This window comes from Acinetobacter sp. 2JN-4 (genome assembly GCF_003687745.1).
Taxonomy (GTDB): Bacteria; Pseudomonadota; Gammaproteobacteria; order Pseudomonadales; family Moraxellaceae; genus Acinetobacter; species Acinetobacter halotolerans.
Window position 1 is genome coordinate 1 of sequence record NZ_RDNY01000014.1, and the last position, 56,385, is coordinate 56,385.

At 39.6% G+C, this 56,385-nt stretch carries 49 protein-coding genes and 2 pseudogenes; 24 read left to right on the forward strand and 27 right to left on the reverse strand.

Annotated elements, in window-relative coordinates:
- Positions 1-385: 385 nt before the first annotated feature.
- From EAH57_RS15090 to EAH57_RS15110, 5 genes are all read right to left on the reverse strand, one after another.
- The gene (locus EAH57_RS15090) at positions 386-943 is read right to left on the reverse strand and encodes a peptidylprolyl isomerase (protein ID WP_004672167.1); all 558 of its coding nucleotides are present in this window, start codon (positions 941-943) and stop codon (positions 386-388) included.
- 130 nt (positions 944-1,073) lie between these two features.
- Positions 1,074-2,144 carry an alpha/beta hydrolase gene (locus tag EAH57_RS15095; protein ID WP_121930766.1) on the reverse strand — a complete coding sequence of 357 codons (1,071 nt, stop codon included), beginning with the start codon at positions 2,142-2,144 and terminating at the stop codon, positions 1,074-1,076.
- Between the two features lie 244 nt (positions 2,145-2,388).
- Positions 2,389-2,586 (reverse strand): hypothetical protein, encoded by a 198-nt coding sequence (locus tag EAH57_RS15100; RefSeq protein ID WP_121930767.1) that lies wholly within the window; start codon positions 2,584-2,586, stop codon positions 2,389-2,391.
- A gap of 296 nt (positions 2,587-2,882) precedes the next feature.
- Entirely contained in the window at positions 2,883-3,113 is a 231-nt protein-coding gene (locus EAH57_RS15105; protein WP_121930768.1) for a hypothetical protein, read from the reverse strand.
- Between the two features lie 389 nt (positions 3,114-3,502).
- Complete coding sequence (locus tag EAH57_RS15110; protein WP_121930769.1) at positions 3,503-4,366, reverse strand: MBL fold metallo-hydrolase; 864 nt, start codon at positions 4,364-4,366, stop codon at positions 3,503-3,505.
- A 108-nt stretch (positions 4,367-4,474) separates the two neighbouring features.
- Here EAH57_RS15110 and EAH57_RS15115 point away from each other — a divergent pair.
- The 5 genes and pseudogenes from EAH57_RS15115 (at position 4,475) to EAH57_RS15135 (ending at position 12,485) form a co-directional block, all read left to right on the forward strand.
- Positions 4,475-5,436, forward strand: a pseudogene (locus EAH57_RS15115) (LysR family transcriptional regulator).
- 90 nt (positions 5,437-5,526) lie between these two features.
- Entirely contained in the window at positions 5,527-6,075 is a 549-nt protein-coding gene (gene grpE, locus EAH57_RS15120; protein ID WP_121930770.1) for a nucleotide exchange factor GrpE, read from the forward strand.
- 202 nt (positions 6,076-6,277) lie between these two features.
- The gene (gene dnaK / locus EAH57_RS15125) at positions 6,278-8,224 is read left to right on the forward strand and encodes a molecular chaperone DnaK (protein ID WP_121930771.1); all 1,947 of its coding nucleotides are present in this window, start codon (positions 6,278-6,280) and stop codon (positions 8,222-8,224) included.
- A gap of 167 nt (positions 8,225-8,391) precedes the next feature.
- Positions 8,392-10,479 carry an ATP-dependent nuclease gene (locus tag EAH57_RS15130; protein WP_121930772.1) on the forward strand — a complete coding sequence of 696 codons (2,088 nt, stop codon included), beginning with the start codon at positions 8,392-8,394 and terminating at the stop codon, positions 10,477-10,479.
- Positions 10,461-12,485: a UvrD-helicase domain-containing protein gene (locus EAH57_RS15135; RefSeq protein ID WP_121930773.1), complete on the forward strand. Its 2,025-nt coding sequence runs from the start codon at positions 10,461-10,463 to the stop codon at positions 12,483-12,485. Before EAH57_RS15130 ends, EAH57_RS15135 begins: the two co-directional genes overlap by 19 nt.
- Positions 12,486-12,645: 160 nt before the next feature.
- Here EAH57_RS15135 and EAH57_RS16185 read toward each other — a convergent pair.
- A pseudogene (locus EAH57_RS16185) lies at positions 12,646-12,735 on the reverse strand (hypothetical protein); the annotation flags it as partial.
- A gap of 8 nt (positions 12,736-12,743) precedes the next feature.
- The gene (locus tag EAH57_RS15140) at positions 12,744-13,628 is read right to left on the reverse strand and encodes an MBL fold metallo-hydrolase (protein WP_121930774.1); all 885 of its coding nucleotides are present in this window, start codon (positions 13,626-13,628) and stop codon (positions 12,744-12,746) included.
- Between the two features lie 243 nt (positions 13,629-13,871).
- Between EAH57_RS15140 and EAH57_RS15145 the strand changes: the two genes are divergently transcribed.
- From EAH57_RS15145 to EAH57_RS15160, 4 genes are all read left to right on the forward strand, one after another.
- Positions 13,872-14,780 carry a matrixin family metalloprotease gene (locus tag EAH57_RS15145; RefSeq protein WP_121930775.1) on the forward strand — a complete coding sequence of 303 codons (909 nt, stop codon included), beginning with the start codon at positions 13,872-13,874 and terminating at the stop codon, positions 14,778-14,780.
- Between the two features lie 437 nt (positions 14,781-15,217).
- The gene (locus tag EAH57_RS15150) at positions 15,218-16,132 is read left to right on the forward strand and encodes a matrixin family metalloprotease (protein ID WP_121930776.1); all 915 of its coding nucleotides are present in this window, start codon (positions 15,218-15,220) and stop codon (positions 16,130-16,132) included.
- A 379-nt stretch (positions 16,133-16,511) separates the two neighbouring features.
- The gene (locus tag EAH57_RS15155) at positions 16,512-17,405 is read left to right on the forward strand and encodes a matrixin family metalloprotease (RefSeq protein ID WP_121930777.1); all 894 of its coding nucleotides are present in this window, start codon (positions 16,512-16,514) and stop codon (positions 17,403-17,405) included.
- Positions 17,406-17,526: 121 nt separating this feature from the next.
- On the forward strand, positions 17,527-17,910 hold the full coding sequence (locus EAH57_RS15160; RefSeq protein WP_171407489.1) for a hypothetical protein: 384 nt from the start codon (positions 17,527-17,529) through the stop codon (positions 17,908-17,910).
- A gap of 51 nt (positions 17,911-17,961) precedes the next feature.
- On the opposite strand, the gene EAH57_RS15165 is transcribed toward EAH57_RS15160, so the two are convergent.
- The 4 genes from EAH57_RS15165 to EAH57_RS15180 form a co-directional block, all read right to left on the reverse strand.
- Entirely contained in the window at positions 17,962-19,263 is a 1,302-nt protein-coding gene (locus EAH57_RS15165) for a lytic murein transglycosylase (RefSeq protein ID WP_121930779.1), read from the reverse strand.
- Between the two features lie 642 nt (positions 19,264-19,905).
- Positions 19,906-21,027, reverse strand: a complete 1,122-nt coding sequence (locus EAH57_RS15170) for a 5-(carboxyamino)imidazole ribonucleotide synthase (RefSeq protein WP_121930780.1) — start codon at positions 21,025-21,027, stop codon at positions 19,906-19,908.
- Positions 21,028-21,095: 68 nt separating this feature from the next.
- A complete protein-coding gene (gene purE, locus EAH57_RS15175; protein ID WP_121930781.1) occupies positions 21,096-21,608 on the reverse strand; it encodes a 5-(carboxyamino)imidazole ribonucleotide mutase in 513 nt (170 codons plus the stop codon).
- Positions 21,609-21,743: 135 nt separating this feature from the next.
- Positions 21,744-22,100 carry a DMT family protein gene (locus EAH57_RS15180; protein WP_005194387.1) on the reverse strand — a complete coding sequence of 119 codons (357 nt, stop codon included), beginning with the start codon at positions 22,098-22,100 and terminating at the stop codon, positions 21,744-21,746.
- A 207-nt stretch (positions 22,101-22,307) separates the two neighbouring features.
- On the opposite strand from EAH57_RS15180, the gene mpl reads away from it, so the two are divergent.
- On the forward strand, positions 22,308-23,669 hold the full coding sequence (gene mpl / locus EAH57_RS15190; RefSeq protein ID WP_121930805.1) for a UDP-N-acetylmuramate:L-alanyl-gamma-D-glutamyl-meso-diaminopimelate ligase: 1,362 nt from the start codon (positions 22,308-22,310) through the stop codon (positions 23,667-23,669).
- A gap of 271 nt (positions 23,670-23,940) precedes the next feature.
- On the opposite strand, the gene EAH57_RS15195 is transcribed toward mpl, so the two are convergent.
- The 4 genes from EAH57_RS15195 to EAH57_RS15210 are packed head-to-tail and all read right to left on the reverse strand — an operon-like array spanning position 23,941 to position 27,765.
- A complete protein-coding gene (locus EAH57_RS15195; RefSeq protein ID WP_121930782.1) occupies positions 23,941-24,684 on the reverse strand; it encodes an SDR family oxidoreductase in 744 nt (247 codons plus the stop codon).
- Between the two features lie 19 nt (positions 24,685-24,703).
- Positions 24,704-25,402: a histidine phosphatase family protein gene (locus EAH57_RS15200; RefSeq protein ID WP_121930783.1), complete on the reverse strand. Its 699-nt coding sequence runs from the start codon at positions 25,400-25,402 to the stop codon at positions 24,704-24,706.
- Positions 25,399-26,520 (reverse strand): phosphotransferase family protein, encoded by a 1,122-nt coding sequence (locus tag EAH57_RS15205; protein ID WP_121930784.1) that lies wholly within the window; start codon positions 26,518-26,520, stop codon positions 25,399-25,401. Before EAH57_RS15205 ends, EAH57_RS15200 begins: the two co-directional genes overlap by 4 nt.
- Positions 26,521-26,532: 12 nt before the next feature.
- Positions 26,533-27,765, reverse strand: coding sequence for an acyl-CoA dehydrogenase family protein (locus EAH57_RS15210; RefSeq protein WP_171407490.1), 1,233 nt, complete (start codon positions 27,763-27,765; stop codon positions 26,533-26,535).
- A gap of 106 nt (positions 27,766-27,871) precedes the next feature.
- Between EAH57_RS15210 and EAH57_RS15215 the strand changes: the two genes are divergently transcribed.
- Both EAH57_RS15215 and EAH57_RS15220 read left to right on the forward strand, forming a co-directional pair.
- Positions 27,872-28,789, forward strand: coding sequence for a LysR family transcriptional regulator (locus EAH57_RS15215; RefSeq protein ID WP_121930786.1), 918 nt, complete (start codon positions 27,872-27,874; stop codon positions 28,787-28,789).
- 363 nt (positions 28,790-29,152) lie between these two features.
- On the forward strand, positions 29,153-30,106 hold the full coding sequence (locus EAH57_RS15220; protein WP_121930806.1) for a TerC family protein: 954 nt from the start codon (positions 29,153-29,155) through the stop codon (positions 30,104-30,106).
- 48 nt (positions 30,107-30,154) lie between these two features.
- Here the strand turns inward: EAH57_RS15220 and EAH57_RS15225 are convergent, their stop codons facing one another.
- Positions 30,155-30,754 carry a nucleotidyltransferase family protein gene (locus tag EAH57_RS15225; protein ID WP_121930787.1) on the reverse strand — a complete coding sequence of 200 codons (600 nt, stop codon included), beginning with the start codon at positions 30,752-30,754 and terminating at the stop codon, positions 30,155-30,157.
- Between the two features lie 181 nt (positions 30,755-30,935).
- On the opposite strand from EAH57_RS15225, the gene guaD reads away from it, so the two are divergent.
- The gene (gene guaD / locus EAH57_RS15230) at positions 30,936-32,252 is read left to right on the forward strand and encodes a guanine deaminase (RefSeq protein ID WP_121930788.1); all 1,317 of its coding nucleotides are present in this window, start codon (positions 30,936-30,938) and stop codon (positions 32,250-32,252) included.
- 222 nt (positions 32,253-32,474) lie between these two features.
- Positions 32,475-33,002 (forward strand): hypoxanthine phosphoribosyltransferase, encoded by a 528-nt coding sequence (gene hpt, locus EAH57_RS15235; RefSeq protein ID WP_004672228.1) that lies wholly within the window; start codon positions 32,475-32,477, stop codon positions 33,000-33,002.
- 10 nt (positions 33,003-33,012) lie between these two features.
- Here hpt and EAH57_RS15240 read toward each other — a convergent pair whose 3' ends face one another.
- On the reverse strand, positions 33,013-33,222 hold the full coding sequence (locus EAH57_RS15240) for a hypothetical protein (protein ID WP_121930789.1): 210 nt from the start codon (positions 33,220-33,222) through the stop codon (positions 33,013-33,015).
- Positions 33,223-33,395: 173 nt separating this feature from the next.
- Between EAH57_RS15240 and EAH57_RS15245 the strand changes: the two genes are divergently transcribed.
- Positions 33,396-33,647 carry a GlsB/YeaQ/YmgE family stress response membrane protein gene (locus EAH57_RS15245; protein ID WP_004672229.1) on the forward strand — a complete coding sequence of 84 codons (252 nt, stop codon included), beginning with the start codon at positions 33,396-33,398 and terminating at the stop codon, positions 33,645-33,647.
- Positions 33,648-33,699: 52 nt separating this feature from the next.
- On the opposite strand, the gene EAH57_RS15250 is transcribed toward EAH57_RS15245, so the two are convergent.
- The 7 genes from EAH57_RS15250 to rpmH all read right to left on the reverse strand — a co-directional run bounded on the left by EAH57_RS15250 (position 33,700) and on the right by rpmH (position 39,591).
- Entirely contained in the window at positions 33,700-34,398 is a 699-nt protein-coding gene (locus EAH57_RS15250; protein WP_121930790.1) for a DsbC family protein, read from the reverse strand.
- Positions 34,399-34,524: 126 nt separating this feature from the next.
- Positions 34,525-35,334 carry a DUF2310 family Zn-ribbon-containing protein gene (locus EAH57_RS15255; protein WP_121930791.1) on the reverse strand — a complete coding sequence of 270 codons (810 nt, stop codon included), beginning with the start codon at positions 35,332-35,334 and terminating at the stop codon, positions 34,525-34,527.
- Between the two features lie 160 nt (positions 35,335-35,494).
- Positions 35,495-36,850, reverse strand: coding sequence for a tRNA uridine-5-carboxymethylaminomethyl(34) synthesis GTPase MnmE (gene mnmE / locus EAH57_RS15260; protein ID WP_121930792.1), 1,356 nt, complete (start codon positions 36,848-36,850; stop codon positions 35,495-35,497).
- Positions 36,851-36,940: 90 nt separating this feature from the next.
- A complete protein-coding gene (gene yidC / locus EAH57_RS15265; protein ID WP_121930793.1) occupies positions 36,941-38,698 on the reverse strand; it encodes a membrane protein insertase YidC in 1,758 nt (585 codons plus the stop codon).
- A gap of 2 nt (positions 38,699-38,700) precedes the next feature.
- A complete protein-coding gene (gene yidD / locus EAH57_RS15270) occupies positions 38,701-39,024 on the reverse strand; it encodes a membrane protein insertion efficiency factor YidD (protein WP_004672254.1) in 324 nt (107 codons plus the stop codon).
- Between the two features lie 9 nt (positions 39,025-39,033).
- Positions 39,034-39,429 (reverse strand): ribonuclease P protein component, encoded by a 396-nt coding sequence (gene rnpA / locus EAH57_RS15275; protein ID WP_004672256.1) that lies wholly within the window; start codon positions 39,427-39,429, stop codon positions 39,034-39,036.
- Positions 39,430-39,456: 27 nt separating this feature from the next.
- The gene (gene rpmH, locus EAH57_RS15280; protein WP_000831329.1) at positions 39,457-39,591 is read right to left on the reverse strand and encodes a 50S ribosomal protein L34; all 135 of its coding nucleotides are present in this window, start codon (positions 39,589-39,591) and stop codon (positions 39,457-39,459) included.
- Between the two features lie 668 nt (positions 39,592-40,259).
- Here rpmH and dnaA point away from each other — a divergent pair.
- The 4 genes from dnaA to gyrB all read left to right on the forward strand — a co-directional run bounded on the left by dnaA (position 40,260) and on the right by gyrB (position 46,555).
- A complete protein-coding gene (gene dnaA, locus EAH57_RS15285; protein ID WP_121930794.1) occupies positions 40,260-41,651 on the forward strand; it encodes a chromosomal replication initiator protein DnaA in 1,392 nt (463 codons plus the stop codon).
- A gap of 112 nt (positions 41,652-41,763) precedes the next feature.
- Positions 41,764-42,912 (forward strand): DNA polymerase III subunit beta, encoded by a 1,149-nt coding sequence (gene dnaN, locus EAH57_RS15290; protein ID WP_121930795.1) that lies wholly within the window; start codon positions 41,764-41,766, stop codon positions 42,910-42,912.
- Positions 42,913-42,940: 28 nt separating this feature from the next.
- On the forward strand, positions 42,941-44,035 hold the full coding sequence (gene recF, locus EAH57_RS15295; protein ID WP_121930796.1) for a DNA replication/repair protein RecF: 1,095 nt from the start codon (positions 42,941-42,943) through the stop codon (positions 44,033-44,035).
- A 51-nt stretch (positions 44,036-44,086) separates the two neighbouring features.
- The gene (gene gyrB / locus EAH57_RS15300; RefSeq protein WP_004672264.1) at positions 44,087-46,555 is read left to right on the forward strand and encodes a DNA topoisomerase (ATP-hydrolyzing) subunit B; all 2,469 of its coding nucleotides are present in this window, start codon (positions 44,087-44,089) and stop codon (positions 46,553-46,555) included.
- 123 nt (positions 46,556-46,678) lie between these two features.
- Here gyrB and EAH57_RS15305 read toward each other — a convergent pair whose 3' ends face one another.
- Both EAH57_RS15305 and EAH57_RS15310 read right to left on the reverse strand, forming a co-directional pair.
- Positions 46,679-47,236 carry a VTT domain-containing protein gene (locus EAH57_RS15305; protein ID WP_121930797.1) on the reverse strand — a complete coding sequence of 186 codons (558 nt, stop codon included), beginning with the start codon at positions 47,234-47,236 and terminating at the stop codon, positions 46,679-46,681.
- 322 nt (positions 47,237-47,558) lie between these two features.
- A complete protein-coding gene (locus tag EAH57_RS15310) occupies positions 47,559-49,484 on the reverse strand; it encodes an ATP-binding cassette domain-containing protein (RefSeq protein WP_121930798.1) in 1,926 nt (641 codons plus the stop codon).
- Between the two features lie 252 nt (positions 49,485-49,736).
- Here EAH57_RS15310 and EAH57_RS15315 point away from each other — a divergent pair, with 252 nt between their 5' ends.
- The 4 genes from EAH57_RS15315 (at position 49,737) to erpA (ending at position 53,641) form a co-directional block, all read left to right on the forward strand.
- Positions 49,737-50,738, forward strand: coding sequence for a putative solute-binding protein (locus tag EAH57_RS15315; RefSeq protein WP_121930799.1), 1,002 nt, complete (start codon positions 49,737-49,739; stop codon positions 50,736-50,738).
- Positions 50,739-50,880: 142 nt separating this feature from the next.
- A complete protein-coding gene (locus EAH57_RS15320) occupies positions 50,881-51,891 on the forward strand; it encodes a putative solute-binding protein (protein ID WP_121930800.1) in 1,011 nt (336 codons plus the stop codon).
- 285 nt (positions 51,892-52,176) lie between these two features.
- Complete coding sequence (locus tag EAH57_RS15325; RefSeq protein WP_121930801.1) at positions 52,177-53,181, forward strand: putative solute-binding protein; 1,005 nt, start codon at positions 52,177-52,179, stop codon at positions 53,179-53,181.
- A 124-nt stretch (positions 53,182-53,305) separates the two neighbouring features.
- The gene (gene erpA, locus EAH57_RS15330; RefSeq protein ID WP_004672277.1) at positions 53,306-53,641 is read left to right on the forward strand and encodes an iron-sulfur cluster insertion protein ErpA; all 336 of its coding nucleotides are present in this window, start codon (positions 53,306-53,308) and stop codon (positions 53,639-53,641) included.
- Positions 53,642-53,692: 51 nt separating this feature from the next.
- On the opposite strand, the gene EAH57_RS15335 is transcribed toward erpA, so the two are convergent.
- Positions 53,693-54,826: an anhydro-N-acetylmuramic acid kinase gene (locus EAH57_RS15335; RefSeq protein WP_121930802.1), complete on the reverse strand. Its 1,134-nt coding sequence runs from the start codon at positions 54,824-54,826 to the stop codon at positions 53,693-53,695.
- Between the two features lie 61 nt (positions 54,827-54,887).
- On the opposite strand from EAH57_RS15335, the gene tyrS reads away from it, so the two are divergent.
- Positions 54,888-56,120, forward strand: a complete 1,233-nt coding sequence (tyrS, locus tag EAH57_RS15340; RefSeq protein WP_121930803.1) for a tyrosine--tRNA ligase — start codon at positions 54,888-54,890, stop codon at positions 56,118-56,120.
- The last annotated feature ends 265 nt before the right edge of the window (positions 56,121-56,385 follow it).

Sequence of the window (56,385 nt, forward strand, 5' to 3'; positions counted from 1 at the left end):
ATCAATTTTCTGACAAATATTTCTCAAATAAACTTCGAGTAATTTCTACCATCTAATCAATGAAAATAATTTCGATCGATTAACCAGTAAAAATCCACACAAGTTGTTCTTCTTCAATTCTTAATGAATTTTTCACCACCTCATCAGTGGCAAATCAACGCAATAAACACTCATAAACTTAACCAGTAAAGCTAAGTTCTGTTTGCTTCATCGCGTCGGGATGTGTGCATTATAGGAGATTTTTTTTGGTGCGCAAGTCTTTTTAAACATAGGATTTATTGAGTGTTGCTTTTTTAGACCAAAGCCTGCACAACAAACCACCAAAAATACGATAAACACATGATAAAAAGGAAGAAATATAAATTTAATATTTCTTCCATATTTTTTACTTTTTGCTCTTTATCTGAACACTTATGATTTTAACCGGTTGTTTTGGTACATTTTGATGCATTCCTTGGTTTCCAGTAGGTACATTTACGATTTTATCAATCACCTCCATACCCTTAGTCACTTTACCAAACACTGCATAGCCAGCATCTCTTTGTGAACGATTGAGGAAGCTGTTATCAGCAACATTTATAAAGAATTGACTCGTTGCAGAGTTAGGATTATTGGTTCGAGCCATCGCTAATGTGCCACGGGTATTCTTCAGACCATTATCTGCTTCATTCACAATTGGTGCTTTTGTTTTTTTCTCAACCATATTCTCATCTAAACCACCACCCTGAACCATAAATCCAGGAATCACTCGATGGAAGATCGTACCTGTATAGAAGTTGCTTTTAACATAGCTTTCAAAATTCTTCGCTGACACAGGCGCTTTATCATCAAAAAGCTCTATTTCAACATTCCCCATGCTGGTTTTCATTTCAACCATTGTGTTTGCAAATAAATGACCACTGGCCAAAAGTAAACTTGTTGTAATGAACAACGTTTTCATCATTGCTTTTCTCAACTTGAAAATAGATTTTTTGTGGACATTCATCTTAGTTTTACAAATTCATTTTTGCTATTTTTATTTGTTACGCTAAACAACACCTATGTTTCACGTGAAACATAGGTTCATCGGCAGATTAACTATTTTTATCCCAAAACTTTCTAAAGTTTTTTGCAAACTCAATCGTATTACGTTTAGCTTTACTTGAGATAGGGGTTAGGTTGAGAAAACCATGGCTCTGATCAACATAATTGACATACTGAACTTTGACACCATTTTGTCGTAGCTTATGACTATAGATCTCGCCCTCGTCATGAAGTAAATCATGTCCCGCTGTAATCACGTAGGCAGGCGCAAGCTTGCGAAGGTTGCCGAAGGTAGGTGAGATAATCGGATCATCTAAAGCGACATTGTGCTGGGTCGCATAATAGTCCGTAACGTAATCCACATCCTTACTGGTCAGCACTAAGCCTTCACCATAGGCGTAGAAAGAAGGATGTCTACTTTTGAAATCCACAGCTGGATAAATTAATAGTTGTGCTTGGGGTGCATATGCTTTTCCAACCGTGTGCTGCGCCACAACTGTACTTATATTACCACCCGCACTATCTCCAGCAACTGCAATACGATTTTTATAAATCTTGAGTTGGCGGCGATTCTGATAAACCCAAGCCAAAGCATCCTCACATGATTTAATCAGCAGTTGCGGCGATGCTTCGGGTGCCAGTGGATAATCAATACTCAAAACTTGTACCTTTGCGTATTTCGCGATTAATCGACATGCTTCATCATGTGTGTCCAAACCACCCACGACAAAACCACCGCCATGATAGAACACAATCATAGGAAGTTTCTTGTTTGGTGCTGGATGAAAATGACGAGCAAAAACTGTTCCGCTTTGCAAAGGTAATCGAATATCTTCAACAGATTCGATTGCAGTCGGTTTATTCAATATAGCCAACATCTGTGCATCAAATTGGCGTCGAGACTCAATCGGATCCTCACCCAGAATACCAATATGTCCTTGTTTGATTTGAACAGCCATCAAGCATTTGGTAAATGCATCTAAATCTGGGTATTGATATGAATAACCTAAAACCTTAGCAAGAGATTCTTGTACGATTTTAGGCAGCTTATCCAGCACTCGTGCAGCAGGACCTTGTCCATGATCTAAAATTGTTTGAATTTTTTGAGGTAATGCTGTCACGTTTTTCCCCTTTCCACTTTGTCGTTAGTTCTTGTTCTTTCCGACTATATGCCTTTATAAAGTCATAGATCAAGAATTTAAAAATAAAACCTAAGCTAAATGACTGATCTAAAAAAGTCATTAACCATTCTGCTTATCTATGCCCTCTTTTTAAGTCAGTCCAAATCATTGATTGGATCAGAAGACAAAAACCTCAAAAAGTAAAATTCTGCTTATTGAGGTTTTATCACTTCATATATCTCGATTAACGACCAGCAGATGCTGAACCTGTGACATTAATTCCAACTTGTCCTGGTTGGACTTGTGCTTTTACTCCAGCGCCAGTTTGGACACCATGAGAACCGACACCAACATTTGTTGAACCTGTCGCCTCAACAGAAACACAACCAACCATCGGACTTATCGCAATACACAATACTGAGATTAAAGTGAGCTGTTTCATAAATTTTCTCTTAATTAGGCCAACACAAACAATTTGGTTTGTGAAATATCATCATTGCTGTTTTGGATATCAATCTACAAGTCCGCATGGATTATTTTTACTGTCAGTTTGGCAAATCATTGCGAAAGGTTTCAATTGTCCTAAAACTAAAAAACTAGAATCATTTTATTGATTCTAGTTTTCATTCATCAATGAATCTATATAACCTAAGAGCGCCATATATAGCAGTATATGTTTAGATTATTCTGTTGGCATCAACATGACAATCTATTGCTCTGTAGGTTTAGATTTTTAGATTATTGTACTGATGCATCAGCATCGACCGCACCAGATACATCGGCAGATGGGCTACCTGACTCAACACCCATAGAAGTATCCGCTTGTATGCCTACACCAGCTTGCGCGCCAGTAGGGCTTGCACTTGTTTGAGCTGAACCTGAAGCTTCTACACCGCCTTGTGAAGTACAACCTACCGCTGTGAATGCTACACCTGTTACAACCATTGAAATCAATGCTAATTTTTTCATTGCTTACTTCCTTTCATTATGACAAAAAGCAAAGTCGCCTTTGCGTTGCCTATGATTCACAATTTTTTTCTCAGACGTGATGCGGATTGGTTGTAGTTTGTAGTGGAAGCTGCATTATTTTGCAATTTTTCTTAAATGAGTCATTTTCACAATTCACATATCTTTTCATTTAAGCAGCATCACTAAATTCTGATTAATACAGATGTTTCTTCATTCTGCGATGCATTTTAACTGCAAAATTCTGTTTATCTTATATTTTTATAATTCATAGAAACACTGCATAACTGTCTTATAAGATTACAATTACGTAGTTTTTATTGAAAATGAGTTAAGCAGCAATAAAAAACCGTGGTTTTAGTCCACGGTTTTTAGCCTTTTTTACTGTGATTTTAAGGCCACTGCATCTCACCCTTTACTACTTTTGCACCCAAATCCAAACTATCAGACTCACCTAAAGCTGGATATTGTTTTTGCATGGATTGTATTAACTGGGCTGAATCCTTGGTAGCTTTCACCGCTTTCTCATATTGCTTTAAATAGTCAATCGAGAAGTTCACTGCATCTAAACCTTCAGCCGCCCCTGCTTTCATATGTGCTGGTACCACAGTTGTCGGCTTTAACGCCTTGATACTTTCTAAAGCCTGAATCACCTCAGCACGGTCTTTTGTGGTCGGAGTATCTGCCATCCATAAGTGTATGCCTGAGGATACTGGAATCCCACCTACGACCGCTTTAGCACTTGGGATCCACAAATAAGTCAGCTCTTTTTTACCCTTAATTTCAATGCTTTCATTTTCAAACTTTAAGGTTTTCGCTGTATAGGCCTGAGGAATAATAATTTGAGTCGGTGCATTGGCGCCCATTTTAGGTCCCCAATACTGCACTTTCAAAGCTTGTGTATCTTGAATATGTTTAACGGTTTCAGGCGTCGCAATGATTTGTACATTTGGGAAGTATTGCTTAAATACATCTAAACCAAAGTAAAAGTCTGGATCACCATAACTTACAAAAATCGTTTTTAAAGTTTTACCGCTATCAAGGATATCAGCCGCGATACGCAAGGCTTCTGATTTAGAGAATTGAGCATTGACCAATAAAACTTCTTTATCACCTTCTATTAAAGTTGACGTAACCCCAAAATGCTCAGGTTTCGCCAGAAAATTTTGAATTTTTAATTCTTGTGCGAAGGTCGTTGATGCTGCCGCGAATGTTGATAATGCAGTGAATGCAATTGCATAAGGTTTTATGTTCATTTTTTCATCTCCAATCTGATAGAAAACACTATAAATTGCATTTACTACTGAATAAACAGCCTAAATTAAGATAAAATGTTGCATATCTTGCAACAATCAAAAATAAATATGGATACGTTAAAAGCCATTCAGGTCTTTGTTTGCATTGCACATCAAGGCAACCTCAGTAAAGCCGCAAAACATTTAGATTATTCTAAAGCGATGGTGTCTCGCTATCTTGAGCATCTCGAACAAAGCTTTTCTACTCGATTGTTTCAACGGAATACACGTAAAGTGTCGCTGACACCTGCGGGTGAAAAAGCACTGGTGTATTGCGAAAATATTTTGCAACAGCAACAACTATTAGCCGGCTTGGCTGCTCCAGAACAACATACGGGTACGATCCGCTTTACCTGTGGCTTATTTTTATTTCAACTGGGTGTGAATGAATGTATTCGACAATTTAAAAAACGCTATCCTCACATCCATTTTGACGTTTATTTGACTGAGAACACGCTTGATCTCATGGATGCTCAAGTTGATCTAGCCCTACGTATTACTCAAAAAGTTGCTGATGGACTGATTGCACGACCTGTATGCCAAATTGCATCTACTTTTTGTGCACATCCGCATTATTTACAAGATCATTCCCCCCTTTCACACCCCAGTCAATTGATTCAGCATGAATGTATTGCTCACTATACCCACAATCAATATTGGACCTTGTTTGATCAAGATCAACAACCTCAGAACTACCCCTTAAATGTGACCTTTAAAAGCAATGACGTGATTGCGCTGTATCAAATGTGCCTCGCAGCGCAAGGCATTGCCATGTTGCCGACGTTCCTTGTTCGTCAAGATATTGCAGCTAACCGTCTGCAACAGGTGTTTACAGATTTTTCTGCACCCGATCTGACTTTGTCTTTAGTCTATGCATCTAGACAACATTTACCAAAAATAACCCAAGAATTTATTGCTTTCGTGATCGAAAACTTAAATTTTTACCTAGATCAGCAAAATTAAAATATTTAAATCGACCTGAACGCTTGAATTTTGTCGGGTTGCCCATACTTCATCCATATTATGAATGACCAATATGTGGCAGTTCGGGTTTGATCCTATGAGCATTCACGCCAAAAGGACTGTACATGTTTAAGAACTTTTTTAAACGGAGATCATCAATGGCTAATGAGCACAATGAGCAAGCTCAAGACATTCAAAATGAGCAACAACCTGAACAAACTCAAACTGAAGGTGTAGAGCAAGCAACAAACGAGCTTAGCGTTGAAGATTTACAAGCGCAAATCACCACACTGGCAGAAGCTTTAAAACTAGAAAAAGCACGTGCAGCGAATGCAACCTATGAAGCAGAAAAAGTGAAAGAACGTTTAGAACGTGAAGCTGAAACTGCGAAAAAATTTGCTTTAGAAAAATTTGCCAAAGATTTACTCGACTCGGTCGACAACCTTGAGCGTGCGATTCAAGCTGCGGGCGATGAGCAGTCGCCTTTACTTGAAGGTGTACAACTGACCTTGAAATCATTACTCACCACGCTAGAAAAATTTGATGTGGTTGCAGTAGATACTACCAATGGCTTCAATGCAGATCATCACCAAGCAGTCGGTCTTGACCCAAATGCCAAAGCAGGTGAAATCGGCACGGTACTACAAAAAGGTTATACCTTGTCTGGTCGTCTCTTGCGTCCAGCGATGGTCATGGTTGGTCAATAAAGCACAAGAGCAACCTGTAAATTTGCTCAAAGTACAAAGAATTTGAGAGTTTTTTGATTTTTTTTCATAAAAATGCTTGAAAAAAACCGAATGACTCTCATATCGAATAACAAGCAAATCCCCTTTCGGAAGCAACGCTTTTCAGCCCCTTAATTTAGGGTGGAAATGAGGGGATTCAAAAAATTTTAGAGGAACACACCAAATGGCGAAAATTATTGGTATTGACTTAGGTACTACCAACTCATGTGTTGCTGTACTTGAAGGCGATAAAGTAAAAGTAATCGATAATGCAGAAGGCGCACGCACAACTCCATCAATCATTGCCTATAAAGATGGCGAGATCTTGGTTGGTCAAAGTGCAAAACGTCAGGCTGTAACTAACCCAAAAAATACATTATTCGCAATCAAGCGTTTAATTGGTCGTCGCTATGAAGATGCTGCGGTACAAAAAGACATCGGTCTTGTACCTTACAAAATCATCAAAGCTGACAACGGTGATGCTTGGGTTGAAGTAAATGATAAAAAATTAGCACCTCAACAAATTTCTGCTGAAATCTTGAAAAAGATGAAAAAAACTGCTGAAGATTATTTAGGTGAAACTGTAACAGAAGCGGTTATTACTGTTCCTGCTTACTTCAACGATGCACAACGTCAAGCAACTAAAGATGCGGGTCGTATTGCAGGTCTTGATGTTAAACGTATCATTAACGAACCAACTGCTGCTGCACTTGCGTTCGGTATGGACAAAAAAGAAGGCGATCGTAAAATCGCGGTTTATGACTTAGGTGGCGGTACGTTTGACGTATCAATCATCGAAATCGCAGACCTTGATGGCGACCAACAAATCGAAGTTCTTTCTACCAATGGTGATACTTTCCTTGGTGGTGAAGATTTCGATAACGCATTGATCGAATACTTGGTTGAAGAGTTCAAGAAAGATCAAAGTGTGAATCTGAAAAATGATCCACTTGCGTTACAACGTTTAAAAGAAGCGGCTGAGAAAGCAAAAATCGAGCTTTCTTCATCTAACGCAACTGAAATCAACCTTCCATACATCACTGCTGATGCGACTGGTCCTAAACACTTAGTGATCAACGTAACACGTGCAAAACTTGAAGGTTTAGTTGCAGACTTAGTTGCTCGTACCATTGAACCTTGCCGTATCGCACTGAAAGATGCTGGACTTTCAACTTCTGAAATCTCAGACGTGATCTTGGTAGGTGGTCAGTCTCGTATGCCACTTGTACAACAAAAAGTACAAGAATTCTTTGGTAAAGAGCCACGTAAAGACGTGAACCCTGACGAAGCTGTGGCAATGGGTGCTGCGATTCAAGGTGCGGTATTGTCTGGTGACAAGAATGACGTACTTTTACTCGACGTAACACCATTAACCCTTGGTATCGAAACCATGGGTGGCGTGTTAACTGCAATTATTGAGAAAAACACCACGATTCCTGCGAAGAAATCACAAGTGTTCTCAACTGCTGCTGACAACCAACCTGCTGTAGACATTTCTGTGTTCCAAGGTGAACGTAAAATGGCTCAGCAAAACAAATTGTTAGGTAACTTCCAACTCGGCGACATCCCACCTGCTCCACGTGGTGTGCCGCAAATTGAAGTTTCATTCGATATCAACGCTGATGGTATCTTAAAAGTATCTGCGAAAGACAAGAGCACAGGTAAAGAGCAGTCGATCCAGATTAAAGCAAACTCAGGTTTGTCTGATGCTGAAATCGAAGCAATGATCAAAGATGCTGAAAACAATGCAGAAGAAGACCGTAAGTTTGAAGAGCTTGCGAAAGCACGTAATGAAGCAGACGCTTTAATTACTAGCTCGAACAAAGCAGTGAAAGATCTTGGTGAACAAGTGACTGCTGATGAAAAAACTGCGATTGAAACTGCGGTTTCTGAACTTGAAGCTTCAACAAAAGAAAATGATGTTGAAGATATCAAAGCAAAAACTGAAGCTTTACAAAACATCTTGATGCCAATCACACAACGTGCTTATGAACAAGCACAAGGTGCTGCGGGTGGTGCTGAAGGTTTTGATCCAAACGCATTCCAAGGTGGCGATGCAGGTCAACAACAAAAAGCGGACGATGGCGTTGTAGATGCTGAGTTCACAGAAGTAAAAGACGACAAAAAATAATTTGTCATTTTGAATAAAACCGCTCATATTTGGGCGGTTTTTTTATGTAATTTAAGCTTTAAAATATAGGGCTAGTTTATATTGATTATTATTAAAAATAATGATAATTGTATGATTTTAATGAATGTAAATTTTCTTTATTTTAAAATAAATGGTAAGAATTAAATATGAATATATATAAAATTGAGGTTGAAAATTTTAGACTTCTTAAAAATTTTTCAATGGATTTAGAAAAAGAGTTATCTTTAATTATTGGAAAAAACAATGTTGGCAAGACATCACTTCTATCCGTACTTGATAAGTTCTTAAACGAAAAAAGTAAATTTTCTTATGATGACTTCAATATAGAGATAAAAAAAACATTGGAGAACATGATAAAGTCGAGTAAGACTCTTACAGAAAAAGAGTTCGTAGCAATAGGTATTAAGTTAAAAATATTTATTAAATATGATGAAAATGATGATTTATCCAATGTAAGTAAAGTTTTAATGGATTTAGATCCAAATAATAATAAAATAGTTTTAGGATTTGAATATACTTTAGATCATACAAATTACTTAAAAATTAAAAAAGACTACACTGCTTTTTTAGCGATTGAGAATACCAAAGTTTATACAGGAACAAAAAAGAAGCCAAGAGAATTAAATGAATTTTTAAAACAAGAATTAGATCATTATTTCCATATTGATAAGTTATCTTTTGAGTATGATGTTGTTAGTCAAAAAGTTAATATTGATAAGTCTATCGATTTAGTGAAAGAAGGAATTAGTCTTAAAGATATTATTAACTTTAAATATATTAGTGCGAGACGAGATGTAACGAACAAAGAGAAAGAAAATACACTATCTAAACAAACTTCTAACCTTTATAAAAAGGCAGAAGATAATACCGAAAAGAAGGATGCTACAGACGGTTTCAAAGATCAGCTTTCAGAAACTGATAATGAATTAAGTGCTATATATAAGGATATTTTTAAGGGTGTACTTGAAAAAGTTCAAAGATTTGGTGGTATAAAAGGACAAAGCACTGACATATCCATTATTTCAACATTACAACATAGAGAGTTGCTTGATGGTAATACTACAGTGGTATATAGCCATGACGATCATCAGTTACCAGAGAGTTATAATGGGTTAGGTCATATGAATTTGATCAGTATGATTTTTGAAATTGAAATCCTTGTACAAGAATTTAAAAGGGACAAAGATACAAAACCTGCTGATATAAATCTATTGTTTATCGAAGAGCCAGAAGCACATACGCATCCACAGATGCAATATATTTTCATTAAGAATATAAAGAATTTACTCAAAGAGGGTATTCAAAGAGATGATGGAATAAATAGATCATTACAATATCTGATTACAACACATTCATCTCACATTGTCGCTGATAGTGATTTTGAGGATATTAAATATTTAAAAGTTGTAGAAAAAAATAGTGTAGTGTCGAAGAATCTTTCAGATTTAATAAAAGAATATGATACTGATAAAACACAATATCAATTTCTAAAACAATATTTAACAATAAGTCGAGCTGAAATTTTCTTTGCTGATAAAGCAGTCTTAATTGAGGGTGATACTGAAAGGATTTTGATACCAACGATTATGCGAAAAGTTGATTTAGAAGAAGCTAAATGTCTAGAAGTTGAACATAAAGTTGATGAATTTTTACCTTTACTCTCTCAAAATATATCAATAATAGAAGTTGGGGCGTATTCACAGATTTTTGAAAAGTTTATTAACTTTTTAGGTATTAAATCATTAATTTTAACGGATATTGATTCAAAAGGTGATATTGGAAATAAAGATAAGAATACTGGTAAACCAATCATTGAAGCTTGTGAGGTTATAAAAGGTATAACGACCAGTAATTCAGCAATTAAGCATTTTTTGGGACATATACAATGGGATGATTTGAAAGTATTGTCTGCTGAGAGGAGAATAGTTCCTGGAGGAAAAATATGTTTATGTTATCAACAAGAAGAGAATGGCTATCATGCAAGAAGCTTTGAAGATGCATTTATTCATATAAATAAAAACTTTATATGTGCAAAGATAGAAGACTTTCAAGGATTGAAAAATAGGAAACACTTCAATGATGGTGTAAGTGATGCTTATATACTTGCTGAAAATTGCATTGCAAAGAAAACACATTTTGCATTAGACATTTTATATCACAGCAATGATGATTTCAGTAATTGGCAAATACCTGCGTATATTAAAGAGGGTTTATTGTGGTTGAAAGCAGACTAAATCTAGAACTCGAAGTACAGCAGATTTTCCAGCTAATTGATCAAGGACGAAATTTTCTTTTAAGCGGTGGTGCTGGAAGTGGAAAGACCTATTCATTAGTCAGTGTGATTAATCAGGCAATTACTGAAAATCCTACAGATAAGATTGCTTGTATGACCTATACAAATGCAGCAGTGAAGGAAATTGAGGAAAGAGTTAATCATAAGAATTTGAATGTAACTACGATTCATGATTTTTTGTGGGACAATATCAAACATTTTCAAAAAGAGTTAAAACAAGCCATTATTTCCTTGGCTAATGATGAAAATATAAAAAAAATTTCTATTGATGGAGAAAATCCTCTTAGTAATGATTTTTTTGATCATCTAGAGGGTGGAATCCAATATAAAGAATTTGTGCGTATGAAAGAAGGTATCATCTCACATGATGAACTACTTATTATTGCAAACTATCTTTTTGATAAATATCCAAAACTTTGTAGCATCGTAAAAGATAAATATAAATTTATCTTTATTGATGAATATCAAGATACAAGTGAAGGTGTTGTTGAAATTTTTCTAACTCATTTTAAGAAGAGTAATAAGAAAAATATTATTGGTTTCTTTGGGGACGCTATGCAGTCCATCTATGATGATGGAATTGGGAATCTTGACAGGTATAAAGGAGTAGATGAAAGTACAGTAAATGAAGTGTTGAAAAAGCAAAATCGAAGAAATCCTCAGCTAGTTATTAATTTAGCAAATAAATTGCGTACTGATCATATTAAACAAGAACCCTCTACTGATCGAAATGCACCAAATATGATGGAAAGTATAGTGAAGCAAGGCAAAATTTTGTTTTTATATTCTAAGAATGATGATACTGATATAGCTAAAAGGTTTTTAAAGGAGAAAGAAAACTGGAATTTTGACAAGAATGAAGTAAGCAGTACAAGTATCAAAGAAATTAAAACAAAAGAATTAAATCTTACTCATAATTTAATTGCTGAAAAAGCTGAATTTAAGAATTTAATGGATATTTATGATAAAGATCCTATTATTGGCTTAAAGTCGGACATACTGAGTAAAATAAAAGAGAATAAAAAAAATAATAAACCTGAAATTGCAATTACTGAAGACGATACTTTTGAGAATGTTGTGGATAAATTTCAATTAAAAAATAGATCAAAAGAATTGAAGAAAGATGTTCTATTGATGAACCCAATCACAGCACAGCTTTATAATCAATTAAAAGATAAACCATTTTCTGTAGTGAGAAAAATATATTTAGATAAAGATGCTTTGATTGATGATAAAAAACAAAATGAAGACGATGAAAATAAAAAAGGTTCTAAGCGAGATAACTTGATTAAACATGTTTATAAAATTCAAACTAATATTAGGCTATATCAAGATAAAAAGTATAATGACTTTTTACGAGTTACAGACTTTCGTTTTAAAATTGAAAAAATATCAGATAAAAAAACTCTGAAAGAAAATATTGAGAGCCTTGTTAATGTTGGTGATAAAACAATCGAAGAAGTTATCAATTTTGCTCATGAAAAAGGTATTTGTCTAATTGATGATAAATTCAATTCTTTCAAAGAGAAAAATGAGTATCTATATAATCGTGTTAAAACAGTCAAATTTAGTGAGTTTCAAAAGTTATATGATTATTTAGAAGGGAAAACACCATTTTCAACGCAGCATAAAACGAAAGGTGCTGAGTTCGATAATGTTTTAGTGGTATTAGATAATGGTAATTGGAATGACTATAACTTTAACTATCTTTTCAATGAAGAAAATATTCGTCAGAGATTTATTGATGGAAAGTCTAAGACTAAAAGCAAATTAGAATCACTTCCGAGAGTGCTTAATAGAACACAAAAGATATTCTATGTTTGTTGTACACGAGCAAAGGAAAATTTAGCAGTTTTCTTTCACAATCCTGATGAAGAAGTTGTAGCAAAAGCTAAAGAATGGTTTGGTGATGATAATGTTCTTGATTTAGAAGTGGTTCACAGATGAATAACTATGGTGTTTTGTTGGTATATACATAGATTTTTTTATAAAAGTAAAGAGTGAGTAAATTCAATTATTAATTCAAATTTACTACACAATATAAATAATAACAGCATAAAAGTAGTGTTTGCTATTTTAGCTGTCAGATATAAAGTTACAACAGATATTACTTCACAAACCGCATCGACAAGTCCACAGCCTTAACATCTTTAGTCAATGAACCCATCGGAATATAATCAACGCCTATGCTTGTGACTCCATGGTTTAGCCTTCTGTAGTTTGGTTGAAATACAGTTCACCCAAAATCGGCATAAATAATGGAATCACCCCACAAGCTGATATTTCATCCAGAAACTCAGGGATATTCACATCAGGTAATAACTGTGGTGTCTCATCAATCGGAGTCACCATGCTATCCCAATGGCACGGGATAATATATTTTGGCTTGAGCAGTTGCACCACATCTCTGACATAATTCGGTCGGTATTTACGTCCAATTGCACACAAACAAACGATATCCGCCCGCCGCCCTTGCAATTCTTGTTCGATAAAATCCGCTGAATCGATATGTACAACGCTCAGTTTTCCAGTATTAATCCACCAGTTAAACACCTGCCCATGTCTTAGCTGATGAAATTTGGGTGGATAAGGTGGTGGTGTGGTCATATCTCCAGGTAGTGGCACACGTCCAAACAGTGCTTTGCCATGAATCGAAGGTAGTCCAATAACTTGCCACCTTCCACAATCAATCACTTCTCGCCCTTTTGTCTCTAACATCTGCTGTTCAGCTAGTCCTGCTGAACGTCCATACATGAGACTCGCTTTAGATCCAATTAATCGTGCGCCTGTTTGTTTACACACTTCAGGGGCATCCAAAATATGATCATAATGTGCATGTCCAATCAGCACATCATCTGCCTGTGGAATGTATTGTTTAACCAATTCTGGATCACTGAGCAAAGGTTGAGTGAGTGTATGCCATAGGCTTGGACGACTAATAAATGGGTCCAAAACCAAAGTACGATATTGATCTGATAGGATAAAACCTGCTGTACCTAAATATTTAATTTTTAAATTTTCGTTTTTCGCTTGGGCTGGAGAGCAAGCTGTCCATGTTGGATCAGGTGTTTTGAGTAAATACTTCAGCATTTAGATTCCCTTTCATTTTATTTTACTTATCCGTTTCTACTTAGAACAGCTTAAATATGGCAGCTGTACTCATACATAACAAGTGCAATGTTAGCGCTCAAGGAGCGGTATCACAGATCACCAACTTGATACACACAAACTTTATGTATAATTCAAAATGTTAAAATGATGATATAAATAAAAGATGAAAGCTGATCTTGTTATCGCCAAGCCTCTATCAACCTTTATTTTCAAAATTGTTAAATGATACGAATCGTTTTTATATGTCTTACACTCTTTATTTTATGGTCTGGTTATCAAAGCTACCAGCACCCGCAGCTTAAATTTAACTCGCTTTTGGATCGGATCACCCACCCTTTCGATACACGGCTTCGCTATCGTATAGCAGAAGTTGACCCTCGCTTTAAACTCAGTATCGAGCAAGTGAAAGAGATTAGCCAACAAGCCACGCAAATTTGGAACGATGGGACAGGAAAAGAATATTTTGTATATGATCCTAACGCTCAACTGAGTATCCATTTAATTTATGATGAACGTCAAATTGAAAGTGAACTACGTCGACAACATTTGACTGAACTAGACGCAAACCAACAACAATGGCGAAATAAGAAGAAACAGCTTGATCAAATCGAACAAGCAATGATGCAAAACAAACAATCTCTAAACTTAAAACGACAACAGCTCGATCAGCAAATTCAACATTACAATCAAGAGCAACACGCTGCCCGACTCAAGCCGTCATCGACTACGCATCAGCAATATTTCCAACAACGGCAACAGGTTTTACAACAAAATATTGAATTATTAAAACAAGAAATAGCGCAATACAATCAAAAAGTTATTTCGCTAAATCAGAAGGTTGATGAGCTGAACGCACTGGATCAACAATTAAACACCTCAGTCAGTCAGTATAAACAACGTTTTCAACCCCATTTATTTCATAAAGGCTTATTTAACGGAAAACAGATTCTCATTTATGAACTTGAATCCCAAGATGACCTAAGATTAACTCTGGCGCATGAGTTTGGACATGCCCTTGGGCTAAAACACACTGATGACCCGCATGCTCTCATGCATCCGATTATGAAAGATCAAGATGCTGCTAATTTTCGTTTAACACCAGCCGACTTGAATTTATTGTTGGCACGTTAATCCAACCAACCTGTTGAAATTTAATCCAGCAAGAATCTAATCAGAATTTCATTCAAGGTTAAGCATGGTGATTTCTAGCTAAGAAGCAACGCATGACAAAAATACCTGTAGACCATTCATGTCACTAATAAACAATTTTTTGTTCAAAGGGAAAAAACTTTTCAGTTCGGGATGACTCTTACAAAAGTTAACAATTTGGTTGTTTTACAGCCATTTTTACTTTGATTTTAGTTTTACAAAGCTTAATCCTTTGATATTTTTCGACTTATGATAAAAATATAACCTGTTTTTTGATTTATTTATTGTGTATATCATTCGTTTCATTACTCGCTTTATTAGAACAAAATCACAATTTTTAGCTTTATTTATTAAATAGATAGCACTTTGACCTAAGCAAAAAATTGCTCAAGAATAAATTTTATTTTGGGGGATTTTACATGCGTGATCAAAGTTTAATGATCGTTATTGCGACATGCTTATACATGGGCATACCTCATGCAAGTTATGCTCAAAATCATTCGCATGGTACAACTCCCCATAACCACCATGCGGTTGAAACACCAATACATTACCGTATTGCAGAGATCGACCCGAGATTCAACTTAAGCAGCCAGCAGGTGCTTGAGCTAATCCAACAAGCTGCAAATATCTGGACACAAGAAACGGGAAAACAACACTTTATTTATGATCCACACGCCAAATTTAGCATTCACTTAGTTTATGATGAACGTCAACAACAGAGCACTCATCGTGTCCAAAGCTTGGGTCAAATCACACAACAACAAAAACAATGGGAAAACCAGAATCAGCAGCTACAACACGTCAAAGATGAAATCGAAAAAACCACAACCTTGCTCACCAATAAACAAGCGCAACTCACCACCCAATTTCAACAATATAACGCAGATATACAGCGGTTTAATCAACAACGTTCATCGTCAAAAAATTTAGCTAATCAGCTCGCCCAGCGCCAAAAAATACTGCAACAACAAGCCGCTACACTACAGCATGACATGCTACTGCATAACCAAAAAACACAGCAAATTAATCAGGAAATTAAAAACTTAAATCAAAAAAACCAGCAACTTGTTGCCGCAGCGAATCAATTTAATCAAGTCTTTCAACCTCGTCTATTTCATAAAGGTCATTTTAATGGCAAGCAGATTGTTATTTATGAGTTTACGACTGCAGATGATTTACGTTTAACTCTCGCACATGAATTTGGACATGCTTTGGGATTGGCACATACAGATGATCCTAAGTCTCTAATGTATCCCGTTATCCAACAGCAAAATTTGCAAAGATTTTCTTTTACTGATTCTGATCGAAACTTGGTAAAAGCAAGATACTGAGCATAAAAATATCTCTTGCGCTGAACCATACAACTAGATAGACAGTCTGTTTTTTAGACAAATAGGTTTTTAATTTTACATGATATAGATCGTATTTTATTCAGTCAATTATCCCTATTTATGCTGATTATTTTTGCCAAAATTATCATTTTTCCCATTCGAGAATAAAAAATAAATAATTGTTGCTACATTAATTTTAGCTCAATCAACCCTCAAACTAGAGACTCTTGACTCAATTAAACATTTATTTTCTACAGATGTATTTTTATTCATTGTCTATAAATATTTTTCAACCCCGTGAATTTAAATATATTTCATCAAATTGACTAATCATAAAAGCTGATTAAAATACAGCCCTTTTCAAGTTTTATCTCCTGCTATGCGTTTATGTTCTCTCCTATTGGCCACATGTTTTTTTGTGCTGGCTCAAGCATCGGCTTTTGCTCAAATTTCCTCAAATTCTACTCAGAGCCAAGTCCGCTATAATACAGAGCACCCTTTGCACTACCGTATTGCCAATTTTGATCCTCGCTTAAAGATTAGTCAGCAGCAAATGATTGATTTAAGCAAACAGGCTGCAGCAATTTGGGAAAAAGACACGGGACAACACTATTTTGTTTATGATCCTGAAGCTGAGTTTTCCATTCATTTAGTCTTTGATCAGCGTCAAATTCGTAGTATGAAACGCGCTGAAAGTTTGAATCAATTAGAACATGAACAACAAATTTGGCTAAATGAAAATCAACAATTACAACAACTCAAACAAAATGTAGCTCAATCAAAAATGCAACTTGAATTGCAGAAAACTGAATATCAAACCGGTGTTGAGAATCTGCAACAACATAAACAGCGAAGCTCGATTAAAACCTTATTTACGTCAATTCAAAAACAACAACAAGATCTTGAACAACAGTCTGTACAGCTACAAACGCGTATTGCTAAACATCAGCAGCTGGTTCAGCAACTAGACCTACAAACGGAAAAGTCCAAACAACTTTACCAACAATTAACCCAATCAATTGCTGAATTTAATCAAACCTTTAAGCCTCAGACTCTACACAAAGGTCAATTTGATGGGGACAAAATTTTTATCTACGAGTTTTCTTCAATCGATGACCTACGGCTAACTTTAGCGCATGAATTTGGACATGCCTTAGGACTCAAGCATACCCAAGATCCAAAATCTTTGATGTATCCGCGCATCAAAGCACAAGATGCCAAAGATTTTAAACTCACCAATACAGATTTGGAGCTATTGGGTTTTTCTCGCTAAGGCTTGAGCCATACAGGCTAACGAACATTTATAAGCTGATGTTTTTGTAAGATGGCAAGAATGGGTCGATTGTTTTGATTTATTCATGTTATTGTGGAGTGAAAACATCATCTTAGCCTAAATGGAGATCAGCATGAGTTATTATCATATCTTAATTGAAGTGAATGACCACATCAGTACGATTGAGCAGACTCGTGATATCGAAATCTTGGATATTCAAGATATTAGCCCTTATCTTCACTCGATTTTGATTCCCTATTTCAATGAGCAAATCGTCGAGCTTGAAGATGAAAATATTGCACATGATGAAATTCTACATTTAGAGGTCAAACAGACCTTATTGCCGATTGAGCATTTAATCGAAGAAGAACAAAAACAATTGCCGAGTGATACTGATGTCACCATTACCGCTTATGAAATTTTTAATGATCGTGATTTAAGCCAAGATGTGACTGTGGTTATTTTAGATATTTTAGAAGCTGTAAAATTAGATGCCGCACCTTAAATAAAAAAAGGTCTGCCATTCAATGGGCAGACCTTTTTTTATCAGTTCAATTTATTGCATCATTTTTTTGGCTTGTTCTTGACGGAAAGCGCGCAAAATTTGCTGCCCTGCACGTCCTGTTGGATTTAACCCTAAACGCGTTTGCTCTTGACGAATCGCTTGACGACTTTTATCGCCTATCAATCCATCTACCGCACCAATGTCATGACCACGTTGAACCAAAAACTGTTGAATTTCACGACGTTCCACTCGCGATGTACCTGCATCATCTGTAGGCCAAGCCGTTAAAAATGGTGTTGCTCCACCTAACCGATCTGATAAATGTGCAATCGCTAAACCATAACTTTCAGCAGCATTATAACTATAAATTGCATCGAAATTTTTAAACACTAAGAACACTGGACCATTGGCACCTGCAGGTGCAATCAAACCTGCAGGCGTGCTGCCTGATAAATTTCCTTGCACCAAAGCCCGACCATCCGCACGAGTTACGCCCTGAGCAATCCAACTATTCAGTGACTTTTTATTACGACGGCTTTCACCAGAAATCGACATGCCTTGTGGAATTTTCACCTCAAAGCCCCAAGGCATCCCTGTTTGCCAACCCGCACGTTTTAAAAAGTTTGCTGTTGATGCCAAAGCATCTGGAATACTGGAAACAAGGTCACGGCGACCATCACCATCAAAATCTACGGCTAAACGCTCGTAAGTAGATGGCATAAATTGGGTATGCCCAAACGCGCCTGCCCAAGAACCAAAGAGCTGATCTTGGGTGACATCACCACGTTGTAAAATACGCATGGTGGCAAAAAACTCACCACGGAAATAACTCTGACGGCGACCTTCACAGCTCAATGTCCCTAAAGCTTGTAATAAAGGATATTTACCTGAAATATCACCAAAATTACTTTCCACACCCCATACCGCGACCACGGTTTCGACAGGCACACCATAAGCTTGCTCTACTCGTCTCAAGACATCACGATGTTGCGCTAATTTTTGCTGTCCCGCCTGAACTCGCTCATTATCGACCAAACCCGATAAATAATCCCAAATCGGTGTGGAAAACTCAGGTTGATAATTCAGTCGATCAATGACCGAATAATCCGCACTCAGATTTTGGGTATAGCGGTCATAATTCGCGGCGGAAACACCAGCAGCAACAGCTGAAGATCGTAAACTCGCCAGACAACTCTGAAAATTCCGAGTCGGGGTAAAACTGCTGTTATTTGCAGCCGTCGGCGTTGTTGTTGTGGTCGTAACTTTTGCGCCATTGATGATCAACTCAGCATGGGCACTATAAGATAAGGTCAACAAGGCAGAGCCTAGAAAAAAAGGGAAATAATGTTTCATGTCTTAACCATAATTTTTGAATTCAAATTTCTTGTTCACCTTAACACGCTCTATCAAGATGTATAGTTTGGAAACGTAACTTTGAATTCATTCTTCCTCGTTTAAATTTAAAGTTCTCTTTTTTAAATTTAAAACACAGACACTATTTAAATTTAAAAAGCTCAAGCGCCATGTTTTGAATTCAAAATAAGCTTAACTCAACACATCAACTTTGAATTTAAAAACACAACCAGAACGTCGCATCAGTTTTAAATTCAAAAAAACACTCCGATTTAAATTCATTTTAACAACCCAACCGATGAGATCAGAAGAGAAAATTGCTGATTTATAGCTATTTATTCACCTCAAAACACTTATAACCCAAGGAAATAGATATCTACAGGCCCATAATTTAAATTCAAAACAACGACACTCGCCACTTTTAAATTTAAAACCTGATCGTATTTTTAAATTTAAAAACAGCATAAGCAGCTTCTCGCGTTTTAAATTCAAATTAACCCGCAGGATTTAAATTCAAAAGTAAGAAATAAAGTTATCCACACCTCAGCGCAAGATCAACAGCATTCATTTTTTGAATTTAAAAGTAATAGGCAATAAAAAAGCGATCCGAAGATCGCTCAATTGTGGATAAATATTTTAAATTTAAATACTCATTTCATCCGTCAAGGCCAAAGGCACAGGTAAAATCTGAGCAAGCTGACGACATAAAACAGTTAAATCATCACGATTATTCGGCATCAGAGTAATATGGCCTAACTTACGACCTGCACGTTCAGACTTATTATAAAGATGTAAATGCGCGCCGTTGAGTGCCAAAACGTCTTCTGATCGAGGATGCTGACCAATAATATTGATCATTACCGTAGGACGAATCACCTCTGTTGAACCTAACGGTAATCCCGCAACTGCACGAATATGATTTTCAAATTGCGAGCAAATTGAGCCTTCAATCGACCAGTGACCTGAATTATGTACGCGACATGCCATTTCATTGGCATATAAACCTTGTTCAGTCACGAACAATTCAAGCGTCAGCACACCCACATAATTGAGGTGATTCAACAGACGGGTAATATAGTCTTGCGCAACAGGTTGTAAATCAGTGCTATTTGGCGCAGGCACAATGGAGTGTGACAAGATACCATTGTGATGGTGGTTTTCAGCCAATGCCCATGTTTTAACATCGCCATTTTGACCACGAGCCGCAATAATCGAGACTTCACGACTGAATTTTACGAAACTTTCAGCGATCAAGCTTTTGGCAGGGCCAAGTTCAGCCCAAGCGGTATCGATTTGCTCTTCTGAACGTAATACAAATTGACCTTTGCCATCATAGCCGCCTGTCACGGTTTTCAGTACGATAGGCAAACCTAAGTCGGTTACGGCTTGTTTTAAGCTATCGACGCTATCTACCGCACGATACGGCGCAACGGGGATATTCAATTCATCGAATAAGCTTTTTTCAGCTAAACGATTTTGCGCAGTTGCCAAAGCAAGGCGAGGAGGGTGCAATGTCTTGGTTTGGGTTAATACATCCACATCCGCGACAGGGGTATTTTCAAACTCAAGGCTAAATACATCAGCACTTGCAATAAAATCCTGTAAAGCATGCTCATTTTTACTTGAGAACACAGGTCCTAAAATTGCAGCAGGACAATCTGTTTCTGCTTCAAAAAAGGTACATTGAATATTCAGAGGTAACGCTGCTTGCGCCATCATGCGGCCAAGTTGCCCGCCGCCAAAAATACCGATGGTTTTATTCATTTATATGACTCTCTTGCTCAGACAAAGTCTTCGCCTTGCATTCGGGCAAAGCGTTGCTTTGCTTATCCTCATTCATGACCAGGAATGTTTTTGCTCGACACTTTCTCAGTTTGTGCAGTACGGAAATCCGCAACATTTTTTGCGATCTCAGGACGAGTTAAACCGAGAATTTGAGCCGCCATGATCGCTGCATTGGTCGCACCGGCTTGACCAATCGCCAATGTTCCCACCGCAATGCCCGCTGGCATTTGTACGATCGAAAGCAATGAGTCGACACCATTTAAAATAGAAGATTTAACAGGTACACCAAGTACAGGTAAATCAGTCTTGGCTGCACACATTCCTGGTAAATGCGCAGCACCACCGGCACCCGCAATAATCACTTGGATACCACGATCACGGGCTGTTGCTGCATATTCAAATAAACGGTCTGGGGTACGGTGCGCAGAAACCACTTCAGCTTCAAATGGAACACCCAATTGTTTGAGCATATTTGCCGTATGTTCAAGCGTTGCCCAATCTGATTGAGAACCCATGATAATCCCGACTAAAGGTTGGCTATCTGTTGCGACCGCATTCATTGGCTTTTCCAAAACTTGATAAAAATAGAGCAGTGTCTCGACTTACGCCAAGCACAAAGGAATAAATTGGCACATATTATAGCGGTTTTTTCAAGCATCCCCAACTAAAGAACGCTTTTATAACCCGCCCAAAATTTAGCTTTGATTGCGAAAAACAAAATAGACACAACCAAGTAAACACAACATTGCCCAAACATAATCCAGCTTAAAAGGCTGTTTAAACATAAACAGTAAAAATGGGACAAAGACCAATAAGGTCACCACTTCTTGGGTAATTTTCATTTCCCCTAAGCCCCAGCCATGTTGACTCAATAGTTTGGTGGCAGGAATCATAAAACTGTATTCGAGTAGGGCAATACACCAACTCAGTAAAATCGCCTGCCAGATCGGTGCATCATGTAAATATTTTAAATGACCGTACCACGCCAAGGTCATAAAACAATTGGAAATCACCAATAGACAAAGCGCTAAAAGAGTAGGGCTCAAGTTCATGTCCTTCTGATTCAGAATACAAGCTTAATAGGGAGATTGGAGTCAATATAAAAGCGCTGAAATATTAACACTTCTCGCTTTAATTTTAAGTAAACAACAACAACGAATTTTGACTATCTTTTCCATATCAGCCTTGCTATCTTTTGAGGCAAATTTTTAATTGCATTACACACGTTTATTGCGTGATTGGATAAAGAGAGAAGCATGATGCATCTGCATATTTTGGGTATTTGTGGCACATTTATGGGGTCTTTGGCTCTATTAGCACGAGATTTAGGACATAAAGTCACAGGCTCAGATGCCAATGTTTATCCACCGATGTCAACTCAATTGGAAAATGCAGGTATTGAGTTGATGCAAGGCTATGATCGACGTCACTTACAGCCACATCCAGATCTAGTCATCGTCGGCAATGCCATGAAACGTGGCATAGATGCGATCGAATACATGCTTAACCAAGGCTTGCCGTATATTTCAGGTCCACAATTCTTGGCAGACCATGTGCTACAAGGTAAACACGTGCTAGGTGTCGCAGGGACACATGGTAAAACCACCACCACAACCATGCTCGCTTGGGTGCTGGATCAAGCGGGTTTAAATCCAGGTTTCTTGATCGGTGGTGTGCCCCTTGGTTTTAGCGAAAGTGCGCGTTTAGGTGGTGGTCAATACTTCTGTGTTGAGGCTGATGAATATGACTCTGCTTTCTTTGACAAACGTTCTAAGTTCGTTCATTACCATCCTAAAACAGCGATTTTAAATAACCTTGAATTTGACCATGCTGACATCTTTGATGATCTTGCTGCGATTCAAAAACAGTTCCACCATCTCGTGCGTACCATTCCAAGCGAAGGGAGTATTATTGCGCCAATTACCGAATCCAATATTGATGAAGTCCTAGAACAAGGCTGCTGGACACCTGTCATCCGCACCAGTCTTGAACCTAATGCTCAAGCAGCGTTATCGGCTGAATTGATCAGTGCCGATGGCAGTCATTTTAAAGTGCTGGAACACGGTAGCATGATCGGTGAAGTAAAATGGAGCATGACAGGGCAGCATAGCGTTGCCAATGCTTTAGCGACTATTGCTGCCGCGCAACATGTTGGTGTCAGCATTGAACAAGCATGTGATGCATTATCAAATTTTGGTGGTGTAAAACGTCGTATGGAATTGTTAGGTACTATACGTGGCATCGAAGTCTATGATGACTTTGCACATCACCCAACCGCGATTGAAACCACACTGGACGGCGCACGTAAACGTCTAGGTGAGCGTAAACTTTGGGCGATTATTGAGCCACGTTCAAACACCATGCGTATGGGTAGCCACAAAAATGGTTTAGCGCATTCAGCACGTTTAGCGGATGAAGTGATTTGGTATCAACCAGAAGGCTTAGATTGGGATTTACAACCCATCATTTCTGCATCATCAAACAAAGCTGAAGTTAGCCGTTCTTTGGATGACATCATTGCCCGTGTGGTTAATGAAGCAGGTGAGGGCGATGCTGTCGTGATCATGTCGAATGGTGGCTTTGGTGGTTTACACCAAAAATTGATTACGGCTTTGTCTTAATCTAGCCTATATCCCACTTTCATAATTTAATCTTGTAACGGTATTTACTATCGTGACAGGCGGCATGGATGCCGCTCGTTTGGCTGCGGCATCAAGGATGTGCCGTCAGCCAAATAGAGGGATTTTGTTACTTTTGACCCATCAAAAGTAAAATATTGCCAATACAAAAGTCTTCTGATAATTCCAAACTTCTGCCGCAGTACTCACTTTATTGCGCTATAAATCATTTTTACCCTCATTTTCAGAAATTAGTCTTCTCTTTAAATTGCAATCAACTCAATTTATTCACTAATTTCAACGGCAAAATCTTCATTGCAATCCCCACAGGCAACCACGGCCACTGTGGTACATACGCTTTTATTGGTGCTTTCTCAATTGCTTTCACTAAAGCTCGACAACCTGTTTTCTCATCCACTTCAAATGGCAATTTTTTCGCGCCTTCATTCAGCTCAGTTCGAATATAACCAGGGAAAATCGTCGAGACTTTAATCGGGGTATTCAATAACTCAGCACGAATCCCTTCGGCCAAATGTGCAACCGCGGCTTTACTCGCAGCATAAGTTGATAGATGCTTCGGTAAGCCACGCATCGCACTCATCGAAGAAATTACCACCAAATGGCCTTTATTTTGCGCCCTAAAGATTTCAACCGCCGCTTCACATTGTGCCAATGCGGAAATAAAGTTGGTTTCTGCCGTGGCGCGATTAATTTCAAAATGACCTTTGCCTATGCGGCGTCCTTCACCGACACCTGCATTGACAATAATACGATCAATAGTGCCAAACTCTTGTTGGAAGTCTTTAAACACCGTAAAAACATCATCGTAATGGGTAACATCCAAAACTTTAATGCTGACCTGAACCGAAAATTGGTTTTCTAGTTCTTGTTTGAGCGCTTCTAAACGCTCTAACCGTCGTGCGCAAAGCGCAAGATGATAGCCTTTGGCAGCAAATTCACGCGCCATACCTGCGCCTAAACCCGAACTTGCACCTGTAATTAAAATCGTCTTTGCCATGTCTGTCACCTATTCTTGTTTAAATCCATGTTAAAAGTTCTTCATCATGCGCTTTTAAATAATGATGCTCATTAAAACTCAGTAATTGCAAACGGCCTTCCTTCCAGCGCAGTGTGGTGATACTGGCATTGGCAAGTGACCAATTCAGTGCAAAAATTTGTTTGGCATTGAGCCCCAACACCTTGCCCACCGCCACTGAAATCACACCACCAGAGCTAAATACCACCGCTTGACGATGTTGTGTGGCGTCCATACTTTCACACAGTCCTTGCAACGCTGTTTCCACTCGTGATTGAAAGCCTAACCACGTTTCATGATACTCATGGTCAAATTGCTCCCCAATCCAACGATCAATCGCACCGTCAAAGATTTTAGCCAGATAAGCACGTGGGTTCGCCACTTGAGCGATATCCTGTTTGAGCAATTCAGGTTGATTAAAACGCGGTTCATATTGCGCAAAGATATGTTGATGATCAAACTCGTTCCATGCTGATTCAGTCTGAATCAGCGCATTCTGAAAACTTTGCGATAAAGCCAATTGTGCGGTTTGTTGATGACGTTGCATTGAACCTGCAAGCACAAACGGGGTTTGCTTTAAGCTGCGCTTAAAAAACTCACCCACGATCAGCGCTTGTTGCTCGCCTTTGGCTGAGAGCTGGTCATAACTTGCTGCGCCGAAAGAGGCTTGCCCGTGTCGCACCAAATATATCGTGCTCATCGCTTTAAAATATCCTGTAAGTTCGCCACACATTCAGTAATGAGTTGCTGTGCCTCTGTATTGTCTTGAGCAATCAGTTTTAAGGCCCGAATATGCAAAGCATGAATCATGATCCAGAAATCTTTAAAGGCTGGATTATCAGTTTGTTGATGGTAATAGCGATAATAGATTTGTTGGGCGATCACCGCTAAACGAAACAGACCAAACACTTCATAGAAGGCCCAATTTTCAGGTTGTAAGCCTGTTTTCTCAAGATAATAATCCACCACTTGTTGACGCGTCAGCATGCCTTTTAGATTGGTCGGCTGACGGCGAGTCGACTTCATCAACGCATCATCATCATCCTGAATCCAGTAGGCAAGGGCGCTACCTAAATCCATCAATGGATCGCCCAAAGTCGCCATTTCCCAATCCAACACACCGATCACTTCAGTCGGTTGGTGCGGATTTAAAATCACATTGTCAAAACGCCAATCATTATGAATGACACAAGTTTTGGCATCGGCAGGGATATGTGCTTGCAACCACTGACGCACAAAAGCAAAATCAGGCACGTTCGGGGTCAGTGCTTTACTGTAACGCACATCCCACCCCTCAACCTGACGACGACAATATCCATCACCTTTGCCCAGTTTTTCTAGCTCAGTACCTTGATACGGCACCTGATGCAATTCGATCAGTTTATCTAAAACATTCAAACAAAGTTGCTGCACCTGTTGCTCATCAAGCTGCAATTCTTTAGGTAAATTGGCACGCGGAATAATGCCTTCGATCCGCTTCATTACATAAAAATCACAACCGATGACACTCTCGTCTTGGCATAGGGCAACCATTTCAGGCAGGACAGGGTAGAACGGTGCAAGATGCTTCTGCACATTGTATTCACGCGCCATGTCATGCGCGGATTTGGCTTTGGTGCCTTTGGGTGGGCGACGTAAAATCAGATCTGCATTGTCATATTGCAAGCGATAAGTCCAGTTGGAAGCCCCACCTGAATATTGGGTCACTTGCGCTTGTCCTTGTAAACTTACATCCTGAGTTTTTAACCACATTTCAATTGCGGCAACATCCAGTTCTTCACCTTTACGAACTTGATCAGCTACATCAATCACTACCATTTTCTTATATCCTTATCCACGACCATAGCCACGTTTTTTCAATTCTAATTTGGCAATCATGCCTTTATGCACTTCATCAGGTCCATCGGCTAAACGTAAACTACGTGCTTGATTAAAGAATGCTGTGAGTGGCGTATCTCGTGAAACGCCTTCACCACCGTGGATTTGAATCGCCATATCCACCACATTTTGCAATACGGTTGGTGCGACCACTTTGATCGCTGAAATCTCGGTGAGCGCAGCCATATTGCCCAAAGTATCCATCTTATACGCTGCATAAAGCGTCAATAAACGGGCTTGGTCGATTTGCACACGTGCTTCAGCCACGCGCTCCAAATTGCCACCCAATTTCAGGATCTCTTGACCAAAGGCTTTACGTGACATGCCACGATCAATCATCAACTCCAAGGCTTTTTCTGCTGCGCCAATGCATCGCATACAATGGTGAATCCGTCCAGGTCCTAACCGTCCTTGTGCTATTTCAAAGCCTTGTCCTGCACCACCAATAAAACTGCTGACAGGAACACGAACATTGTCAAAGCTGACTTGCCCATGACCATGTGGCGCATCATAGTCACCAAAAACGGGTAACATTCTTTCAATGCTCACACCTTGGGCTTCGATTGGGACTAACACCATCGAATGTTGATGATGGCGGTCTTTGCTCGAATCAGGCGTATAGGCCATGAAAATGATCACTTTAGCGTTGGGATCGCCCAAACCAGATGACCACCATTTACGCCCATTTAATACAATCTCATCACCGTCAATCACGGCAGTGGCTTGCATATTGGTGGCATCACTGGAAGCAACCGCAGGTTCAGTCATACAAAAGACCGAGCGAATCTCTCCATTCAGTAAAGGTTGCAGCCATTGTTGCTTTTGCGCTTCACTACCATATCGCCACAATACTTCCATGTTGCCGCTATCAGGTGCATTACAGTTAAATACCGTCGGTGCAAGTAAGCTACGTCCTGTGAGTTCAGCAATACGTGCATATTCCTGTACCGATAAACCAGCACCTAGCTCGGCATCGGGCAAAAACATGTTCCATAAACCCGCGGCTTTGGCTTTGCTTTTCAGTTGTTGTAATTGTTCAGGCCATTGCCATTTGGTCCAGTCGCCATCGACATTTAAGTGATGTACCTCATCCCAAAACGCTTTTTCGATCGGTTCTATTTCTTGTTGAATAAAGGCTTGCGTTCGTGCAATAAAATCCTGTGCGCGTTCAGATAATGCAAACATCATCAGCTCCCTCAAGGTAAAAATGTGGCGAAAGATCATTCGCTGCTTTACATCACCATAAGCGAAAATTTATTATGAATGAAATGATTTTATTTTATTTGAAACTATGAATCAGATTCATAATACCCCCCCGTTAGAAGTAGGGCATTTCCATCGTATTGATATTAATTTATACCCGCTTTTTATTGCCATTTTTGAACAAAAAAGTATTTCTAAAGCCGCACAACTGCTATGTATTAGTCAATCCGCAGTGAGCCATGCCTTACAACGCTTACGCACACAATTGAACGATGAACTATTTGTGCGTAGCGGCCAAAAAATGTTGCCTACACCCTTTGCCGAGCAGATTTATCAACCCATTCAAACGGCATTGCTAAGCATTCAAAGTATTGCCATGCCGCAACAAACGTTTGTACCGAGTATGTTGCAAAGCCTTAAAATTGCGATTCACGATGAAATCGAGCCGATTATTTTTCCACAATTGGTCAATCACTTTGCACAATTAAATCTCGATATTCAGTTTCTCAGCTCTAAACTGGATCGTAAAAATATGCTGGCGGATTTATCCGCCCAACAGATCGATTTTGTGATTGATTTAGTGCAACCCTACCAAGCCAATTTACAATTTGAAAACCTGATAGAAGATCACTTTGTGGTGTGCACTCAACAAACGGAAATGGATTTATCGCTGTATTTATCCTCACCGCATATCGGGGTTTCCTCACGGCGCACAGGCATACTCTTGGAGGATATTTATCTCAATCGCCAACAACTGTCTCGCCAAATTTTTCTGCGTTGTCAGCATTATTCAACCGCTTTGCAAGTCCTCTCACAGTATCCAAATTCGATTTTGACCATTCCACAAAGTATTTTAAAACACCTCAATTATGCAGAGAATTTGCATATTCATGCCTTACCGATCGAATTGCCGAAAATCAGCATGGGTATGTATTGGCATGACCATGTGAAACAAAATCCACGTCATCAATTTTTACGCCAAGAGATCTTAAAAATTTTTAATTAAGATCATAAGCACTATGCACACAAGTCACAGAGGTGGAGGATATCGGCGATTCGAGCCTTGCACACAATCATTTGCGGTTCATCTAAAAATATGTAATGCTACGCGCAGATTTGGATGTCACCATCCATACGAAATTCGTTTGACAAGGGGAGTAGCCTCCTCCAAACCGAAGCACTGAAATTAAAATGCTTCGGTGTCAGAGCTCCGTCATTACACTTTGCAAAAAGTCGGACTCTGAGCATCATCCCCAAGGATGATGTAGGCAAGACCTTGATCATGTTGAAACAGATGTTTTTTTTAATTCATCTGGCAACTGGTCAAGGTTTTTTTATGCCGCTTCCATTTGCCAGATCGGGAGTGGTAATGGAATCTATCGGCAACTTATGGTTGTATCTTGCATTCTTTGGCATCATCACGGTGATGCTATTGATCGATTTTTTAGGCTTTAAACAGAAACAAAACCAAGACGTGCCGATTCGGCAAGCCGCTTATTGGAGTGTGGCGTGGGTTACTGCGGCCATCCTATTTGGTGGAGGCCTATGGCTGTATTTACAGCAAACCATCGGGACAAATATCGCCAATCAAAAAACCATGGAGTACTTCGCAGGTTATCTGCTTGAGAAATCATTGGCGATTGATAATGTCTTCGTTTGGTTAATGATTTTTGCCGTGTTCGCCATTCCACCGGCCTTACAACGTAAAATTTTGCTTTATGGTGTACTCGGTGCGATCGTGCTGAGAACGATCTTTATTTTCATCGGTGCTTGGTTCGTTCAAGAGTTCTCTTGGGTACTGTATATTTTCGGCGCATTCCTTGTGTATACAGGCTTTAAGTTTCTAAAAGGACAAGAGCAAGAAAGCAATATTGAAGACAATATTTTACTCAAATGGTTACGCAAACACCTCCGTATCACCCCTCAACTTGAAGGTAACAAATTCTTTGTACGTCAAAACGGACTTTTGTGGGCAACGCCGTTATTTTTGGTGCTGGTATTGGTAGAAGCGTCCGATGTGATTTTTGCGGTGGATTCAATTCCTGCGATATTCGCCGTGACCACTGACCCGTTTATTGTCCTCACAGCAAACTTGATGGCGATTTTAGGTTTACGCGCAATGTTCTTTTTACTGGCAGGAGCTGCAACGAAATTACATTATTTGCCGTATGGCTTGGGTATTATTCTATTGTTCATTGGAACAAAAATGTTATTGCTAGATGTGTTCCACATGCCAATTTGGATCTCACTCGGTTTTATCATCATAGTATTAAGTATTACGGCGTATCTATCGTTACGTCACAATAAGCGTCAAGCGCAATAATACGCTGAACATGAAAAAAGGGACTTCAATCAAGTCCTTTTTTTCCATTTAAGCCTCATGTGTTTCCGTTGGATCAACCCAGTGTAATCGAGGCCATTGTTGCAACCATTTTTTAGACTCAACACGATTTTTGAAGGTGGTATAGCTGACCAGTGCAGGATTCCAACAGAGTCGTAATTCAAATAAATCTTGTAAACCAAATGGTGCAATCAGCTCCAGCTCCCCAGATGAGTCCAAACGAAGCGCGATAGCGGTTGCCGTTTCTGGCCATAACGATAAAGCATGTTCAATGGATGGTAAGGGCTGAATTTGTTCGCCATTTTCCTTACGATACCATGTGTGTACCAAAGCCTGATTCACCACATCCCATTGCTGCTGAGGGAATAAGTCTTCTAATTTTTGTTTTAATCGCTGCTGTACATGGTTATTCCGTTCCTGCCCATCGTAATAAATCACGTCAATTTCGCTATCTTTTAAATCAAAAGTCTGACCATGCAAAAATGCCCAAACTGTATTGCGAATCACACCTGCACTTAAATATGCACGTGGCTCGACCCATGCAAGTTGTTTCAGCATCTCCGAGAGATCAGAGCTATTTAAGATCAAATCAAAAAAAGCGTCTCGATGATGTATTTGATGCAACGTCATTGGTGTTTAAATCCTTAAATAACTAAAACAGCTTAGCCCTAACCACCCAAAAGTTGAGTGAATTGACTCAAAAGATTACTCACATTTATACACTTTTTAGCAGCTTAATTTAGGCGAATATTCCAGTAACTTGGGCAAAATCAGGTACAATCAACCGAAAAAAGTAAACCTGTAGGTTGTTATGACGTTGGCTACTCAGATCACGGTTATTCGTGGTCGCTTCTTAGATATTCAAAAAACCGTTTCCCAAGCAGCAGAAATCGCCGATCAAGTGCGTTATATCGAAGATGGCGTACTCATCACCGAAAATGGCAAAATTCGCTGGTTTGGCGCTTGGAATGAAGCCCAAGATCATCTTCCTACAAACGTTGACATTCAGCATTATCCTGAACAATTAATCATTCCAGGAATGATTGACACCCACATCCATTTTCCACAAACCGAAATGGTGGGTGCATACGGCGAACAACTCCTCAGTTGGTTAAATACCTATACTTTCCCAACCGAAATCCAATTTAAAGACCAAGCTTATGCCCAAGAAATTGCCGCATTCTTTGTCAATGAACTGCTCAAAAACGGTACTACCACCGCATTGGTGTTCTGTACCGTCCATCCAGAATCAGTTGATGCCTTATTTGAAGCCGCACAACAGCACCAGATGCGTTTAATTGCAGGCAAAGTGATGATGGACCGTCATGCACCTGAAGCACTTTGCGACACCGCAGAGAGCGCCTATGACGATTCTAAAGCACTGATTCAGAAGTGGCATGGTCAGGGCCGTGCCCTATACGCGATCACACCACGTTTTGCACCGACTTCTACACCAGAACAATTAGAAAAAGCAGGGCAACTTAAAGCAGAGTTTCCTGATGTGTATGTGCATACGCATTTAAGTGAAAATAAAGATGAGATTGCATGGGTCAAAGATTTATTCCCAGCGCAAAATGGCTATCTCGATGTTTACCACCATTATGGTCTAACAGGTCAGCGTTCGGTATTCGCGCATTGTGTTCACTTAGAAGATACAGAATGGCAATGCATGCATGATACAGACTCCGCAATTGCTTTCTGCCCAACCTCAAACCTGTTTTTGGGTAGTGGATTATTTCCATTGAAAAAAACATGGGATCAACAAGTCAAAGTTGGTTTAGGCACTGATGTCGGGGCGGGGACTTCATTTAGCTTATTGCAAACGGTCAATGAAGCCTACAAAGTACAACAGTTGCAAGGTGATAAACTTTCCGCTTTTGAATCACTTTATCATGCCACTTTGGGCGGGGCAAAAGCGCTCGATCTGGATGATAAACTCGGTAACTTCAATGTAGGCAAAGAAGCGGATTTTGTGGTGCTAAATCTGCAAGCAACCGCTTTACAACAACTGCGTCAGTCACGGTCAAAATCCATTGATGACAGCTTATTTGCACTGTTTACCATGGGCGATGACCGCAATATTGAGGCCACTTATATCTATGGACAAAAAGCCTATAGCCAAAACTAAAGCCTCAAACAAACGAAAACTTGGTTTGATATTGTTGGCGATTGGAACTGCAATCTTGCTGAAACGAGATAGCACTTCTCAGCAAAATGGCAGATATTCATCATCAAAAGATGCATGAAAACTCATTTTGTTTTAAAATTCTTCCATTAGCTCAAATTTTCGAGGTGTTGCAGGTCAACACCTTTTTTATTTTCCCATATTTAATGTTTTAGGAATCTGCCGATGACCATTGCAATGCGCATTATGATTTCAAGTGAAGAGATTCAAGCCAAAGTGAAAGAGCTTGGCGAAAAAATCAATGCACACTATGCTCAAAGTGATAAAGAACTGGTATTGATTGGTTTACTGCGCGGTTCAGTCATCTTCATGGCAGACTTATGCCGTGCCATTGAAAAACCACACGAACTCGATTTTATGACCGTTTCCAGCTATGGCGGTGGTACAACCTCTAGCCGTGATGTCAAAATCCTAAAGGACTTGGATGGCGAAATTCACGGTAAAGATGTATTGGTGGTTGAAGATATTATTGACTCAGGCAATACCCTCAACAAAGTGATGCAAATGCTGCAAACGCGTAAACCAAATTCAATTGAACTGTGTACGCTGGTGAGCAAACCTTCACGCCGTGAGATTGATTTAGACGTAAAATTCTTAGGTTTTGAAGTCGAAGATCGCTTTATTGTCGGTTATGGTCTCGATTTCGATCAGAAATATCGTCATTTACCTTTTATTGGTGAAATTGGTCTGTAAGCTTGCAACATCAGCCCATTTTTAATGTGCTGCAAATATCCAATGCTTTTATCCCCATGCGCAGCATATGAGCCAGATATGGCGCAAGGTCTTCTTGCGAAGCTTTAAAGGCTTCGTAAGACAAATCCTTAACGCGATGCTTTAAGTTTGTTTTATTTTTCTCTATACGCAGCATAGCTGCACATCTTGCGCTCGTACCTTGCGAAGCGATGCTTCTCATGCTTTTACCTTCGCTCAGGTGTTTAAAAGCACTTTTTGAGGCTTTAATTTTAATTAAAATCTGTTAAACATTGCACAAAAATACGACATAAATAAGCAATCTACTACAGACAGCACGCGCTTGATCTAGCAGGATAAAAAAATAAATCGCTTTATGAAACAAGGAGAAAAACAATGTGGACGCTGATTGTTGCAATTGTCGTTGGTTTTTTTGCAGGTCTAATCGCAAGAGCCTTACATCCAGGGGATGATAAAGCAGGTTTTATCGTCACCACTTTACTCGGTATTGCGGGTTCTTTATTGGCGACTTATGGGGGGCGATTACTCGGTTTATACGGGGAAAACTCAGCAGCAGGATTTATTGCATCCGTGATCGGTGCAGTGATTATTTTATTTGTTTATAACCTCGCCACCAAGAAAAGTTAAATCGTTGGATCACTCCCAATTCATCCAAAATAATGAATTGGGAGTATTATTTTTATAGTCCTAATTCCTTCCAAATCATTTGAATGTCTTCAGCACTGCGTCCACCGACCATTTTCAAACCATTTGAGAAGATTAAAGTTGGTGTACCACTCACCCCTAATTTACGTCCTAACTCTAGATTTCGCTCTATCGGATTGGCACAGGTTTTGGCTTTAGGTTTAACATTCTTCTGCAGTAAATTTTTCCATGCATACGAGGGATTAGCTTCACACCAAACTTGTTTCGAAACAGCGATAGATTGCGGTTTTAAAGCATAGATAAAGGTATAAATCGTCACATCATTGAGCTTGTCTAATTCAGCTTCTAATTGCTTGCAGTACGGACAGTTTGGATCTGAAAATATTGCGAGCTGACGTTTGCCATTGCCTTTGACCGTTTTGATCGCATCCTGTAAGGGAAGTTGTTTCCAATCAATTGAATTTTGCTTTAATACCAAATCCTTGGTGAGATTTTTCTGATCTTTTAAGCGCACCATTGATCCAATAAACATATGCTCTGCAGTGTCATCGAGATAGATGATTTGATTATCCAGATTTGCACTGTATAAACCTGCCATTTCAGTGCTTTGAATATTGGTCACTTGGATATTGGGATAGTTTTTATTTAAACTACTTTTGAGCGTTTCCACATTGGCTAAACTCAGTGCGGAAACACAACTCAATAATGAGAATATCCCAATTTTTTTTAACATGACTGATACTCGAATCAAAAATCAGCCGCTATTGTAATCCGTCTCTCATAGCTAAACAGCTCGACTTACTGAGTCGCAACCAAAATCAAACCAATTCTCGCGATGTTTCACGTGGAACATTGCTGATTAGTTGTTTAAACCCCGCCACTCACCAATGACTGCTTGTCGCTCATCTTCATAAGAGACAGCAAGATGGGAGACTAAACGGCATTGATCACATTTGAATGTAAAATGATGAAATTCATTAGAGTTTACTTCTGTACTCCAATTTTGACCACAAGATGGGCAAAGCCGAGCATATTCATTTGTGCGACGTCCCCAATAACGCACTAGATAATAATAGGTAGGTATGCCTGTAACTTTTTCGATATATTTACCGATTTTTTGACCAGCTTTTGCTAACTCACTATCTGAAGTTGCCAATTGTTTATAAGCGACTTTTTCCAAAGCACCGCTATATGTCCAAGCTTGATCATAAGTTTTGTATTCTTGCTGCCAAAAATATATTTCTTCACGCTGTTCATGTTCCCCTGGAATAAGATAAATAGAAATCGATTCGCCATTATCCCCACGACATAAAGATGATCGTCTATCCCCCATATGCGTAAAGAGGTAAAGAAATGGAGCATTTTCCCATGTAATATTTTGTTTTGGAATATCATCATCAATAAGCGTCCATTGGGGCTTACTACCAAAAAATTCAATGATTTTATGAAGTCGCTCAATACCATATTTACAATGATATTTCATAGCATATGCATTTCTACCTTGTACATTTAGATACGCACAAAGCTTTTCCTTTTGTACAACTAAAAAATATTCACCACAAATCTGTCCATTATGTAATAAGACTGAAATGTAATCTTCAACTAACCATTCAGCATCTTCTCGATTTGTTTTTGTAATTGTTCCGAATATTACTTTATAAGCAATCATCTCTATCCCATGAGAACTTTAAATTATAAAAAATTTAGCAGTAAAAACTATGATCATTAAAACAAAAAATATTGGATATACTCAATAAAAACCATTAAATCATTATAAATTAATAGTTTAAAACCAACCTAAATCTATTAAACAAGACTAAAATGTGCAATTACTTCCCAATACAAAACGAACCAAAGATCTTACCCAATAAATCATCGGCACTAAAATCACCGGTGATTTCACCGAGGGCATTTTGAGCTAATCGTAACGACTCAGCCACCAACTCACCCGCATTAAACACCACCAGTTGCTCACGTGCCTCGGCCAAATAACGCTGAGTGCGCTTCATTGCATCTAGATGGCGGGTTCGAGCAATAAAGGTATCTTCTTCAGGCTGGAAGCCCGCATGCGCTGTGATCGCATCTATGAGCGCCTGAACGCCCATTTCTTGCTTGGCAGAAACACGGATATGACGGAATCCTTGATAATCGCTTAATTCTGCGATTTGTCCCGTTAAGTCGCACTTGTTGCCAATCAAAAGTAATCGTTTCGGTTCAAGATGGTCAGCAAAATATTCTTGCGCCAATTGCAACGGTTCATCTGCTTGATTTAGGTCATATACCAATAGCAATAAATCCGCTTGCTCAATTTCTTTGATGGCGCGACGAATACCTTCTCGCTCAACAATATCACCTGTTTCACGTAGACCTGCTGTATCAGTCAAGGTGATAGGCAAACCATTCAAACTGATTTTTTCATGCAACACATCACGGGTTGTTCCTGCGATATCAGTCACAATCGCGCGTTCATGCCCCGCCAATGCGTTTAATAGGCTGGATTTGCCTGCATTCGGTTTACCTGCAATGACCACCTGCAAACCTTCACGTAACAACTGCCCTTGACGCGCAGATTGCTGTACAGCGTGAACAGAACTTTGCACATCATCCAATAACGCTAAAATTTTACCATCCGCCAAGAAATCAATTTCTTCTTCTGGGAAATCAATCGCCGCTTCAACATGTAAACGTAAGTGAATGAGTTTTTCTAAAACAGTATTAATTTTGGTTGAAAATGCACCCTGTAATGAGCGCAATGCTGAACGTGCCGCCGCTTGTGAAGTCGCATCGATCAAATCGGCAATCGCTTCAGCTTGAACCAAATCCATTTTGCCATTTTCAAAGGCGCGCATAGAAAACTCACCCGCATTGGCTGCAATTGCGCCTAAATCAAGTAAGCGTGCAAGCAGTGCATTTTGAATCACAGGACCACCATGTCCTTGGATTTCAACCACATCCTCGCCTGTAAAAGAATGCGGATTCGGAAAACATAAGATAATACCTTCATCCATCACTGAACCATCCGCATCATAAAACTTGCGGAAACCAGCCATACGGGCAGCAGGTAATGTTTTTTGTGTGAGTTGTTGTGCAATCTCATAAGCCTTAGGGCCAGAGAGACGAATCACCCCCACACCACCACGACCTAAGGGCGTAGCTATCGCAGTAATTGTGGTTTGATATTGCATGTTATTCACCTAAAAAACTCAAATGACAGCCAAAGAAAAATCCGCCTAAGATTACCATCTTAAGCGGATTTATTCAGTAAAAGTTCGAGATTAAGCTGTTGGCTCAACCTTGTTGAGACGATCTTTCTCTACACTTTTATTGATAAATGACTGTTGTAGGATCGTAATACTGTTGTTGACGATCCAGTACAGCACTAAACCTGCAGGGAAGAACAACATAAAGACCGTAAACATGATTGGCATGATACGGAATACTTTAGCCTGCATTGGATCAGTCGGTTGTGGGTTTAACATTTGCTGCACGTACATGGTAACACCCATGATCAACGGCAAAATAAACCAAGGATCCATCGCAGATAAATCTTGAATCCAAGCCAACCATGGCGCATGACGGAGTTCAACCGATTCCATCAATACCCAATACAAAGCTAAGAAAATTGGCATTTGTAGCAATAACGGCAAACATCCAGATAATGGATTCACTTGCTCGCGCTTATACAACGCCATCATTTCTTGCGAAAAACGCATACGATCTTCGCCAAACTCTTCTTTCATACGTTGCATTTCAGGTGCAATCACACGCATTTTCGCCATAGAGCGATAACTTTTCGAAGAAAGTGGCCATAAAATCAATTTCACCAAGATCGTCAATAAGATAATTGACCAACCCCAGTTACCTACGATGTTATGGAAGAACTGTAAGCCTAAGAACAATAATTTAGCAATTGGCCATAACCAACCATAGTCCACTGTTTGATTTAAACCAACAGCAAGATCTTTCAACTCAGATTGGATTTTTGGGCCAGAATAAAATTTAGCATCCACTTCCATTGATGTACCTGCAGGTACATTAATCACTGGAGAAGTGAAACCAATAATATTCATCTTATCAGCAGACTGACGTGATTCTAGCTTAGCAACATAAGGTTGACCATCTGCTTGAGTCAGCTTTAAATGACCTGGAATCCAAGCACTGACAAAATAATGTTGCACCATCGCAACCCAAGCATCTTTCGCATCAAGACTCAATTTCTCATCAGAGAAATTAGCAAACTTTAACTTATTATAATTTGCTTCAGGTGTACCCCATGCGCCACCCAAGAAAGTCCCTAAAGTGAAAATACCTTGGTCAGATTTGCCTGGATCATCAGAATTATCACGCTTTAATTGACCAAACATCTGACCTTGCCAGTTTTGCTGACTGCGGTTGATGACTTGGTGTTTAACCGTAATCGGATACTCACCTTGGCTAAAAGTGAAGGTCTTAATCACTTCAACGCCTTCAGGCGTTTTAAAGACCAATGGAACCGTCAAGACTTGACTGGTTGCTCCGTCTTTGGTCGCCACACTTTTCGCATCTGCCAAGGTATAAGTTGTTTTTTCAACATCATACATTGGACGACCGCTACGGCTACTGTCCGGTCCGTTTAAACCAATTAAACCAGATTGAGCGACGTAAGTACGGTTCGCATCATTTTCAAGCATCACAAACGGCTGATCACCGTTTTTGCTTTGATCGTGGCTTAATAGCTCTATACGAACAATATCACCACCTTTAGGATTGATCCAAAGATGGTAGAGGTCGGTTTGTACTGAAATCAGTTGCTGACTCACAGAAGGACTTTCTGTGGCTTGTGATGCAGTCACATTTGCTTGTGGCAAGTCTGAAGCCGCGGTTGCATTTTGAGCATTTGGCAAATCTGCAGATACTTCATGCGTAGTGACAACAGCCGCTTGTTGTTGCGGTGCTGTTGCAGCATGACCATAATCTTTTTGCCAAGCCAAAATAAGCAAATATGCGGTAACAAACATGGCTCCAAGAATTGCAAATCTGGCCCATTGTTGCATATCTAATATCCCAAATGATTAGAGAAATTTTGCTTAAATAAACGATCACGAAAGGGTACAGCAACGTGATGCATTTGAGAATCTATTTGATGAAACGAAATGAAACGAAGTGCTTTGCGTGGCACGGGATCATAGCCTGAACCACCCCAAGGATGACAACGGCAAACGCGCTTGGTCGATAGCCATACACCTTTTACAGCACCATGGGTCTGTAAAGCTTCAATTGCATATTGAGAGCAAGTTGGAATATAGCGGCAACGCGGCCCCAATAATGGACTAATTGCGATTTGGTAGCATCTTATCAACCAATGCAGTAAACGTACCATTAGAGATCTCTAATTTTGGAGGGGTGTTACAACGACTTTGGAATGCTTTTTAGCTAAACGCTGTAATTTTTGCCAAGCTAAATCTAATTGTTGATGTAATTCTTGATTTGAAATTGCTTCTATACCCACTTTAGGCATCACCACAATATCGATATCAGCATTAAATTGAGCTTGATGTAAACGAAAGCTCTCCCGAGCAAGGCGTTTTATTCTATTTCGCTCATGTGCGCGACGCACCTTTTTTTTAGCAACGACAATACCCAAACGGCTATTCGGCTGTTCGGTTAATTTTGCTAAAAAAAGGAAATGGGGCTGATGCACTTTAAAAAGCGCACCATCAAACACACTTTTATAATCTGCAGCACAACGAATACGAAATTCAGTGCTAAAACTGTAAAGTGACATCACCCAAATCTGGTCAGCTTAACAGTATTAAACAGTTAAGCTATGACGACCTTTTGCACGACGACGAGCTAAAACTTGACGACCAGCTTTAGTTGCCATACGAGCACGGAAACCATGAACACGCTTGCGCTTTAATTCAGATGGTTGGAAAGTACGTTTCATATTGAAACTCCCAAAATTGATCTTTCTGTAAGGTCCGCGATTTTATGGGGCAAAGGGTCCGCTGTCAATCAAAAAGCTAAAACTTTACATATTGTTTTTATTGTTTGGCATAAAGCGAACAATCCTAATTTTATACAAAAATATCGAAAACAAAAAACATACACAAGCTATCTATTTAAATTATATCAGTATTGCGTTATATTCACAGCTTATCGACAAGCTTATACACACTCCAATCGCTGTTTTAAATTTAAACCTTGGATTTTGAATTTAAATTTCGATATGCTCAGTTATCCACATTCGCAGTGATCCTTATAAGTAAATTCAAATTTTAAAATTTAAGTTTATTATTATTAGTAAGGCTTTTTTCTGTGGAAAGTCGAGTATTTCTTAAGACAAACATAAAGTTACTCTGTGGATAACCATGTTTCTATTGATTTTATACATTGTGGATAACTTTAGGATTAAAACTATCCACAGGATGTGCTGAAAGTTATGCACAATCGGTTTAAATTTGAATTTAATTCACGAATGCTTTTTTTTTCAGCGAAACTCGCCTGAATGTGCCTGACAGATGTGGATAACTTGGTTAGAATGGCGACCCCTTTGAAAAGTGAAGGGGCGGTTTTTGTTTTTTTAAATTTAAAATGGATATATAGGGGATGCACATGCTCTGGACGGACTGCTTAACTCGCTTGCGACAAGAGCTATCTGATAACGTCTTTGCGATGTGGATTCGTCCCTTGGTTGCTGAAGAAGTTGATGATGTAATGCGTTTATATGCGCCGAACCCTTATTGGACGCGTTATATTCAAGATAATCATTTAGAGCTGATTTCAATACTGGCAGAACAATTGTCTGAAGGGCGGATACGTCAGGTCGAGATTTTAGTTGATTCACGTCCAGGGACCATTTTGTCTTCGAGTGAACAACCTGCCACCACGACAGCCGCGTTAAGCAGCCAAACAACACCTATTAAAATCAAGAAAGAATCTGATTTAGCCCAACCGAGTCAAAACCCAACCAAAATAGCGAAGAAAAGACAATTAAATCCGTTGTTTAGCTTCTCACTATTTGTTGAGGGGCGCTCTAACCAAATGGCGGCGGAAACCTGTCGTAAAGTACTCACACAATTAGGTGCTTCACAGCACAATCCTCTATTTTTATATGGTCCAACGGGTTTGGGTAAAACACATTTGATGCAAGCCGTTGGCAACGCATTATTGCAAGCAAAACCTAATGCGCGTGTCATGTACATGACCTCTGAAAGTTTTGTACAAGACTTTGTGAGTTCTTTGCAAAAAGGCAAAGTTGAAGAATTTAAGAAAAATTGTCGTTCTTTAGATTTATTGTTGGTCGATGATATTCATTTATTGGCGGGTAAAGAAGCAAGTTTGGTTGAATTCTTTTATACCTTCAATGCTTTACTTGATGAGTCTAAGCAAATTATTTTGACTTCTGATCGTTATCCAAAAGAGTTAACTGAATTGGATCCACGTTTGGTTTCTCGTTTTTCTTGGGGATTATCGGTTGGTGTAGAGCCGCCTGATATTGAAACGCGTATCGAAATTTTACTAAAAAAAGCTGAAAATAGTGGTGTTGATTTACCAAGAAACTGTGCTTTGTTTATTGCTCAACAAGTCGTTGCCAATGTGCGTGAGTTGGAAGGTGCATTGAATAAAGTGGTGGCAATTTCACGTTTTAAAGGCACCGTTATTGATTTAGATGTGGTGCGTGAATCTTTAAAAGATGTGTTGGCAATTCGTGCACGGACCATTAGTGTCGAAAATATCCAACGCGTCGTGAGTGAATATTTCCGTATCCCATTAAAAGAATTGGTTGGGCCGAAACGGACGCGTATTTATGCGCGTCCTCGTCAGTTGGCGATGGGCTTAGCGCGTGAACTAACAGGCGATAGCTTTCCTGAAATTGGAATGGCTTTCGGTGGCCGGGATCATAGTACGGTGATGCATGCCTGTGAAAAAGTGAATAGCCTACGTCAAGAAGATCCAATTTTTAATGAAGACTATAAAAACTTAATGCGTCTATTACAGAGTTAATCGCGGGTTTAATGACAATAGACCCTACTTTCAGAGTTGCAAACTGCTTTTAAGTGCAGCATAGTACACTGCTAACATTCATATCGGCTTCTGTTGTAAGAGGAATAAAATCGTGCGTTTGAAAATCGCTAAAGAAAGTTTACTCAATGTTTTATCACATGTGGTAGGAGCTGTTGAACGCCGTCATACCTTGAATATTCTTTCAAATGTCAAAATTCAAACCACGCAACATGCCTTAACCATTATTGGCTCAGATCTAGAAGTTGAATTGGTGGCGAGTACCACACTGGCGGAAGGCGCTTGTTTAGAAGCAGGTGAAACGACTGTTCCAGCACGTAAACTGGTCGAGATTTGTAAGTCACTTCCGAGCGCAGCACTGATTGATCTACAAATTACCGAAGATCAACGTTGTATTTTAAAATCGGGAAATAGTCGTTTTGTTTTGGGAACGCTTCCTGCTGAAGATTATCCATTGCTCACCACTGAAAATAGTCAAGGCACGCAAGTGCAAGTCACCCAACGCGAATTAAAACGTCTTTTTGAAAAAACAGCCTTTGCGATGGCGGTGCAAGACGTTCGTTTTTATTTGACAGGAACTTTACTTGAAATTGATCAAAATCAATTACGTACAGTAACAACAGATGGGCATCGTTTAGCTTTATGTGAAGTATTAGCGTCGTCAACCGCATCTTCACCTATTCAGGCGATTGTGCCACGTAAAGCCGTAGGTGAGTTACAACGTTTACTCAGTATTGAAGATGAACAACTGACTTTGTTGATTGGACGTGAATTATTAAATGTCACTATTAATACGCCGAGTCGAGATAAAGAGCAGGGCGATATTATTGTCCGTTTTACCACCAAATTGATTGATGGTAAGTTTCCTGATTATCGTCGTGTGATTCCTCGTGGTGGTGACAAACACGTATTTATTGGACAAGACGTGTTTAAACAATCATTGCAACGCGTGGCGATTTTAAGTAATGAAAAATTACGTGGTGTGTTCTTGAACTTTAATCAAGATTCATTGCAGTTGCGCGCCAACAATCCTGAACAAGATGAAGCGGTAGAAGATATTGCCATTCAATATCAGGATGTACCTTTGGAAATGTCATTTAATGCACAATATATTCTCGAAGTTCTCAGTGTGTTGGATGGTGATGATGTCAAGATGACCATGACTGAAGCGAATCAGTCTGTGCTTGTACAAGATCCAGCACACCCAGATCAAACTTATGTTGTAATGCCAATGCGAGTTTAATTTGCATTGATCATTTGAGTTTTAAATCATGCAAATCACGCGTTTAAATATCGAACGTGTACGGAATTTAAAAGCGGTTGCACTGAATGAGTTGCAACCGTTTAATATTTTTTACGGGGCAAATGGCTCAGGTAAAACGTCTATTTTAGAAGCAATTCACTTATTGGCCACAGGACGGTCATTTCGCACCCATATTCCTAAGCACTATATTCAGTATGAAGCAGCTGACTCAATCGTATTTGCTCAATCAATCAATGAACGGATTGGGATGCAAAAGATGGCTTCTGGTGAGCAACTGATCAAAGTCAATGGCGATACTATCGCTACGCAAGGACAGTTGGCAAAACTATTGCCTTTGCAGCATATTGACCCACAAAGTACCGATATTATTGACCATGGCGCGAAACCACGGAGACAGCTCTTAGATTGGTTAATGTTCCACGTGGAACCTGAGTTTTATTTTGCATGGCAATATTACTCACGTGCATTAAAACAGCGGAATAGCTTGCTTAAGACACGGCGTAATTTAACTTTGGCTGATTTAGAGCCATGGAATAAAATGCTGAGCGATTATGGTGAGATTTTGCACTCACAACGGGTAGGTATTATTGAGCAATGGAATCAATTTTTTAAAGAAGATCTACAGCAACTGTTGCCTGATGTTCAGATCGAACTTGAGTACAGTGCTGGTTTTCATACCGAGCAAGGTTTGTTGCAAGACCTGATTTCTCAACATCACCGAGACCTTGAGCGACGCTATACCGAGTATGGTCCGCATCGTGCAGATTTACGCTTAAAAATAGGGGGCGATGCCTTGCGCAGCGATGCTGTTCATGTGTTATCACGTGGACAAAAAAAGTTGTTAATCATGGCATTAAAACTGTCACAAATTGCAATGCTACATGCGAGTAATAAGGAAACTGTGGTATTATTAGATGATCTGACAGCAGAGTTAGATTTAGCTGCACAACAACGTTTAATTGAGCGATTGAGTCAGTTGGGGAGTCAAGTTTTTATGACCACCTTAGACCATACGTCGGTATTAAAACACTTGCATGATTTGTCGATTTCTTTTCAATTGTTCCATGTTGTTCACGGTCAAGTCAGCCTTGCTGCGCCATAATTTTATTTCCTCATCTTTTTTTGATAGATTAATTTTTACTAGGGAGTAACCATGAGTTCAGAGTCTCAATCCGTCTCTCAAACAGAACAAACAAATGAAAAGGCTTATGATTCCTCTAGTATCAAAGTATTACGTGGATTAGACGCAGTTCGTAAACGTCCTGGTATGTATATCGGTGACACTGACGATGGTACTGGTTTGCACCATATGGTGTTCGAGGTAGTGGATAATGCCATCGATGAAGCGCTTGCTGGACATTGTGATGAGATTGTCGTCACCATTCATGAAGATGAATCGGTCAGTGTTTCAGACAATGGTCGTGGTATTCCGACGGATATCCATCCGGAAGAAGGGATATCCGCTGCCGAAGTTATTCTAACGATTCTGCATGCTGGCGGTAAATTCGACGATAATAGCTATAAAGTATCGGGTGGTTTGCATGGGGTCGGGGTATCCGTCGTCAATGCTTTGTCGAAAAAATTACATCTGATTATTCATCGTGCAGGGCAGACCCATGAGCAGGAATATTGTCATGGCGATTCACAATATCCATTAAAAGTAATTGGCGAAACGGATAAGTCCGGTACAGTCATTCGTTTTTGGCCAAGTGAGCTGACGTTTAGCCAAACCATTTTTAGTGTTGAAATTTTAGCGCGTCGTCTACGAGAGTTGTCGTTCTTAAATGCTGGCGTACGTATTGTACTGCGTGATGAGCGAGTCAACTTTGAACACGTCTATGATTACGAAGGTGGTTTATCTGAGTTCGTTAAATATATTAACGAAGGAAAAACCCATTTAAATGAGATTTTCCATTTCACTACAGATACCGATAGTGGGATTGCAGTTGAAGTTGCATTGCAATGGAATGAAAGTTATCAGGAAAATGTACGTTGTTTTACCAATAATATTCCGCAAAAAGATGGTGGTACGCACCTTGCTGGTTTCCGCGCAGCTTTAACGCGTGGCTTAAACCAGTATCTTGAAAGCGAAAATATCCTCAAGAAAGAAAAAGTTGCGGTCACTGGTGATGATGCCCGTGAAGGTCTAACGGCGATCATTTCGGTTAAAGTTCCTGATCCAAAATTCTCATCGCAAACCAAAGAAAAATTAGTTTCAAGTGAAGTGAAGCCTGCGGTTGAACAGGCGATGAACAAGGAATTTTCTGCTTATTTGCTTGAAAATCCTCAAGCAGCGAAATCAATTGCTGGCAAGATTATTGATGCGGCACGTGCGCGTGATGCGGCACGTAAAGCACGTGAAATGACACGTCGCAAGAGCGCACTTGATATTGCGGGCTTGCCAGGTAAATTGGCAGATTGTCAGGAAAAAGATCCTGCACTTTCTGAACTCTATCTAGTCGAGGGTGACTCTGCTGGTGGTAGTGCTAAGCAAGGTCGTAATCGTAAAATGCAGGCTATCTTGCCGTTAAAAGGTAAAATCTTAAACGTTGAGCGTGCGCGTTTTGACAAGATGATTTCGAGTCAGGAAGTAGGTACGTTGATCACAGCTTTGGGCTGCGGTATTGGTCGCGAAGAATATAATCCAGACAAGTTACGCTATCATAAAATCATTATCATGACCGATGCGGACGTGGATGGTTCACATATTCGTACATTGTTACTGACCTTCTTCTTCCGTCAAATGCCAGAGTTGGTTGAGCGTGGTTATATTTATATTGCACAGCCGCCTTTGTACAAGTTGAAAAAAGGCAAGCATGAGCAGTACATGAAAGACAATGATGCATTGGAAACCTTCTTGATCTCCAATGCGATTGATGAACTTTCATTACATGTCAGCGCAGATGCACCTGCTATTACAGGCGCAGCATTGGCAAGCGTGATTGCTGATTATCAAGTATCTCAAAAAAGTTTGCTGCGTTTAACCCAACGTTATCCTGCAAGTTTATTAGATGCTTTATTAGAGCTTGATGCATTTAAGATTGATCACACGCATGAACGTGAATATGTCGAAGCATGGGCTGAGCAATTACGTGGCGCGATTGTGAAGTTGCAACCAAGTTTGCGTCCTGAAATTACCCTAGAAGCGTTTGATCGTGAAAATGCACAAGGTGAAAAATCAGCACATTACTGGCCGCGTGTAACGGTTTATGTGCATAACTTACCGACCTCTTATTTACTGGACGCTGGTCTGTTAAATTCTGCTGAATATGCGCGTTTACTTAAAAACTCGAAGAGCTGGTTTACCTTGCTTGAAGAAGGTGCTTACTTACAAAAAGGCGAGCGTCGTATTCAGGTCAATACATTCCACCAAGTATGGCAGCATATTTTACAAGACTCGCGTCGTGGCATGATGATCCAACGCTACAAAGGTTTGGGTGAGATGAATGCTGAACAGCTTTGGGAAACCACGATGGATCCTGAAAACCGTCACATGCTGCAAGTCACCATTGATGATATGATTGAAGCAGATCGTATGTTCTCTTGCTTAATGGGTGATGACGTAGAACCACGTCGTGCATTCATTGAGGAAAATGCATTGAATGCAGATATTGACGCTTAATTGAGTCAAACTATCTGATTATGATTTAGCTTTATTCTTCATAATTTGAATTAAAAAGGCGATACCAAGATGGGTATCGCCTTTTTTTATTGCTTTAGGTTCCACGTGAAACGTTATTCTTAATTAGCTTTCTACTAAATCGCTGACTTGAATAATGGCATGCCCAAATAAATAACCAGCGGTGACCAATACACTGATCCACAGCAATGCACCTAAGATATTATAAATAACAAAGTGGCTATAATTCATGTTGCTTGAACCTGCCGCTAAAGGGGCAAATGAACGTGCAAAGGGAATGAAGCGAGCAAGTAGAATGGTTTTTCCACCGTGCTTTAAAAAGAAGGTATTGGTTTTTTGTAGATAGGCTTGCTTAATAAAACGTGAGTCGGTATTGAAGATACGATCACCAAAGTGGCGACCAATATGATAGTTCACCATATAGCCGAGCGCAGCAGCAAAAAAGAGTAAGCTGATCATATAGCCGAGATGCATGATTTCAACCACAGAACACAGCGCACCGACTGCGAGTAGTAAACTATCCCCAGGCAAAAAGAACATAAAAACGAAAGCAGTTTCAGAAAAAATAATCAGAAATAGAATAGCGTAAATCCATAAACCATATTCTTGAACTAAAATTGGCAGGAAGTGCTCGAAATTAAAAATAAAGTCTAAAGAATTCATTCAGTTTGCGTTGTCCCAAATAGCGTACTCACCACATTGGAGTACAAAAATATTAAATGAATCACACTCTAAGGATTCATTTGTAAGAGATAACTTTACAATAATAGGGGGTTGAGTATATCGAGCCTGAAGCCAAAGCTCAATTTTTTGGGAATATTCCAACAGTTACTGTAACTGAGCTTGTTGAAAAAATCATGACATCTTGAACGGTTTTTCTTAATGATGAAGCACTTGAGAGATTGTTTAAGTTTTATGCGTGACAATAAGAATGTAGTATCCACAGATGCGCTTAGATTCGAGCATCTATGGATACTTGATTAGATTAGCCTACAAAAGCGCTTTCAAGCTCTTCTAACTCCATCATGAGCGTTAACAGTTGTTCTTCATGCAGCTCAAGTTTGGCTTTCAGTTCGTTTTGCTCATTCATTAATTTAATGAGGTCATCTTTACGATTTTCTTCGTACAGTGCAGTGTCAGCCAACAAACTCTCAATTTCGGCTAAACGAGGCTGAAGTTTCTCAATTTGTCCCTCAATTTTCTCAATATTTTTACGGATCGGTCTTGTGAGTTCACGGTGGCGTACCGCAGCTTTACGTTGCGCATCTTTATCTAATTTTACCGATTTCGTTTGAGTGGTCGATGTTTGTTGCAAGGCCTTTTGAGCATTGATTTGTTGCTGACGCGCTTCACGTAACCATTTGGCGTAGTCTTGCAAATCGCCATCAAACTCGGTGCATTTCCCCGCATGTACCAATAGTAATTCATCACAGACACTGGCAATCAATTGACGCTCATGCGAGACCAATACCACAGCACCATTAAAGTCTTGTAATGCCATGCTGAGCGCATGGCGCATATCCAAATCTAAATGGTTGGTTGGCTCATCCAGAATCAGGACATTTGGACGCTGCCAAACGATCAATGCCAATGCCAAACGCGCACGCTCACCACCAGAGAAGCTTTCACAAGGGGTGTCCATCCGTTCACCACTAAAGCCAAAGCCGCCTAAAAAGGCACGTAAAGCGGCTTCACTAATGTGTTTATCTGCGATGCGAGCCAATTGCAGCATTGGACTGGCATTTGCATCCAAGGCATCCATTTGATGCTGAGCAAAATAACCGATATTGAGCAGTTCAGACGCTTTGTACTCACCTGCCATTAAGGGTAAATCACCCACCAGTGTTTTAATCAATGTTGACTTACCAGCACCATTCATTCCCAACAAGCCAATACGAGAGCTTGGGGTAATTTGCAAACGAATCTTCTCCGCGATAATGGTCTCGCCATAACCAATGCTGGCTGCATCTAGACTGAGTAGCGGCGAGCTCATTTTGGTGGGTTCACGAAAACTAAAGGTAAAGGGGGTATCGACGTGTGCAGGTGCAAGTTGTTGCATCCGTTCAAGTTGTTTAATACGGCTTTGTGCTTGACGTGCTTTAGTCGCTTGGGCTTTAAAACGATCAATATATTTTTGTAAATGTGCACGCGTTTCTTGCTGTTTTTCAAACGACTGTTGTTGTTGTGCTAAGCGTTCACTGCGCGTGGTTTCAAAGGTTGAATAATTGCCTGTGTACAGTGTTAATTCTTTATTTTCAATATGCAGAATACGATCGCAAATGGCATCCAAGAAATCACGGTCATGTGAAATAAGAACTAATGTTCCTTCATAGGCTTTTAACCAGTCTTCTAACCATAAAATAGCATCTAAATCTAAATGGTTGGTTGGCTCATCCAGTAAGAGTAAGTCTGAACGGCTCATCAACGTGCGCGCCAAATTTAAACGCATTCGCCATCCACCAGAAAAACTAGAGACATTTAATTGGAGTTGGTGATCGAGGAAACCTAAACCCGCCATCAGTTGCGCGGCTTTAGCAGGGGCGGCATAGCCATGAATCTCATCAAAACGACCATGTAGATGCGCTAACTCATCATTGCTGAGCTGATCTGGATCGGCCAATTTTTGTTGTATTCCCCAACACTCTTCGTCGCCAGAAAGCACAAAATCGATTGCTGCCATTTCTAAGGCTTTAATTTCTTGTGCCATATGCGCTACGGTCCAAACCGCTGGACGCGTTAGATTGCCTTCATCTGCCACGACGTCACCTAAAAATGCAGCAAATAAAGTCGATTTTCCTGCGCCATTTACACCTGTAAGACCAATCTTCCAGCCTGGGTGAAGCTGCATTGACGCTTTTTGAAAGAGGACTCGCCCACCACGGCGTAATGAAACTTGGTCAAATTGGATCATGAGCATGCAAAATAGCGATAGATTGCTGCATTTTAAGGTGATCGGGCGTGAATGCAAATTTTATCTTGTAGATGTGTAGCTGCTGACATTTCACAGTGGCTAAATGAACGCTTAAAAATGTGATGAATATGATTAAAACTGATAAGAACCCGACGTATGTATATAAAAGCACTATGATTTTGATCAAAATTTGACTATATTCATTTGGTGCTGATGGAAAAATATGCAAAATAGTAAATAAGGGAAAACAAGATGAAAAAAGGATTTTGGGCATTGAGTGCCGCGACTCTATTCGTCATGAGCACGCAAGTGCAAGCAAAACAAAAAGTTTGTGTATTCGACTTATTGGGACGAGCGGGAGAGTCATATAAGCTGATTGAGGAGTGGCGACTTTCAGCTCAAACTTGGCGAGGGGATATCGAGCTTATTCCATATCAGGATGAAGAAAAAGCTGAGCGTGATTTTGATGCAGGCAAGTGTGATGGCGTGTACATGACGTCTATGCGAGCGCGGAAATACAATAAATTTGCAGGTTCGATTGATGCCGTTGGTGCTGTAACCAGTAATGCAATTGCGCAAAAAGCAATTTCTTTTGTACTTGATAAACGGAATAAACATCGTCTAATTGCGACTTTAAATGGCGAAAAATTTGAGGTTGCTGGAATCATTCAAGTGGGGTTGGCTTATATTTTTGTACGCGATAAAAATATAAATACCATTGAAAAAGCCAAAGGTAAGAAATTTGCTTATTTACATTATGATCAAGCGCAAAAAACCATTGTTGAAAGTATGAATCTGATTGCTGTGCCCTCGAATATTTCAGATTTTGTACAGAAATTTAATCGTGGTCAAGTTGATGTGATTGCAGCCCCTGCTTATGCTTATAAGCCTTTAGAAATTAATAAAGGTTTGGTCAATGGTGCATTATTTAATTTTCCTGTTGTGAATATTACTGGTGATTTAATTATTCGCCCAGGAAAATTTCCTACTGCTTTTGCAACTCAATCTCGACAATGGTTTGTAAAAAAGTTGCCAACCAACTTTGCGATGGTGAAACGTCTAGAGGCAGGTATGGATGCCGCAAGAATCACCTTGTCGAATGACGACAAGGTGCGTTATCAGAAAATGTTACGTGATGGGCGCATGAATTTAACCAAGCAAGGCGTGTATGATGCCACCATGATGAATGTACTGAAACGGGCACGGTGTACCGTAGAAAGGACCAATTTTGAATGTTCTTTAAGTGGTGAGTAAAAGATAAATTGGTTAAAAAATGACAAAAAATAGCAATATCGACACAAAAAATAGAGCATTAGCTCTATTTTTTTTAATAAAACATGATTAATATTTGCTGTGAACATGGAGTACAGACACAAGTTTGTAGAAGGATGAAAAAATGAAAAAAATTGCATTAGCTGTGATCACTGCATCAATCGTTGGTTTTTCTGCTTCAGCGCAAGCAAATAAAGTTGAAGTTTGTGTATTTGATTTATTGGGTAAATCTGGTGAATCATACAAAATGATGCAGGATTGGGCACTAGCAGCCAAAGGTTGGGGTGCAGATGTAAACTTGGTGGCAATGACCGATGAAGCTGTTGCAGACAACAACTTCAAAGCGGGTAAATGCGACGCAGTTGCGATGACATCAATGCGTGCTCGTCCATATAATAAATTTGCGGGTTCAATTGATTCTTTGGGTGGTGTAACCAGCAATGTAATTGCACAACGTGCAATTACCTTTGTTTTAGATACGCGCAACGCTGCTAAAATGACAACCAACCTTAGTGGGAAAAAATACGAAATCGGTGGTATCGCACCACTTGGTTCTGCGTTTATCTTTGTACGCGACAAGAGCATTAACTCGATTGAAAAAGCAGCAGGTAAGAAGTTTGCGGTATTGGGTTATGATGATGCACAAAAAATCATGGTTCAACGCGTAGGCGCTCAAGCTGTACTTTCTGATATTTCGAACTTTGCAGCGAAATTTAATAATGGTCAGGTCGACATGGTTGGTGCGCCAGCTTATGCGTATAAGCCATTAGAGTTAAGCAAAGGTTTAGGTACCAATGGTGCGATGTTTGATTTTCCTGTATTGCATGTGACTGCTGATTTAGTGCTTCGTCCAGAAAAATTCCCAGCTGGTTTTGGTCAAAAATCTCGTGATTGGCATGTGAAGCAATTACCGAAAGCATTTGCAATGATCAAGCGTTTAGAAGCTGAAATCCCAGCAAAATACAAAATGAAATTAAGTGCTGAAGATAAACTTAAATATCAAAAATTACTCCGTGATGGTCGTATGGATTTAACCAAACGTGGTATCTATGATGCGAGCATGATGTCTGTATTGAAGAAAGCACGTTGTTCAGTCGACAAAGCGAACTTCGAGTGTGCATTGCCGGGTGAATAATCAAATATTGCTATAGAGCATACTTAAAGCCTAGATTTATCTAGGCTTTTTGTTTTTTTGTTTGTGTCATTTTAGTCATTGTCTTTACTTAGAAAGACCGTAATCATAGAGATATAAGAATCAGATGAAATCGTGAAGATTTAAAAATATGTTTGATCAGGAAGATGAAACACCATTAAATTTAAGCCCATATTCATTTGATGAACTTCGATTCGAGACTAACTCATTGTTTGGTTTTTGATGTCATGCAACAACAATTAGCCTCGCTGCAAAGGAAAAAATAAAATGCCATGGTTTAAAACGTTTTTACTCGCTTCAAGCGTAGCAACATTTTCTCTGAGCACACATGCAAAACAAACGCTTTGTGTATTTGATTTGGTTGGAAGGAATGGCGATGTATACGCCTTGATGAAAGACTATCAACTTGCTGCGAAAGCATGGGGTGCGGACATTGAGTTACGTGTTGGACAAAATGAAGCCGTACTTGCCGAAGACTTTAAAGCAGGTAAATGTGATGCAGTCAGTATTACAGGGATGCGTGGTCGTCAATTTAACTCTTTTACAGGTTCACTCGATGCCATTGGAGCAATTACCAATTTAAAGTTTGCAGTCAAAGTCATGCAAGGCTTATCGAGCCAGACATTTGCCAAAGCAATGGTCAATGGTAAATATGAAGTGGTCGGTGTCATTCCGATTGGTGATGCTTATCTGATGGTCAACGATCGCGAGATTAATACGGTTGCGAAAGCTGCAGGAAAGAAAATCGCGGTTCTGGACTATGATGAAGCCCAGAAAATTATGGCGTCTCAAGTCGGTGCTCAGGCAGTGAGTTCAGATGTCACTAACTTTGGTGCTAAATTTAATAATGGCCAAGTGGACATCATTGGTGCACCAGCAGCAGCATTTAAACCTTTGGAGCTGCATAAAGGTTTGGGTACTAAAGGCGCAATTGTCAATTATCCAATTTTACAAGTGACTGGAAATATTATTATTCGCTCAGATAAATTCCCAGAAGGGTATGGGCAAAAATCAAGACAATGGGTCAGTTCGCAACTGCCACGTGCGGTTGATATTTTAGGCAAAATGAAAGCAGATATTCCACAAAAATACTGGATGGAAGTCCCTGCATCGGATAAACCTGGCTATCAAAAATTAATGCGTGAAGCGCGTATTGATTTAACCAAACGCGGTATTTATGACAAACGTATGATGAAGTTGTTATGGCAGTTCCGCTGTCGTGAAGATGCCAAGAATTTTGAGTGTGGTTTACAAGATGAGAATTATAAATAATCTTGTAAAAAGTCATTAACTGCACTTTAAAACTTCAAAGACAGACCCGATATTGAGTATGCTATACTTATTATCGGGTCTTTTAATTTATTAAAGACGTATTGAAGTCTGAGGAATATCCACCATGAACGCCCAAGCTCTCGAATTGTCAGATAATGCTGCCAAAAAAGTTCGCCAATTGCGCGAAAGTGAAGGGAATGACGACCTCATGCTACGTGTTTATGTCACGGGTGGCGGTTGTTCAGGATTCTCTTATGGCTTTAATTTTGCTGAAAGTGTCAATGAAGATGATGCTGAGTTCAGCAACGGTGATGTCAAAGTTTTGGTCGATTCGTTAAGCTATCAATACTTAGTTGGTTCAGTGGTTGATTATCTTGAAGGACTGGAAGGTTCTCGTTTTGTGATACAAAACCCGAATGCGACGACCACTTGCGGATGTGGGTCATCTTTTTCGATCTAATAAATGCTTGATCTCAAAAAAGCTTCTCCGATTGAGAAGCTTTTTTATTGCTTATACCGCCGTAATCGTACCTAAAATACGATCGCCTGATGCGCCTGTGACGGCTGGTAGATTGCCACTGAGCTGTTCAACGAAGCGCATTGCCAGCCAAGCAAAAGCAGTTGCTTCGACCCACGTGGGTGCTAAACCAAGCACATCGGTTGTTTGCACTGACCAATTATGTTTACGTAAACGCCAGCGTAATTGTTCAAGCAGAAATGAGTTATAAGCCCCACCACCACACACATAGACCTCACCTGTAGGCATCAAGTCTTTGCTTCGATAAATCGCTTTCTTAATCGCTCTTGTGGTCAGTTTCATCAGCGTGGCTTGGACATTTTCAGGCGTATCTTCGAGCTCTTCATATTCGAGATCATTGTGCCAATCACTGATTTGATCATCTAACCATTCAAGATTAAAGTCTTCACGACCCGTGCTTTTCGGTGGTTCTTTAGAAAAATATTCATGTGTCTGTAAACGATCAAGTAGCGAGCGAATCGGTTGGCCATACGCGGCCCAATCGCCATTTTCATCATAGGGATGACCAGTATGGCGATGACACCATGCATCCATGAGAATATTGGCAGGGCCTGTATCAAAACCATAAACAGCGTTTGGATTGTTCGCAGGCAGCATGCTGACATTGGCGATACCGCCTAAATTCAATATGACACGATGGATACTGTCATGTTGAAATAACGCTTGATGGAATGCTGGTACCAATGGTGCACCTTGTCCACCCGCAGCCATATCACGTCGACGAAAATCGGAAATAACAGGGAGCTGGGTGATTTCAGTAATGATATTCGGATCACCAATTTGTAGAGTAAAACCATATTCAGGACGATGGCGAATGGTCTGACCATGTGAACCAATTGCTTTTATTTGTGTTCGATCTAAATGATTCTTTTCAATCAGCGCATTAATGCCATGCCCAATCATTTTCGCTAAAGCAACATCGGCTTTGCCCATACGATCTATTTCATTGTCGTCTGGTAGTGTTAATGCCATCAGTTCATCACGTAACTCAGGCTCAAAAGGAACCGTTAAGGTGGCGTGTACGGTTAAAGGCTCAAATGAAGTTGCAACAATATCAACACCATCCATGCTTGTGCCTGTCATTACACCAATATAGATTGCGCTCATATACAACTTCCCCTGCAAGATGCTGAAAAAATGGTAGTATATCGCACAAATTGAATAACTGATGTGTTTAGGTTTTGTGATGTCAAATTTCTTGCCAGTCGAAGAACAGCTTGCTCTCATTCAACGAGGCACGCACGAGATTATTTCTGATGAAGATTTACTGAAGAAGCTCAAAGAGAATCGCCCACTCCGTGTAAAAGCAGGCTTTGACCCAACGGCTCCTGATTTACACTTAGGGCATACGGTACTGATTAATAAACTTAAAACTTTTCAAGATTTGGGACACGAAGTGACCTTCTTGATTGGTGACTATACCGCGATGATCGGTGACCCATCTGGGAAAAGTGCGACACGTCCGCCGTTGTCTCGTGAACAAGTTGAAGCCAATGCCAAAACTTATCAAGAACAAGTTTTTAAAATCTTAGATCCAAACAAAACTAAAGTACGCTTTAACTCGGAGTGGTTTAATCAAAAAACTGCGGCTGATTTAATTCAATTGGCGAGTCAACAAACTGTATCACGTATGTTAGAGCGTGATGACTTTACCAAACGCTATAATAACCACCAACCTATCGCGATTCACGAATTTCTATATCCATTGGTGCAAGGCTATGACTCCATTGCGCTTGAGGCGGATGTGGAGTTGGGTGGAACAGACCAAACCTTTAACTTGCTGATGGGGCGTACTTTACAAAGTCGCTATGGTCAAGAATCACAAGTCTGCATCACTGTGCCGATTCTTGAAGGTTTAGATGGCGTGAATAAAATGTCTAAATCTTTGGGTAATTATATTGGTGTATTTGACACACCGGGTGCGATGTACCAAAAAATCTTGTCGATGCCAGATAGCTTGATTGAACGTTACTTTGATTTACTGAGCTTTAAATCACTGGATGAAATCAAAGTTTTGCTTGATGAAATGGCAGCAGGACGTAATCCGCAGGAAATCAAACGTATTTTAGCGCTTGAACTGGTCGAACGGTTCCATGATGCGGAAGCGGCTGAAAATGCGCATAAGAGTGCAGGTAACCGTGTCACTGAAGGTGAAGTACCAGAAGATACGCCTGAAGTAACCATCTCTCGTGGTGAGTTTGGTGGCGAGTTATTTATTGCAACGATTTTGCGTGTGGCAGGTTTAAACGCGAATGCGGCGGCTGCAAAAGATGCGGTTGGTCGTGGTGCAGTTAAAGTGGATTGGAATGTGGTCGATATGAGTTTCTCTGTAAAAGAGAATGTCACGTTAATTATCCAATCTGGTAAAAAAGCGATTGCACGTGTGACTTTCACTGATTAAATCGAAATAAAAACAATAAAAAGCAGGCCTTGAGCCTGCTTTTTATACATAGATAGATGATAAAAACAACGAAAGCATCAAATTAGTAGAAAAAAGAAACAAGCGAAAGGAAAAGTTAAAAAAAGGGGTTGTGTGGTGTTAGAAATGCTGTAGAATGCACATCCATCGGCGGTGATGCGGATAAAAACTTGTTGAGAAACAAGGATTTGGATTGAAAGATTTAAATCTTGTGTTTAAGAATAAGTTTTAAAAATATCTAAATTGC

Bases quoted from the DNA above. Each gene is read 5' to 3' on its own strand.
- EAH57_RS15220 (WP_121930806.1), top strand. From the start codon at position 29,153: ATGGAATCTATCGGCAACTTATGGTTGTATCTTGCATTCTTTGGCATC.
- EAH57_RS15240 (WP_121930789.1), bottom strand. From the start codon at position 33,222: ATGAGAAGCATCGCTTCGCAAGGTACGAGCGCAAGATGTGCAGCTATG.
- EAH57_RS15225 (WP_121930787.1), bottom strand. From the start codon at position 30,754: ATGACGTTGCATCAAATACATCATCGAGACGCTTTTTTTGATTTGATC.
- EAH57_RS15325 (WP_121930801.1), top strand. From the start codon at position 52,177: ATGCCATGGTTTAAAACGTTTTTACTCGCTTCAAGCGTAGCAACATTT.
- EAH57_RS15315 (WP_121930799.1), top strand. From the start codon at position 49,737: ATGAAAAAAGGATTTTGGGCATTGAGTGCCGCGACTCTATTCGTCATG.
- guaD (WP_121930788.1), top strand. From the start codon at position 30,936: ATGACGTTGGCTACTCAGATCACGGTTATTCGTGGTCGCTTCTTAGAT.
- EAH57_RS15160 (WP_171407489.1), top strand. From the start codon at position 17,527: ATGGAGATCAGCATGAGTTATTATCATATCTTAATTGAAGTGAATGAC.
- purE (WP_121930781.1), bottom strand. From the start codon at position 21,608: ATGAATGCGGTCGCAACAGATAGCCAACCTTTAGTCGGGATTATCATG.
- recF (WP_121930796.1), top strand. From the start codon at position 42,941: ATGCAAATCACGCGTTTAAATATCGAACGTGTACGGAATTTAAAAGCG.
- mnmE (WP_121930792.1), bottom strand. From the start codon at position 36,850: ATGCAATATCAAACCACAATTACTGCGATAGCTACGCCCTTAGGTCGT.
- erpA (WP_004672277.1), top strand. From the start codon at position 53,306: ATGAACGCCCAAGCTCTCGAATTGTCAGATAATGCTGCCAAAAAAGTT.
- EAH57_RS15200 (WP_121930783.1), bottom strand. From the start codon at position 25,402: ATGAGCACGATATATTTGGTGCGACACGGGCAAGCCTCTTTCGGCGCA.
- EAH57_RS15310 (WP_121930798.1), bottom strand. From the start codon at position 49,484: ATGATCCAATTTGACCAAGTTTCATTACGCCGTGGTGGGCGAGTCCTC.
- rpmH (WP_000831329.1), bottom strand. From the start codon at position 39,591: ATGAAACGTACTTTCCAACCATCTGAATTAAAGCGCAAGCGTGTTCAT.
- mpl (WP_121930805.1), top strand. From the start codon at position 22,308: ATGCATCTGCATATTTTGGGTATTTGTGGCACATTTATGGGGTCTTTG.
- EAH57_RS15140 (WP_121930774.1), bottom strand. From the start codon at position 13,628: ATGCTGAAGTATTTACTCAAAACACCTGATCCAACATGGACAGCTTGC.
- dnaA (WP_121930794.1), top strand. From the start codon at position 40,260: ATGCTCTGGACGGACTGCTTAACTCGCTTGCGACAAGAGCTATCTGAT.
- hpt (WP_004672228.1), top strand. From the start codon at position 32,475: ATGACCATTGCAATGCGCATTATGATTTCAAGTGAAGAGATTCAAGCC.
- EAH57_RS15130 (WP_121930772.1), top strand. From the start codon at position 8,392: ATGAATATATATAAAATTGAGGTTGAAAATTTTAGACTTCTTAAAAAT.
- EAH57_RS15255 (WP_121930791.1), bottom strand. From the start codon at position 35,334: ATGATTGCTTATAAAGTAATATTCGGAACAATTACAAAAACAAATCGA.
- EAH57_RS15180 (WP_005194387.1), bottom strand. From the start codon at position 22,100: ATGAACTTGAGCCCTACTCTTTTAGCGCTTTGTCTATTGGTGATTTCC.
- EAH57_RS15165 (WP_121930779.1), bottom strand. From the start codon at position 19,263: ATGAAACATTATTTCCCTTTTTTTCTAGGCTCTGCCTTGTTGACCTTA.
- grpE (WP_121930770.1), top strand. From the start codon at position 5,527: ATGGCTAATGAGCACAATGAGCAAGCTCAAGACATTCAAAATGAGCAA.
- EAH57_RS15250 (WP_121930790.1), bottom strand. From the start codon at position 34,398: ATGTTAAAAAAAATTGGGATATTCTCATTATTGAGTTGTGTTTCCGCA.
- EAH57_RS15335 (WP_121930802.1), bottom strand. From the start codon at position 54,826: ATGAGCGCAATCTATATTGGTGTAATGACAGGCACAAGCATGGATGGT.
- EAH57_RS15110 (WP_121930769.1), bottom strand. From the start codon at position 4,366: ATGAACATAAAACCTTATGCAATTGCATTCACTGCATTATCAACATTC.
- EAH57_RS15105 (WP_121930768.1), bottom strand. From the start codon at position 3,113: ATGAAAAAATTAGCATTGATTTCAATGGTTGTAACAGGTGTAGCATTC.
- tyrS (WP_121930803.1), top strand. From the start codon at position 54,888: ATGTGTTTAGGTTTTGTGATGTCAAATTTCTTGCCAGTCGAAGAACAG.
- dnaK (WP_121930771.1), top strand. From the start codon at position 6,278: ATGGCGAAAATTATTGGTATTGACTTAGGTACTACCAACTCATGTGTT.
- EAH57_RS15170 (WP_121930780.1), bottom strand. From the start codon at position 21,027: ATGAATAAAACCATCGGTATTTTTGGCGGCGGGCAACTTGGCCGCATG.
- EAH57_RS15215 (WP_121930786.1), top strand. From the start codon at position 27,872: ATGAATCAGATTCATAATACCCCCCCGTTAGAAGTAGGGCATTTCCAT.
- EAH57_RS15245 (WP_004672229.1), top strand. From the start codon at position 33,396: ATGTGGACGCTGATTGTTGCAATTGTCGTTGGTTTTTTTGCAGGTCTA.
- EAH57_RS15195 (WP_121930782.1), bottom strand. From the start codon at position 24,684: ATGGCAAAGACGATTTTAATTACAGGTGCAAGTTCGGGTTTAGGCGCA.
- yidC (WP_121930793.1), bottom strand. From the start codon at position 38,698: ATGCAACAATGGGCCAGATTTGCAATTCTTGGAGCCATGTTTGTTACC.
- EAH57_RS15210 (WP_171407490.1), bottom strand. From the start codon at position 27,765: ATGTTTGCATTATCTGAACGCGCACAGGATTTTATTGCACGAACGCAA.
- EAH57_RS15090 (WP_004672167.1), bottom strand. From the start codon at position 943: ATGATGAAAACGTTGTTCATTACAACAAGTTTACTTTTGGCCAGTGGT.
- EAH57_RS15205 (WP_121930784.1), bottom strand. From the start codon at position 26,520: ATGGTAGTGATTGATGTAGCTGATCAAGTTCGTAAAGGTGAAGAACTG.
- EAH57_RS15305 (WP_121930797.1), bottom strand. From the start codon at position 47,236: ATGAATTCTTTAGACTTTATTTTTAATTTCGAGCACTTCCTGCCAATT.
- EAH57_RS15145 (WP_121930775.1), top strand. From the start codon at position 13,872: ATGATACGAATCGTTTTTATATGTCTTACACTCTTTATTTTATGGTCT.
- EAH57_RS15155 (WP_121930777.1), top strand. From the start codon at position 16,512: ATGCGTTTATGTTCTCTCCTATTGGCCACATGTTTTTTTGTGCTGGCT.
- EAH57_RS15150 (WP_121930776.1), top strand. From the start codon at position 15,218: ATGCGTGATCAAAGTTTAATGATCGTTATTGCGACATGCTTATACATG.
- gyrB (WP_004672264.1), top strand. From the start codon at position 44,087: ATGAGTTCAGAGTCTCAATCCGTCTCTCAAACAGAACAAACAAATGAA.
- yidD (WP_004672254.1), bottom strand. From the start codon at position 39,024: ATGGTACGTTTACTGCATTGGTTGATAAGATGCTACCAAATCGCAATT.
- EAH57_RS15100 (WP_121930767.1), bottom strand. From the start codon at position 2,586: ATGAAACAGCTCACTTTAATCTCAGTATTGTGTATTGCGATAAGTCCG.
- rnpA (WP_004672256.1), bottom strand. From the start codon at position 39,429: ATGTCACTTTACAGTTTTAGCACTGAATTTCGTATTCGTTGTGCTGCA.
- EAH57_RS15320 (WP_121930800.1), top strand. From the start codon at position 50,881: ATGAAAAAAATTGCATTAGCTGTGATCACTGCATCAATCGTTGGTTTT.